Origin of the sequence: Bradyrhizobium sp. Cp5.3, assembly GCF_000426265.1 — a bacterium.
In the GTDB taxonomy this organism is placed as follows: Bacteria; Pseudomonadota; Alphaproteobacteria; order Rhizobiales; family Xanthobacteraceae; genus Bradyrhizobium; species Bradyrhizobium neotropicale.
In genome coordinates, this window is record NZ_KE384516.1 from 1 (window position 1) to 57,061 (window position 57,061).

Here is a 57,061-nt window from a genome sequence, read left to right on the forward strand (position 1 = left end):
TCGACGAAATCCTGACTGTCGTCCGGTTGAAGTTGCCGAAGGAGCTTCGTCGATCGCTCGCCTGTACCAACATCGCCGAGAACATGATGGGCACCATTCGCCGCGTCACGCGCAACGTCAAACGCTGGCGGGATGCCGGTATGGCCTTGCGATGGGTCGCGGCCGGCATGATCGAGGCCAACAAGGGCTTCCGACGATTGAAGGCGCATAAGCAATTGTCGGTTCTGCGTGCGGCTCTTCAAGCTCGCCACAATCGCATGACGATCAACCCCGTTGCCCACGTCACGAGGGCCGCGTAACATTCATTCCGGCAACGTCGGCCCGACCTAGTTCAACAGCGATCGGGACATCCCCCAAGACATTGTGCCGCACCTATGTCGCTCGCGGGGCTCGAGCGGATTGCTGAAATGAAGAAACGCGTACTGGTTGTTGCGCGAGAGACTACCCTTCGCGCCGAAATTGCACGTGCATTGCACCCTGCCGGCTATTCGGTCGAATTGGCCGCCGGCGAAAAACGCGCGTTGGAACTCATTGCCAACGAGCAGATCAGCACAGCGATCGTGGTGTCCGACCCGGGCGCCGCGAGCTTGGCGTTCGTTCGTCAGCTTGCTGACAAAATTCCTAGCCTCATCGTACTGGCGGAGCGGCCGGAGGATATCGCGAGGCTCAAGAACTCGCTTCCTGACGTCCCCCTCTACAAGTCACGGCCGCTCGATGAACCGGCACTTCTCAAGCATCTCACCCGGCTCATGCGGCCGCCGGTACATGACGACGTCAGACCCACCCCCGCCGCGTTGAGCCTGGCGGGCTGCAAGATCGATTTTGCCGGGCGCAGCTTCATTCACGCCGATGGACGCCAAGTCGCGCTGACGCGCGCGGAGGCATCGCTCCTGATCGTGCTGGCCAACAGCCCGGGCGCGGTGCTGTCGCGGGACGAGCTAAGTCGCGCGATCGGCGGGAACGGCGTCGAGCTGTATGGGCGCAGTATCGACGTGCTGATCGGCAGGCTGCGGCGCAAGATCGAGCCTGTTCGGAAAGTACCGCGCTTCATTCTCACTGTTTCAGGCGGTGGATACAAATTCGCCGCCAGCACCCCGGCTATCGATGGCGATTCATCGGCAACGGAAAGATCCGCAGAGAGCTCGCCAGCGCAGCAGCCGGCGGGTTATGCGCCCGACGGATCGGCCCCCGGTCTGCCTCACGCCGGTTCAGAGAGACGGCAGGTTACCGTGCTGTCCTTCGAGTTGATCGGTCCGACCGACGGCGCGAGCAGCGGCGACCCGGAACGTTTCGCCAGCACGCTGCAACGCTTCCAGGATGCCTGCGCGAGTGTCATCTCAAATGCGAACGGGTTCACGTCCGGGGTGGCCGGGCACGAAGTCCTGGCGCTTTTCGGCTATCCCAAGGCCCATGAGGATGATGCGGAACGCGCCGTGCGCGCCGGACTGGACCTGGTGACAAAGGTAGCCGAGCTCGCATCGTCCTCGGGAGAGCCGGTTCACATCCGGGTTGGAATAGCCACCGGGCTGGTCGTGATCACCGATCAGCGCGCGGTCGGACAGCCCTCGGCGATCGCACCTCGGTTGCGCAACATCGCATCGACAGATTCGGTTCTGGTGGCGGCAAGTACACAGAGCCTGTTGGGCAACGCTTTTATCTGCGGCGAACCTCGCACCCACGAATTCGTGGGTGTTCCCGAAAGAGTGACCGCGTTCCTGGTCACCGGACGCAATGCCTTTGACAACCGCTTCAGCGCCAAGCGGGGGCCACGGCTCACCAAATTTGTCGGACGGCAGCACGAATTGCGGCAGTTGATGGCGGCCTGGAAAAACGTGAAGGCCGGCAAAGGTCAGGCAGTCCTTCTGTGCGGCGAAGCCGGTATTGGAAAGTCGCGCGTTTGCGAAGTTGTGCTGCAGCGTATTTGCGCTGAGCCGCATACGACGATGCGGTATCAATGCGCGCCGCACCACGCCAACAGCCCGTTTCATCCGATCATCGAGCAGCTCGAACGAGCAGCGCAATTCGAGCCGGGGGATACGCCAGCGGTCAAGCTGAAGAAGCTCGGTGCGGCCCTGTCCGAATCGGGCACTGCAGCGCCGGCCGATATTCTCTCCTGCGCCAACCTGCTTTCGATCCCCACGGTAGAGACAGCCACGGCGGACCAGACCCCGCATCGCAAGAAGGATCTCGCGATCTCGGCCTTGATCCGGATGATGCTGGGATCTGCACGAGAAGTACCGCTTGTCGTCGAACTTGCCGACGCCCACTGGGCGGATTCAAGCACGCTGGAACTGTTCGGCATGCTCATTGCGTCAATCAAGTCGGCGCATGTTTTCGTCCTGATGAGCTTCAGGCCGGAATTCTTCCCGCCGTGGCTCGATGAACCGTACGTCACGATGCTTCGGCTCGACCGGCTGGGACGCGAGCCGACGGAGACCATCATCCTGGACGTTGCCCGGCGCAAATCTCTGCCGCTCGGCATGCTCGCGCAGATCGTCAGCAAGACCGACGGCGTTCCCTTGTTTGTGGAAGAACTCACCAAGTCGGTCATGGAGTCCGGCCTGCTCCAGGACACCATCAAGCGGCCCGTCGCGAGCAACGAGCTGCCAACGCTGGCGATCCCCGCGACACTGCTGGACTCCCTCACGGCCCGCCTCGACAGGCTCGGCCCGGTCAAGAAGGTCGCCCAGATCGGTGCAGTCATCGGCCGCGAATTCTCTTACCCGCTGCTCGCAGCCGTCGCGCCTTTGTCAGGCCCGTTCCTGGAGGCCGCCCTCGCCCAATTGGCCGCTCCCGAACTCGTATTCGTCCGCGGCGAGCCGCCGAATTCGGTTTACGTCTTCAAGCACGCACTGGTTCAAGACGCGGCATACGGCACCTTGCTGCGCTCCGAACGACAGCAACTCCACGGCCGAATTGCGGATGCAATCGAAGGCGGCTTCCCCGAGTTGGTCGAAAGCCAGCCCGAGCTGCTGGCCCATCACTTCATTCAGGCAGGACTGACCGTAAGGGCGATCGGCTACTTGCGAAAGGCCGGTCAGCGCGCGATCGAGCGATCGGCCACCTCCGAGGCCAAGCGCCATCTCACCCGGGCGCTTGAGTTGCTGCAAGCGCACCCTGAGGGTACAGCACGCAAGCGTCAGGCGCTTGAGCTGGAAGTCATGCTCGGTCAGGCATTGATCGCAAGCCACGGCTATGCCGCCCCCGAGACGGGCGAAGCTTTGTTGCGAGCGAAAGCTCTCATTGACGATTCAACGGACCCTGCGCAGAAGCTTGCGATCCTGTACGGCATATGGGCCGGCTACTATGTCGGCGGACAGGTCGCGAGGCAAACGGAAGCAGCCCTCGAGTTTCTGGCTGAAGCCGAGCGTCATCACGACTCCGGCGCGCGATGCGTTGCCCATCGCATCGTCGGAACGACCTATCTGACCAAGGGAGATTTCAAAGCCGCGCTTCCTTACCTAACGAAAGCCAAGGCGCTCTACGACCCGCGGCAACATGCACTGTCGCGCTCCCGCTACGGTCAGGACATCGGAGCGGCGGCGTTATGTTATCTGAGTTGGGCATTGTGGCATCTCGGATTGTTCGAACAGGCCTCGCAAATCGCAGACGCGGCGGTGAACCGTTCAAACGAGCTATCCGACCCGCACACTAGCGCCTTCACCATCTGCCATGCGCGCGGCCTGTTTGAAATTTTCGGGCGTAGCGCCCGGCAGATGCGGACTTACGCCGAACTGGTCGTCACGTCCTGCCGCGACCATGGCTTGTCGCACTGGATGGCTTGCGGCCGCATCCTCGAAGGATGGGCGAGCATCTGTGAGGGTGATTTTGATCAGGGAATTGAACTGCTTCAATCGGGCATAGCCAATTGGCAAAAGGCAGGAGCCCGTCTTTGGCTCCCTCTGTTCCTGGCGCTGGAAGCAGAGGCCCATGCCAAGCACGGTGACATGGCGTCAGCTCGAACAACGATCGAAAAGGCGATTGCCGTCGCCGAGAAAGGCAGTGAACAATGGTTTCTTGCCGAATTGCTGCGCCTCAAGGCAGGCTTGCTTCCCCGGATCAAGGGCACGGCTAAGCAGATGGAGGCTCTCTACGTGACGAGTTTGCAGATTGCCGAACGCCAGCAAGCACGATGCTGGGAACTCCGCACGGCCTGCGATCTTGCATCGTTCTGGCGGCGCAGCGGGCGCGCGGTGGATGCGATAGGGCTGCTGCAACCGATCTACGACCAATTCACAGAGGGCTTTAATTCCACCGACCTGCGGCGTGCGCAGCAAATTCTTCATGAACTGAAATCGGAGCAAGCTTAAAGGCGGACGACGCCCGCGCAGGTTTCGAGCGCCCAGCCACGGCTTGGCGGTGACCTGCAAACGAATAATCCTCGCCGGCCGAACGTTTCTTCAGCCAATCTCCTGCCGGACCTTGGCCGCCGCATCGCACATTGCCTTCAACTTTCCGAACGCGGTCGCGCGCGGCATATACTTCATGCCACAATCCGGCGCCGGAACCAGACGGTCCGGCGAGACATATTTCAGACCGTTGCGAATGCGGTCGGCGACTGTGTCGACACTCTCGATCGCGGGATCTGCGAGGTCGAGCACGCCGAGCATGATCTTCTTCGACGAGAGGTCCTTGAGCACACCGAGGTCGAGCTTCGGTTGTGCCGCCTCGATCGAGATCTGGTCGGCAATGGTTTCGTCGAGCTCGGCAAGGAACGAGTAGCCGGCTGGCTTGTTCGAGCCTGGCACGACTGCCGCATAGCCGAAGCAGAGATGCACGACGGTGGGCACGGTAATGCCCTTCAGCGCGCGGTTAATCGCCTTGACAGCATAGCGCTTGGCGAGTTCCGGATTGTTGCGCACCCAGGGCTCGTCGAGTTGGATCACGTCGGCACCGGCCTTTTGCAGATCGAGCGCTTCGGCGTTGACAGCTTCTGCCAGCGCCATCGCCAGCTCTTCCTCGTCCTTGTAGAACTCGTTCTTGGCCTGCTGGCTCATCGTGAATGGGCCAGGAAGGGTAATCTTCGCGGCGCGCTTCGTGTTCTTGCGCAGGAACTGCATATCGTGCAGATCGACCGGTCCCTTGCGCTTCACGGGACCAACAATGCGCGGCACCGGCGTCTGGGTATTGCCCGCGCGCGCCACGATCATCGCCGGATTGTCTCCGCCGATGCCGTCGAGCGCCGTGGCGAAGCGATTGGAGTAGCTCTCGCGGCGGATTTCGCCATCGGTCACGATGTCGATGCCGGCGCGCTCCATGTCGCGGATCGCGACGATGGTCGCATCGTCCTGCGCCTCCTCCAGATGCTCCGCCGGCAACCGCCACATATCGTGCAGACGGGTGCGCGGCACCACCTTCGACAGCAATGCACGACATCACGCCCTTCTTGCGTCCGGCGGAAACTAGCGACGGCGGATCGAGGATGATGTCGGCTGCGCCCGCAGCCATGCCTTCAAACGTCTCGGCGCCACTGCGATAGATGGTCAGCTCGGCCTGGATGCCTTCCTTCTCGAACAGCTTCTGCCGCACGGCCGTCACGGCGACCGTCGTCGGCCAGTATGTTTTGGTGGGGAGACCGACGCGAATGGTGTCGGCTGCGCTCGCAGGTCCGGCCAGAATTGCGGCGGCTACGAGCGATATGAGCGCGTGACGGCGATCGAGTCTCATTACTGGCTTCCTTCCCGGTCTCTGATTATTATTTTCGGCGTTCGCTTGATGGTCAGGTTGAGCTGCTGACCGCCGCAATTCGGGAAGCCGCGAGCTCAACGAATTCTTTGGTGACGCCGAAGTGCCTTGACAAGGCGCGAACTGCGGCATCCGCATCGCGCTTCACCACAGCAGCGACGATCGCCTTGTGTTCGGCTTCGACGTCGCGCGGCTTGCCGACCTCTCTGCGGATCGCGAGGCGGCGATAGCGCTCGCTTTGCTCGTGAAGCACGTCGCGGAAGCCAAGCAGCCAAGACGAGCCGCAAGCATTGACTAGTGCACGATGGAAGATGCGATGACGGACGACCCACTCCTCGTAGTGCACCGTCGGATCGTCAGGATAGCGATATGGAACGGCCTTCAGATCCGCCCAGGCCGATTTTACCGAAGCTAGCCAGGCATCATCGCCGCGCTCGATCGAGCGGCGCAGCGCAAGACCCTCGATGTCGATCCGCATCTGCGTCACGTCGGCGAGATCGGCGAGCGAGACCGGACTCACGCGAAAGCCGCGCTGGTCGGATGCCTGCACGAGGCCGTCGGCGACCAGACGCGACAGCCCCTCGCGCACGGCGGCTAGGCTCACGGAAAACTGCTTTGCGAGTCCTGCGATGTGCAGCTCCTGACCCGGCAGCAGCCGCGTCGCCAGGATGTCGGCGCGCAAACCGTTCGTGCAGCGCCGATGTCAGGCTGCGCGGACCATCTCCGGGGCTTCCGTCTCAACGTCCTACGAATGAGCAGGCCCGGACGGCGCGACGTCAAGGCGAACGGCAACACCGTTCAGGTCCGGGCTCGGCGAAGGATAAAGCTTCATGACCAGCGGATCGTGGCCCGGGACGACGTGGTCCACGTCGGGCGCCGCGGCGCGTAGCTTGTCGAAACCGACCAGCATATCGCCGACGTGAAACGCGGTCGTGAAGGGACGCTCGCTGGTCATGTTCTCGTAGAAATGGCTGACGTCGGAGGCGAGCACGACGGGGCCCCGTCGGGTGTGGACGCGAACGAACTGAAGACCGGCGGAATGTCCGCCGGCTGCATGGACCGTGAGCCCGGGCGCGATCTCGGCGTCGCCATCGTAGAACAGCACCCGGCGCGCGTAGTTCAGCCGCACGATCCCGCAGACGTCCTCGACCTCGAAGGAATGCGAGAGACGCGGATATTGCATATAGCGCCCGGTGGCGTAGGCGAGCTCCCGCTCCTGAAGGTGAAACCGCGCGTTCGGAAACCGGTCGAAATTGCCGGCGTGGTCGTAGTGCAGATGCGTGAGGATCACATCCTTGACGTCGGCAACGTCCACATCGAACGCGGCCAACGTCTCCACCGGGCAGCGCAGGAACGTCCGCCTGCGCTGCTTGGCGATTTCGGCGTTGAACCCGGTGTCGATAACGAAGGTGGGTCCGCCTCCCTTCGCCAGCCACATGAAATAGTCCATCGGCATCGGCCCGTCATGTGGGTCGCCGCCGATGAAGTGCTCGCTCCGCTGCGCATCCCGCGTCGCGTAGCGGATGGCGAAAAGCTCGTATTCCGGGTCCGCCATGGGGGTCGCCCTCAGGAACCGGCCGCGTCGACCTCGTTAAAAGCCTCGCGCGCGTTGCGGAAGGCGTCGATGCCGGCAGGCACGCCGCAATAGACGGCAACCTGGAGCAAAATTTCCTTGATCTCCTCCTTGGTCAGCCCGTTCTTCAGGGCGCCCTTGACGTGCAGCTTCAATTCGTGGGGGCGGTTCAGCGCGCCGAGCATCGCCAGGTTGACGATTGAGCGCGTGCGCCGATCGACGCCGGGCCGGGACCACAGCGCGCCCCAGCAGAATTCGGTCGACCATTCCGCCATGGTGCGCGTGAACTCGTCAGCGCCGGCAATCGACTTGTTGACGTAGTCCTCGCCCAGCACCTCTTTGCGAACCTTGAGGCCCTTTTCGAACAGTTCGGTCTTGCTCATGATCGTCCCTTTCAAGTGTTGAGAGAGTCTAGTTGGAAGAAGTGTGGCGCGGCACCAATGGCGGGCGCAGCGATTGCAGGAGATTGCCGACGTCGTCCGCCGCATCGAATTGCCAGACCGCGTCAATGACGCGGTCCGCGTCCCAGTCGCTTTGACCGGTGCGCACCCCTTCGCGCAGCTTCTCTTCAATGTCGCTGTCTGAAAGCGGCGCAGCCTGGCTGCCGCGCGGCGAGACGACGGTCTCGGTGAGCACCTCGCCGGACAACAGGTGCAAGGTGACGCGCGCAGCGCCATCCGGCATCTGAGCATCGAGCTCCGCCCTCACCTTCTGCCGCAGTTGCTCGATATCGGGCCGGACCACAGTCTCCTGCGCGAACTCGGTCACACCGGCCGCGCCGAGCAGCAATCCGCAGGCCACGCAATGATGAATGCTGACGCGCGCATCGCGCTCGTTGTTGACGGGGCGATCGCCGCGCGCGAGCAGCAGCGCCGAGCCCTGCACTGTCACGGACTCGATCTGGTCGACCTTGCGGCCGATCCGTTCGCGCAGCAGCAGGCAGGCATCGATGACGGAATGGAACACGATGCCGGCGGGATAGGGCTTGTAGGTGTTCTTGGCGATCTCCCAGCGCTTGCCGAGACCGTCGAGCAAACGAGGGAGATCCGGCTCGTCGCCCATGGTGCGCGCCCAACCGAGCGGGCCTTCGATGGCGCGTGGCGCGGCCCCATAGCCCTGCTGCGCAAGCAGCGCGGCGAACAGCCCGTTCCGCGCCGCGTTACCGACGCTGACATTCTTGGCAGCGCTCGGCAGGTTTTCGACATTGCCGGCTGACTGGCTCGCCGCAACCCCGATCGCGTTCGCAATCCCCTCCGCAGGCAAGCCCAGGAGCTTCGCACACGCTGCTGCAGCACCAAAGATGCCGCAGGTCGAGGTGATGTGCCAGCCGCGCGCATAATGACGCGGCGAAACCGCATTGCCGATGCGGCACTCCACATCCACGCCGAGGATGAACGCCGTCAGCACCTCGCGCCCCGACAGTTTTCGCGTCTCCGCAAGCGCGAATGTGGCAGCGGCGACCGGCGCTGCCGGATGAATGATCGTCTCGGGATGGGTGTCGTCGAAGTCGAGCAGATTCGCTGAGATGGCATTGAGAAACGACACACACAGCGCAACCATCGGCTGCGAGTGACCGATGACCGTCGATGTCGCGGCGCCGCTGAACGGCGCCAGCGTGCGCATCGCTGCAGTGACGACGGGATCGCGTGCGGAGCCGAGCGCGGTTGCAAAGAAATTGAGGATCGATCGCCGCGCCTCAGCGCTCTGCGCCTCGACGTCTGCCCATGACGAGGATGCGACGAAATCGGCGAGCGTCTTGCTCACACTCGGAGTTGGGACTTGCGGCACGCGGGGCGTCTTCCTCGTTTTCCCGAACCATATGACGATCCGCGGCAAACTGTCGACCCTAAATGTTATGCTTGACAGCTTGTCTGACAATCATAACAATCTCGGTTGCTGGCGCGGGATCCCGCTGCCACGACGACGGCGGCCGACAGGGCCGGCCGGCGAAAACGATTGACCAACGAGATCAAGAAGGCGCGCCCGTCACGGGGCCGTGCGACAGGGAGTAGACGATGGCGGGAGAAATCCTCGGCATAATCGGGACGGGACGTATGGGCGGCCCCATGGCAGGGCGATTGATCGACGCGGGCTATTCGCTCGTTGTCTATGACACCCAGACAGAAGCCACCCAGCCGTTGGCCAAACGCGGCGCGCAGCTCGGCAAATCGCCGGCGGACGTCGCCTCGCGCGCCGACATCGTGCTCGCAAGCCTGCCGACGCCCGACATCGTCAAGGCCGTCACGCTCGGACAGGACGGCATCAGCAGCGGTAACCGCGCCAAGATCGTGATTGATCTGTCGACCTCGGGTCCGGGCGCGGCGAAGCTTGTTGCGGAAGGCCTGAAGGCCAAGGGCATGACGCTGGTCGATGCGCCCGTCAGCGGTGGGATCAAGGGCGCCGTCAACGGCACATTGGCCGTGATGGTGTCATGCCCGCAGGCGACCTACGACACCGTGCAGCCGATCCTGAAGAATTTCGGCAAGCTGTTCTACACCGGCGACAAGCCCGGCGTGGCGCAGACGGCCAAGCTCGCCAACAATCTGATGGCGGCGGCGGCGCTGGTCATCACCTCGGAAGCCGTCGCGATGGGCGTCAAGGGTGGTGTCAACGCAAAGGTGCTGATCGACATCATCAACGCCAGCAGCGGGCGCAACAGCGCCTCCGAAGACAAATTTCCCCGCGCGGTGCTGCCCGGTACGTTCGACTTCGGCTTCGCCACCGGCCTTTCCTATAAGGACGTTCGCCTCTGCGTGGACGAGGCCGAGGCGATGGGCGTGCCGATGGTCTGCGGCGCGGTGGTGCGGCAGATGCTCGCGATCACCAACGCGAAATATGGCGCGTCTTCCGACTTCACCTCGATCGCCAAGGTGCTCGAGGAGTGGGCCGGCGTCGAGATGCGCGGCTGATCGCGCAAACTATCGGGGAGAGCGATTGCGATGACGATCGGCCCGACCGGATCAGGCAAGGTCTCGCTCGCCCGCCAGATGGCGCGGAGCGTGCTTGCGCGGGATCTCGGAGATTTCGGGCCCGAAGTCGTCGCCAAGGCAAAGCTCTGCCTGCTCGACTTTTTGTCCTGCGCCTTCGAGGCAGGCAATCATCCCTGGAGCCGCCAGGCCGTTGCGATCGCGCAAGCCGGCGGCAGCACAACGATCATCGGGACCTCGCAGCTCTCCTCACCCGCCGACGCGGCCTTCGCCAACGCCGTGATGGGGCATGGTCTCGTGCGCGAAGACATGCATGCGGCCAGCATCGCGCACCACGGTGTCGTGATCTGGCCGACGCTGCTGGCGCTGTCGGAACAGGCGCCGCTGCACGGGAGCAGGCTGCTAGCCTCTGCCATCATCGGCTATGAGGCCGGCGCACGGATCGGCCGCGCGCTCCTGACCTCCGACCTCGCGCGTCTCTATCGCCCGACGGGCCTGGTCACGCCTCCGGGCGCGGCACTCGCGGGAAGCTTTGCGATCGGCCTGTCCGAGGACCAGGCAACGAGCGCCATCGCGATCGCGGCCAACACCTCCAGCGGGCTGAACGAGTGGCCGCATGCCGGCGGGTCCGACATGTATTTCCATCCCGGTTTCGCCGCCAGCAACGCGATCAAGGCGATCGGTCTTGCCGCAGCCGGCGCTTTCGGCTCGGAAACGATCCTCGAAGGCGAAGCAGGCCTGTTCGCCGCCTATCGCCGCCAGGCCGCTCCCGACAGCATCGCACTCTTCCCCAATGGGGAGAGCGAAATCATGGCCGTCTACAACAAGCCGGTCCCCGCCTGCAATTTCGCGCAGACCGCCGCTCAAGCGGCGCTTCGCGTCTCGCATGAACTCGCCAGCGCCGACGAAATCGACCGCGTCGTCATTCGCGCGCCAGGTGCCGCGGTCCGCTATCCCGGTTGCGACTCCATGGGGCCCTATCGCAACGCGCTACAGGCCAAGATGAGCATTCCGTTCAGCGTCGCCGCGACGCTGGCGCGGGGCGAGATCGAGGAAGAGAATTACTCTGAGCTCGACGATGCCGACATCATCCGCCTGGTGGCAGTGACGGACCTCAAGGCCGATGCCGGCTTCACCGCCGCTTTCCCCAGCAAGCAGGGCGCGGAGGTGACCGTTCATCTGCGCGGCGGCCGGACGATCCGGCACACCTTGCCCGACGTCATCGCCGCAACACCTGCAGATATTCGCGCACGCTTCCGCGCTGCCGCTGCCAGAGTCCTCGGCAAGGACCGCGCACATCGGCTCGAGCAACTCATCGACGACTGCGAACAGCTCGGTAATGCCGGCGCCATCGCAGCGCAGTGCCGTCTGGAAACGGAACGGGTTTTACGATCGGCATCATAAGAAATGCCGGAGAGCACGGGGGAAACATGGTCGACCTGGAGACCAGCTTAGAACCGTCAGCAGCGCGGAGGCGGGGCTGATGGAAGGATTTCTGCAAGCGCTCGCCGCGGGCCTGCTGATCGGTGCCGTCTACGGCCTGATGTGCGTCGGGCTCGGCCTGATCTTCGGCGTCATGCGGGTCATCAACTTCGCCCATGGCGATTTCATGATGCTCGGCATGTACACCGCCTTCTATCTTTTCACCGCCGCAGGCGTGCAGGCGCTGTTCGGCAATACGGTCGGGCCGTTCGTTGCCATCCTTTTGGCTGGGCCCGTGCTCGCCGTGTTCGGCTATTTCGTCCATCGGGCCTTGATCTCGCATGTGTCGGGGACGCGCACGGCCTCACTGGAAGGCGAAGGCCATTACGCCCAGCTCATCCTCACGCTCGGCATCGCGCTGATCCTGCAGAATGGCGGCCTCATTGTGTTCGGCTCGGTGCTGGCCTCGATCCGCACGCCGCTGTCGAGCTCGGCCTGGGAGCTCGGCCCCTTCCTCGACATGAGCATCTTCCTCAACAAGGCCCGCAGCATCGACGCGATCGTCTCGCTGGCAATGATGATTCTGCTCTCGCTGCTGATCACGCGCACGCGGATTGGCAAATCACTCCGCGCCGCCGCCGATAATCCGACCGCCGCGACCTATATGGGCATCGACGTCGATCGCGCGCACCGCACCGCCTTCGCGCTCGGCTGCGGCATCACCGCGATTGCCGGCGGCCTGCTCGCGACCAACTATCCGTTTCATCCTTTCGTCGGCCTCGAATACGTCATCGTCATGTATGCGGGCGTCGTGCTCGGCGGCATGGGCAGCATCATCGGCGCTTTCTGGGGCGGCATGACGATCGGCCTCGTGCAGCAGATGTCGACGCTGATCCTGCCGACGCAATTGCAGAACGCCGCGATCTTCGCGGTCTTCCTCCTCATCATCTTCTTCCGCCCGCAAGGCTTCTTCGGGCGCATGGTCGAGAGGACGTGACCATGCTTCGAATGCGCTCCTTTCTGCCTCCCCTCCTCTTCACGCTCGCCTATGCCGGCATCTCGCTCGGCGTCACCAACTCCTATTACCAGCTCATCCTGACGCTGGTGCCGGTGTGGGCGGTGTTCGGCCTGTCCTGGAACCTGCTCAGCGGCTACACCGGGCTGATCTCGTTCGGCCATGCCGCCTTCTTCGGGATAGGCGCCTATGCGACCGCGCTCGGGCAGATCTATTTCAACATCTCGCCCTGGCTGCTGATCCCGCTCGCCGCCGTGCTCGGCGGCATTGCCGGGCTTCTGATCGGATTTCCGACCTTTCGCCTGCAAGGCCATTACTTCGCCCTCGCGATGCTCGCCTACCCGCTCGCCATTCTCTACGTGTTCGAGTGGCTCGGGTTCCAAGAGGTGACGCTCCCGATCAAGCGCGACGCGCCGATCGCCTACATGCAATTCGCCGATCCCCACATCTACACGCTGCTGGGGCTCGCCATCATGCTGGCGACCATCGTGCTGACGCAGGTTATCGAACGCTCGCGCTTCGGCATGGCGCTGCTCGCGATCAAGCAGAACGAGGCCGCGGCTGAAGCGGCGGGGATCAACACGCTGGCCTGGAAGCTGCGCGCGATCACGCTAAGCGGGGCAATCGCCGCCGCCATCGGCGGGTTCTACGCGCAGGTGCTGCTGGTCGTGACGCCGCAATCGGTGTTCGGCATGCTGGTGTCGGCGCAGGCACTGACGGTCGCGATGTTCGGCGGTGTCGGCTCGGTCTGGGGCCCGGTCATCGGCTCGGCGATCCTGATCCCGCTCGCCGAGATCCTGCACGCCGAAGCCGGAGCACGCATTCCCGGCATCCAGGGCGTCATCTTCGGGCTCGCCATCGTGTGCGTGATCCTGCTGGCACCGGAAGGCCTGTTCTGGAAGCTGCGCGATCTGCTGCGCAAGCGCAATGCTTCCAAACCGGCCGCTAGCGAAACTACGGACGCAGCCGCCGTCAACGTCACAACACTGAAGCCCGCCGCGCGGCAGCGCGCCGCGACCGGCGAAGTCGTGCTCGAGGTCCGCAACCTGTCGCGTTCCTTCGGCGGGCTCAAGGCGGTGCAGGACGTCAGCTTCAAGCTGCACAAGAACGAGATCCTCGGCATCATCGGACCCAACGGCGCCGGCAAGACGACGCTGTTCAACCTGCTCAATGGATTCCTGAAGCCGAGCCAGGGCGAGGTACTGATCAACGGCCGCAACATGTCCGGCCAGCGGCCGCACACGATCTGCGAGGCCGGCATTGGCCGCACCTTCCAGGTGATGCGGCCGTTCCTGCGCATGTCGATCCTCGACAACGTCGTGGTCGGAGCCTATGTCCGCGCGCGCTCTGACGATGAGGCGCGCAAGCTGGCGGCCGATGCCGTCGCCCGCGTCGGACTCTCGGCCGTGGCCGATCGCGTCGCCGGCGAGCTTTCGACCAAGGAGCTGCGGCTGATGGAGCTGGCCCGTGCGATTGCCGGACAGCCGCGCATTCTGCTGCTCGACGAGACGCTTGCAGGTCTCGGCCACGGTGAGGCGGACGAGGTCGTCGCCGTGATCCAGCAGCTTGCGCGCGACGGCATGACCATCGCGATCATTGAGCACACCATGCAGGCGATGGTGCGGCTGGTCGACAGCTTCCTCGTGCTCGACCACGGCGCCGTCATCACCGAGGGCCTCCCGGAGGTGGTGACGCGCGACAGCCGCGTGATCGAGGCCTATCTCGGCAAGAAATGGGTGGGCCATGCTGCGAATTGAGGGATTGAGTGCGGGCTATTCCGCAAAGCCCGTCCTGAACGACGTCTCGATCAATGTCGGCGCAGGCCAGTTCGTCGCGATCGTCGGGCCGAACGGCGCCGGCAAGACCACGCTGTTCAAGGCGATCTCCGGCATCGTGAAACCGAGCGGCGGAAGAATCACCTTCGACGGCGTCGACCTCCTTGCGGTGCCACCGCCGCAGCGCGCGCATTTCGGCATCGCGCATGTCCCCGAGGGACGCCAAGTGTTTCCGTCACTGACAGTGATGGAGAACCTCGAAATGGGCGCGATGACCGAAAGCGGCCGACGCGACTGGAAAGCCAATATCGAGAGCATCTTCGAATGGCTGCCGGTGTTGAAGGAACGCCGCAATCAGTTTGCCGGCACGATGTCCGGCGGCCAGCAGCAGATGCTCGCGATCGGCCGCGGCCTCGCCTCCTCGCCGAAGCTGCTGATGCTGGACGAACCCTCGATGGGGCTCGCCCCCTCGACCGCGGACTTCATCTTCGAGCGCCTGATCGAGATCCGGCGCCAGTCCGGGCTGACCATGCTGCTGGTCGAACAGCGCGTCGCGGAAGCGCTGGAATCCGCCGACCACGGCTACGTCCTCGAAGCGGGACACGTCGTGCTCGAAGGCAACAACGACACGCTGCGCGCCGACGACCGCGTGCGCAAGGCCTATCTCGGCATGTGACCAACAAAAACAAAGACAAGGGAGAAAACAAATGAACAGGACATCAAAGGGCGAGCAAGCGAACGGATTGACGCGCCGGACCGTGCTGTCCGGCGCCGCCGCCGTCGGCCTCGCCGGCGTGGCACGCGCGCAGACACCGGCCGAGGTCAAGGTCGGGCTGATCGTGCCGCTGTCGGGCATCTACACTCGCCCCGGCCAGGTCATGAAGATGGGCGCCGAGATGGGCATCGACCACATCAACGCGCAGGGCGGCATCAAGGCGCTCGGCGGCGCCAAGCTGAAGCTCGTCGTGATCGATTGCGGCGACACCACCGAGAAGGCCAAGAACGCGGCGCAGCGCATGGTTGCGCAGGAGCCCGATCTCGTCGCCGCTACCGGTGCCTATCTCTCCTCCTTCACCCTCGCCGTCACCGAGGTGACCGAGCGCGCGGAACTGCCGGTGCTGACGCTGTCATATTCGGACCTGCTGACCGACCGCGGCTTCAAATACATCTTCCAGACCGCCGCGACCGCGAGTCGTCAATCCGAGCTCGGCCTGCCGACGCTGATGAAGCTCGCCGAGAATGCATCCGGCAAGAAGCCGAAGACCGTGGCGATGCTGATGGACAATACCGCAACGTCGGTCGCCACAGCCAAGGCGCTCAAGGAAAAGCTGTTCGTGCAGGAAGGTCTCCAGCTTGTCGTCGAGGAAGTCTGGACCCCGCCGCTGTCGGATGCGACGCCGCTGATCCAGAAGGTTCGCTCGGCAAAACCCGACCTCCTACTGTTCATGCCGAATGCGGTGTCCGACGCCAAGCTCGGCCTGGAGAAAATCAGCGAGTTCGGCCTCGGCCAGGGCAAGATCCCGACCGTGTCCTTCAGCATCACCATCGCCGAGCCCGACATGCTGCAGAGCGTGAGCCCCGAGATCGTACAGGGCATCATGACCATCGTCGCCAGTTGGGGTGCGAAGGGTCACGAAGCCCTGATCGCCGAGCTCAAGGCCAGGTACAAGGAGCCCTGGGCGACCCAGAACGTCATCTCGACCTATGGCGACATGTGGGTGATGAAGGAAGCGCTGGAGAAGGCCGGCAAGGCCGACCGCAATGCGGTCGCGCAGGCCTTGCGGACGCTGGATGCCGGAGATTCGAAATATTATCCGGGCGGTCAGCTCAAATTCGACGAGAAGGGCCGCCGCGTCGGTGCCGGCGTCGTCATCGTGCAGTGGCAATCGGGCGTGCCAGTCACCGTTTATCCGCCCGAGCTCGCGCAGGCTCAGCCGTTCTGGCCGAAGAAATCCTAAGCATCGCGCGATTTTTCAGGGGAGGAGAATTGTCATGACCGGAAAGACCAAGATCACGATCTCGCGGCGAGCGCTGCTGGCCGGTGCGTCCGGTACGCTGATCGCATCCCACGCCTGGGCGCAGCAACCTGCCGAAGTCAAAGTCGGCCTGCTGGTACCGATCTCCGGGCTCTACGCTCGCCCGGGCACGGTGATGCGCGAGGGCGCCGAGATGGCGGTCGATCACATCAACGCGCAAGGCGGCATCAAGGCGCTCGGCGGTGCCAAGCTGAAACTCGTCGTGCTCGATTCCGGCGACACCACGGAGAAAGCCAAGAACGCGGCACAGCGCATGGTGGCACAGGAGACCGATCTGGTCGCGGCCAGTGGCGCATACCTGTCCTCGTTTACGCTCGCCGTGACCGAGGTCACCGAGCGCGCCAATTTACCCGTCCTCACCCTCTCCTATTCCGACCTGATCACGGACCGTGGTTTCAAATACGTGTTCCAGACCGCGGCCACCGCAGGCTCGCAGGCGCGGCAAGCATTGCCCCAGATCATCAAGCTGGCGGAGACGGCCTCTGGCAAGCGGCCGAAGACGGTAGCGATCCTCACCGACAACACTGGGGCCTCGATCGCCTCCGCAAAGGCGATGCGCGAAGGCCTGCTGGCGGAGAACCAGTTGCAGTTGATCGTCGACGAGACTTTCACCCCGCCGCTGGCGGATGCGACGTCGCTCGTGCAGAAGGTCCGCGCGGCAAAACCCGATCTATTGTTCTTCCTGCCGACGGTGATCTCGGACGCAAAACTGCTGCTTGAGAAGATGAACGAATTCGGCCTCGGCCAGGGCAAGGTGCCGACGATCTCGTTCGGCATCGCGATCGCCGAGCCGGACATGCTGCAGACCGTGAGCCCGGAACTGCTTCAGGGCGTGCTGACCTGCGTTGCCAGCTGGGGCGCCAAAGGCCACGAGGCACTGATCGCCGAATTGAAGACCCGCTACAAGGAGCCTTGGATGACGCAGAACGCGATCTCCACCTATGGCGACATGTGGGTGATCAAGGACGCGCTGGAGAAGGCCGGCAAGGCCGACCGTGTCGCCGTCGGCGAGGCGCTGCGCACGATGGATGCCGGTCCGTCGAAATACTATCCGCTGGGCGAGATCAAGTTCGACGAGAAGGGCCGCCGCGTCGGCGCCGGCATGACCATCGTGCAGTGGCAGGCCGGCGTGCCGGTGACGGTGTTCCCGCCTGAGCTCGCGCTGGCGCAGCCGTTCTGGCCGAAAAACTGACGACGCCTGGAACAAGAAAACGGAGAACAACATGGACAAGGCGACTTACGACCGCGGTCTCGAAATCCGCAAGAGCGTGCTCGGCAACGAATTCGTGGACAAGGCGATCGCATCCGCGGACGACTTCAATCGTCCGATGCAGGACCTCACGACGGAGTATTGCTGGGGTTACGTCTGGGGCCGCGAAGGCCTGACGCGCAAGACCCGCAGCTTCCTTAACCTCGCAATGCTCTGTGCGCTCAATCGCCCGCACGAGCTGAAGACCCATGTTCGCGGCGCGCTCGCCAACGGCGCAACGCGCGAGGAAATCCGCGAGGTATTCATGCAGGTCGCGATCTATTGCGGCGTACCCGCCGGCGTCGACGCATTCCGGAACGCGAAGGAAGTCTTCGCCGAACTCGACAAGAAATAAGGAGACGCGTCTGCGATGAAGGGCAAATGGGCACTCGTGACCGGCGCGACGGCGGGCCTTGGCCTTGCCGTGGCGGGAGGCCTGGCCGGCGCGGGCGCCAATATTGTCCTTCACGATCTCATCGCGCCGAAGCAGGCCGCGGACGACCTTCGCGCCCGCTTCGGTGTAAACGTCATCGCGGCAGGCGTCGATCTCACCCAGCGCGGGGCGATCGAGGCCATGATGGCGGACTTGCTCGACCGCTGCGGCGCCATCGACATCCTCGTCAACAACGCCGTTGTCAGGCATTTCTCGGCGATCGAACAGTTTCCGCCCGGTCGCTGGGAGCAGGCGCTGGCCGTCAACCTTTCGGCGCCGTTCCACCTCATCCGCCTGGCGCTGCCGGCCATGAGGCAGCGCGGCTGGGGCCGGATCATCAATATGGGCTCGATCTATTCGACGCGCGCCGTCGAGGACCGGATCGACTACGTCACCACCAAGACCGCGATCCTGGGCGTGACACGCGCCGTCGCCATCGAGACGGCTCGCAGCGGCATCACTTGCAACACGCTCTGCCCCGGCACGCTGCCGACGCCCGCCATCCTGAACAAGATCGCTACGATGGCGGCGGACAGCCGACGCTCCGTCGAGCACGTGACCGGCCAATATCTCGGCGAGCGTCAGCCCACACAGCGCTTCATCGCCATGGACGCCGTCGCAGCCATGGTCGTCTTTCTCTGCGGCCCGGCCGCGAACGATATCACCGGAGCCAGCCTGCCGATCGACGGCGGCTGGTCGGTCGCTTGAGAACACTCGAATGGGAGCATTGCGATGACTGAACAATCGGGCCAGACCGTCGTGCTGACGGGCGCCGCCGGCGGAATGGGACGCGCCATCACCAAGGCTCTGCTGGAAAGCGGGCGCCGCGTCGTGCTGGTCGACCGCGACGCCAAGGCACTCCAGGAACTCGCGGCGACGGCCGGCATCGCGGTGTTTCCGATCCAGCTCGACGTCAGCGATGCGCAGGCCGTGGATCGCCTGCCGGACGCTATTCCTGCGCATTTCAAGCCGGTCGACGTGCTCGTCAACAACGCCGGGCACGATATCGGCGGGCGAACGCGCTTTGACGCCGGCTCCGCCGACGACTGGTCCAATATCATCCAGACCAATCTGATCGGCTTGATGCGGGTGACGCGCGCGATCCTCCCCGAGATGATTCGGCGCAACGCCGGCCATGTGGTCAACATCAGCTCGATCAACGCGGTCCGGATCGTGCCGGACATGGCCGCCTACAGCACCAGCAAGGCTGGGGTGCACATGTTCACCGAGACCCTCCGGGGCGAGTTGGCGGAAACGGCAATCCGGGTGACCGAACTTCAACCCGGTCTGACCAGGACCAACATCATCCTGACTCGCTACCGCGGCGATAAGCAGAGGGAAAAGGACTATTTCGACCAATTCAGGATGGCGCTCGAACCGGCCGATATTGCCCGTTCCATCGTCTTCGCCCTCGACCAGCCCGCCCACGTTCAAATTGCCGAAATGATGATTCTGCCTGTAAACCGGTACTGAATCACCCACCCAGAGCCCGGACATGGAAAGACGTAGCGAATTGCAGTCGACACTCCGCATCGAGGACGTCCCGACCGTCCGGGCGATGGTCGCGCAAAAGCTGCGCGAAGCAATCATGTCCGGAACACTCAAGCCGGGCCAACGCCTGGTCGAGCGCGAGCTCTGCGAGATGATGGGCGTCAGCCGCCCCTCGATCCGTGAGGCGCTGCGTGTCCTCGAGGCCGATGGGCTGGTCAATACGGTCCCCCATCGCGGTCCAGTGGTCTCTACGATCAGCCTCGAGGAGGCCCGGCAACTCTACGCAGCGCGCGCGGTTCTCGAAGGATTCGCCGGCCGCGAATGCGCTAGGCTTCACGACCCGGAGGTCGCACGCCGGATCGGGAAAGCCTTGACACGGCTGAAGGCGGCCGCGGCCAAGCAAGATCTCGTCGGATGCCTCGAAGCCAAGACCGACTTCTACGCCGCGCTAATCGGCGGCTGCCGCAATGCGTTCATCGAGCGCATGCTCAAGCCGCTCCACGACCGGATCCAGCTGTTGCGGATCACGTCGATGTCGCAGCCGAAGCGGATCAACAAGAGCCTGCGCGAGGTCACAGCGATCTGGCGTGCGATCCAGAGCGGCGATGCGGACCTCGCCGAACGCTGCTGCGTCGACCACATCAACGCGGCTGCCGTGGCCGCGCTCGACATGATTGAAAAATCGTCGGCGGCCAAGGAGGCGGCGCCTTCCGACGACTAAAAATGCCGCCAGGGAGTGTTCGATGACGTATCTCGTACGATCGCTGATCCTGCTTTTCCTGCTATATTCCTGCGGCACCGCGATCGCGGACGACTACCCCAATCGCCCGGTCACGATGATTGTGCCCTTCTCCGCCGGCGGTCCCGGCGACGTCATCGCTCGTATCCTCGGCAATGCGATGAGTGCGACGCTGAAGCAGTCCATCGTCATCGAGAACGTCGTCGGCGCCGGCGGCACGCTCGGCACTAACCGCGTCGCCAAGGCGCCCCCCGATGGCTACACGCTGCTGCTGATGCATGTCGGCCAGGCCACTGCGCCCGCGCTCTATGCGAAGTTGCCGTTCGATCCCGTCGGCGACTTCGCCATGATCGGGCTCGTCACCGACGTGCCCATGATCCTGGTGGCGCGGCCGAACTTCCCGGCCAAGGATTTGAGCGAGATGATCACGCGCATCCGCAGTGAGGGCGACAAGATGACCTTCGGCAACGTCGGTCTCGGCTCGGCTTCGCAGCTCTGCGGCCTGATGTTCATGAGCACCACTGATACGAAACTCACGCCGATCTACTACAAGGGCGGCGGACCGGCGCTGAACGACGTCATCGCCGGCCACATCGACGTCTATTGCGATCCCGCAACCGGACCGACGCCCTATATCCAGTCGAACACGATCAAAGGCTACGCGATCACCAGCAAGCAACGTGTCGCAACACTGCCTGACGTGCCGACCTCGGCCGAAGCCGGCGTTCCTGACTTCAATGTCACGACTTGGTACGGCCTCTACGCGCCGCGGGGCACGCCGAAGCCTGTGGTCGACCATCTTGTGGGCGCGTTGCAGACCGCATTGAAGGATCCCGCGCTGATCAGCCGCTTTGGCGAGCTCAGCATGACTCCGGTCGAGCCCGAACGCGCAACGCCGGATGCCCTCGAAGCTTTCTTGAAGTCTGAGATTGGGAAATGGGGACGGATTATCAAAGCGGCCGGAATCGCACCGCAATAGACGTCAGCGTCAAGGAGGCGATTGGTCCGCAACCTGCTTTGAATAATTTGGTCTTGATCTCTCGCCCCAATCCATCAGACACCCCAGCGCAACGCGGCGGTATGCACCGGGGCGTCCCACAATTCCTTTGCCTGGTTGTCGAGCACGGAGACGGTGATCGAGGCACCGGCCATGTCGAGGGACGTCACATGAGAACCGGTCAGGAAACGTGTCGCCGTGATCCCTGCCCCCTCCAGAATCCTCTTGGCGCTGTTGACCATCAGATAGAGCTCGATCAGGGGCGTTGCGCCGAAGCCGTTGACCAGAAGGAGGACTTCGCTACCCCTGCCCGGCGTGAGATCACCCAGGATCGCATTGAGCATCTCGGCAGCAATCGCATCGGCAGATGCCAACGGCACCCTGCGGCGCCCCGGCTCGCCATGAATGCCGACCCCCATTTCCATTTCGTTGTCAGCCAGAGTGAAGTTCGGCCGACCCGCCGCCGGAACGGTGCACGGCAGCAGCGCCACGCCCATCGAGCGGGTGCGCCGATTGACATCATCGCCGAGCACCTTGAGCGCGGCGAGCGGCATGCCCTTCTCGGCCGCGGCGCCGACCATCTTTTCCACGATTAGCGTCCCCGCGACACCGCGACGGCCGGTCGTGTAGGTCGATTTCTCGACCGCGACGTCATCATTGGTCACCACGCTTGCGACTTCGCGCCCGGCCATCTCGGCGGCCATGGTGAAATTCATCACATCGCCTTCGTAATTCTTGACGATGAAGAGCACGCCTGCCCCGGTGTCGACCGCCTCCGCCGCCTCGACCATCTGATCCGGCGTCGGTGACGTGAAGACCTGGCCCGGACATGCGGCATCGAGCATGCCTACGCCGACGAAGCCCGCATGGAGCGGTTCATGTCCCGAGCCTCCGCCCGAGATGAGCGCGACCTTGCCCGGCTTCAGGGTGCGGCGGCGTACGAACTTCCGCTCGGCGCCGAGAAGCAGGATATCGGCATGCGCAGCCGCCAACCCGTCGAGACTCTCTTCGAGCACCGTATCGGCGCTGTTGATCAGCTTTTTCATGGCGTTCTCCCGGTTATCCGTTTTTGCAGTCCGAATTCGTCAGCCGATGCTTTCGGTGTAGCGCGCGAGCTGAGCGGCAAAGTCGATGATGAGCTGCTCGAGTGCACGATTCTTCTTGTCGTCACCGAGATCGGGCACCGTCACGATAACTGTGCGCGTGCGCGCCTCTCGGTGAGGTGCGCGCAGCCGTCCGGGGTGTGCGCGTCCATAGGCTTCGAGAAAAGCCGCGCGCTCGGCTCCGGAGAGATGGCAAACTTCGAAGATGATCGCGACATGCTTCGCCGGGATCGGCACCAGATAGGCCGGATTGGTGATCTGGCTGACAAAGGAGCGGTTCTTGCCGAGCGCGGCCGCGAGCTTCAGCCGCGTCCCGGATGGCCGGTTGTCGAGGGCCCGCCGCAGGATGAGCTTGTATTCCGCGACATTGCTGTCGCCCGGCCGGCTTGTGTCTTCGCCTGCATCGTCGCTCATGCAGTCACCCCGGCGATGGCCGCTTTGAGCCGGGCCACCGCAATCGGCGAAACCGAAAGGGTCGTCAGGCCCGTCGCCAGCAGTGCATTCGTCAAGCGCATATCGGCTGCGGCATCGCCGCAGAGCGAGACCTCGACGCCGCGCCTGCGCCCGGCCTCGACGGTCCGTGTGATCAGCGCCAGCACCGCCGGATGTCCGGCATCGTTGAGGTCGGCGACAGCGCCGATGTCGCGCGCCGCAGCCATCGTGTATTGGGTCAGGTCGTTCGACCCGATGGAATAGAACGCCGCGCCAAAATCCTCCGCGCAGAGCGCTGCCGCGGGGACCTCGACCATGATGCCGAGCGGCGGCCGGGCGCAGGCGATGCCCTCTGCCTTGAGCGCCGCAAACTCCGCATCCAGCATGGCGCTGGCACGATCGAGTTCCGCGGGAACCGCGATCATCGGCAGCATCACCTTCAGCGTCCCATGGACGGCCGCACGGCACAGCGCCCGCAACTGCACGCGAAACACCTCCGGCCGCGCCAGCGAGAGACGAATCCCGCGCAAGCCCAAGAATGGATTGCGCTCGCCATCGATCGTCAAGCCGGAGATCGGCTTGTCGCCGCCCGCATCAAGGGTGCGGATCGTCACCGGCCGCCCCGCGGCCCAGTCGAGAATGCGCCGGTAGACGGCATACTGCGCATCCTCGCCCGGCAGCCCTCTTGACCCTTCGAACAGAAACTCCGTCCGCACGAGGCCGATGCCGTCGCAGATTGCGGGATCGAGACCCGCGAGGTCTTCGGGCGCAGCGACATTGAGAAGGACAGCGATGCGTCGGCCATCGGCCGTCACCGCCGGTTTGAGGCGGCCGGCATCGGCAGCGATTCGTGCGGCGTTCGCAGCCGCCACGCGGTGCTCGAACAGGCGGCGTGTTTCAGGGTTGGGATCAAAGATCACGGTGCCGGCGTCACCGTCGACCAGCGCCAATGACGGCGGCTGTCCGTTCGATGGCAGTGGACCCAATCCGACCACCATAGGAGCGCCGCGTGCCCGCGCGAGCATCGCAACATGCGACGAAGGCGATCCCGCGGCCAGCGCGATGGCGCCGCCGCGGGTCCAGTCGACGGCCAGGAACGCCGAGGGCGAAATGTCATCACCCATGACGACGGAATCGCCGGAGATTTTCGCGATCGCATCCGCGCCGTTCAGGCCGGCGAGCACGCGGTCGCGAATGTCGACCAGATCCGCGGCGCGAGCCCGAAAATATTCCTCATCCGCAGCGCGATAGCCGGCAATCTCCGCGTCGAGTGCCGCGCGCCAGGCATCGTCGGCGGCCGTGCCGGCCGCAACAGCTTCGTACGCCCCCTCCGCAAGCGCATCGTCGCCCAGCATCGCGACTTGAAACTCCAGAATTTCCGCGGCTTCGCTATGAACCGTCGCGATCAGTTCGGCGAGTTCCACTGCTGCCCCCTCGATCGCCGCCTTCAGTGCTGCGGCCTCCTGAACCGGATCGCCCTTCGCCGCTCGGCTCGCCACGACACTCGTCAACACGGCGACCGGGCCGATGGCGAGGCCTGGCGAGGCAGGATGGCCGGTGAGTTGGATCTCGCCCACGATCTCACGCCTCGCCGAAACCGTCATGCACCAGCGCCAGCATGGCCGTGAGCGCCGCCTCGCCATCAGGACCGCTGATGCGGAAATGCAGCGTTGCGCCCTGCGGCGCCTTCACACGCATCACCTTCACGGGGCTCTTGGCGTCCGTCCAGGGTCCGTCCGCCGCAAGCGCGATTTCGATCTTTGCGGTAAAGCCTTTCGCGCATTGCGTGAGCTTCACCGATGGCCGAGCGTGCAGGCCGACCGGATTGACGAGGACAGCGGAGGCGGTCAGTGGCGCAAAGGTCTGAGTCGCCCGGTGGGCGTTGGTATCATGCATAGAATTCCTCCGCGCTGCGCTTGACGGCGGCAAGCGACGAGCCGCCCGAAGACTCGGTCGCAGCAATCACAGCCCCCTCGACCACCGGGGCATTGCAGACCAGGACGCGCGCGCGCCGGTCTTCGGGAAGCATCTCCACCGCCATCTCCGAATTGGTCTCGGCACCCCCGAGATCGACAAGGATCGCGACGCCTGCCGGTGACCAGGCCGTCTCGATCGCCGCGAGGATTCCCGCAACGTTCGTACCGAGCCCGCCATCGACATCGCCACCGGTCCAGGCCAACGGCACTGCATCTCCGACCATCTGGCGCACCATATCGGCCGCACCTTCCGCTATCTTTGGTGAATGCGACACGATGACAATTCCGACATTGCCGGGACGTAAGCTGCTCATGTATTGACCTCGAACTCCAGTGTCTCAACTGCTGCACCGATCAGAAGGGACACCGAGCGCGAGCCGGGGTCCATATGACCGATCGAACGTTCGCCAAGAAAGGACGCGCGGCCGCGGATCGCCTGCATGGGCGTGGTGCGATCGGCCGCTTGCGCCGCTTCAGTCGCGATCGCCTTGGCATCGCCGCCTCCCGCCAGAACGGCGTGGACCGGCACCAGGACATCCAGCAGCGTCTTCTGCCCCGCTTCGGAACGACCGCGCGCCTTGACGGCGTCGATCGCCTTCTCCGTCGCCGCGACGAGATCGGCCCGGCTCGGCTGCTCCGGGAGCGCCTTGCCCAGTTCCATGAAGAAAGTCCCAACCAGCGGCCCAGACGCGCCGCCGACCTTCATGACCAGGGTCATTCCAATCGCTTTGAGCATCTCCGGAAGCAACTTGTCGGCAAGGCCCGGCAATGCCGCGAGCACAGCCTCGAAACCGCGCTTCATGTTCAGTCCATGATCCCCATCGCCAATCGCCTGGTCGAGGCTCGTCAACTCGTCCGCGTGTTCGATCACTGACCTTGCCAGTGCTCGCACCAGTCTTTCCCTGGCTACCCGATCGAGGCTCATGCCGCTACCCTCCAGCCCTTCGCATCGAAAAACAGCGGTTTGTTCAGACGGAGCGACACCACATCCCCGGCGCCAAAGCCCGCATCGGGATCCGCCAGGGTCACAACCGGCCTGCCGGCGAGGTCGAGATGAAGATGGCTCTGGTCGCCGAGGTGTTCGACCCGTTTGACGGTTGCCGAGACGTTGCCACCGCCGCGCGCAATCGTGAGGTGCTCGGTCCGCGCGCCGACCGTCTCGGCACCGGCTGGCGCGCCGGCGAACAAGGCCGCCGGCAGCAAATTGATCGTCGGCTGGCCTAGCCGCGCCGCGACATGCGCGTTGATCGGGTTCTCGTAAATCTCGCGCGGCGATCCGATCTGCATCAGTCGTCCGCCTTCGATCACGCCGATGCGCGACGCCATGGTCATCGCTTCGGTCTGGTCGTGGGTGACATAGAGTATCGTCGCGCCGAGATCGACCTGGATCCGCTTGAGCTCGAGGCGGAGTTCGCTGCGCAGCTTGGCATCCAGCGAGGACAGCGGTTCGTCCATCAGATAGATCGAGGGCGAACGGACCAGAGCCCGGCCGATCGCGACGCGCTGCATCTGCCCACCCGACAGCTGCGTCGCCTTGTTGTCCAGCTTGGTCTCGATATGAAGCAGACGCGCCACCTCCTGCACCTTCGCGCGGATGTCGGCTTCGGGCACGCGGCGGGTCGGCGCGCGCAACGCGAAGGCCATGTTCTCAAACACGGTCAGGTGCGGATACAGCGAATATTGCTGGAAGACAAAGGCGACATCGCGGTCCGCCGGCGCTTCGCTGGTCACGTCGCGCCCGTCGATGCGGATCGAACCGCTATCCGGCCGATCCAATCCGGCGATCAAACGCAGTGCCGTGGTCTTGCCGGCACCCGTCGGCCCGAGCAATGCGACGAACTCGCCATCCCCGACGGTCAACGACAGATCGCTCACGGCCTGCGTCTTGCCGAATGCCTTGGAAACAGCGTTGATCTCCACCTCAGCCACGCGCGCCTCCCTCATGCAGTGCGGTGCGTATAGCCCGGCCCGACGCCTTGTCGAAGATCGACAGCGTATCAGGCCGGAAGTCGAGCCCGACAGTCTCGCCAGTCCGAAAGGATCTGCTGCTGGGTGAGCGGGCCTTGAGTGCGCCGTAGTGCGTCGTCACGGTCACGATCTGCGTCGTGCCCAGATACTCCGTCCCATAGACCTCACCGCGGACCATGCCGCGATCGGTAAAGCGCACATGCTCAGGCCGCACTCCGAGCACGAGCTCGCTTTCCGCCATCGCCTCGCGCGCGGCAGGAATTGCGACGTCACGCTCGCCGAGCCGGATTGCCTGTGCACCAGTCTGCAGCCCGCCACGGAACGGCAGAAGATTCATGGGCGGAGAACCGATAAAGTCCGCAACAAACAGCGAAGCTGGCCGGTCATAGATGTCGCGCGGGCTCGCGACCTGCTCGACAACACCATTGTTCATCACCGCGATCCTGTCGGCCATCGCCATGGCCTCGAGCTGGTCATGCGTGACATAGACCGTCGTCGCGCCCAGCCGGTCATGCAAAGCCCGCAGTTCGTGAATCATGGCCTCTCGCATCTCGGTATCGAGCGCACCGAGCGGTTCGTCCATCAGGAAGCACTTCGGCTTGCGCACGATCGCCCGTCCCAGCGCGACGCGCTGCCGATCACCGCCGGCGAGGCCCGACACCGATCGATCGAGGAGGTGGGAGATCCGCAGGATGCACGCGGCCTCGACGACCCGCCGGTCGCGTTCGGCCGCACCGATGCCCTCGCATTTCAGCGGAAAGCCGATGTTGCGCCGGACATTCATGTGCGGATAGAGCGCGAAGAGCTGGAACACGAAGGCGATGTCGCGCGCCGATGCGCGGTTCATCGTCACATCTTCCCCGTCGAGCCGAATGGTGCCGGCCGTCGGCAGTTCCAGGCCGGCGATCATGCGGAGCGTCGTGGTCTTGCCACAGCCGGAAGGTCCCAGCAGGCAAAGGAACTGGCCGTGCTCCACCGTGAAGCTGGCTGACTTGACCGCATGAAACGAACCGAAGGATTTGTCGAGCGCCTCAATCTTGATCTGTGCCATCGCGCCCTACTCCCGGACTTTCGACACAATGGTGAACATCACGGTGCCGAACAGGGTCGTCGCAAACGACCAGGAATACAGCGTCAGGGAGAACGGCTGCATCAGCATGACGACACCGGCGGCGATGATCATCGTTGCCCCGGCTTCGAGCGGACCGCGGCGCAGGACGCGGTCTGCGAGACCGCGACTTGGGATCGATGGAGTGGCATCGAGACTCATTTGCGAACGGCTCCAAAGGTGATGCCGCGCAGCAGATGCTTGCGCAACAGGACCGTGAACACCACGATCGGCACCAGAAACAGCGTCGTGCCGGCGGCCACCGCGGGCCAATCCTGCCCGCCCTCGCCGATGATAATCGGAATGAACGGGGGCGCCGTCTGCGCGTTGCCCGAGGTGAGAAGCACGGCGAAAGCGTATTCGTTCCAGGCAAAGATCAGGCAGAAGATCGCCGTCGCCGCGATCCCGGTGGTGGCCTGAGGCAGCACCACCTTCACGAACGCCTGGAAGCGGGTATATCCATCGATCATCGCCGCCTCCTCGTACTCGCGCGGAATTTCGTCGATGAAGCCCTTGAGAAGCCAGACCGCGAGCGAGACGTTGACCGACGTATAGAGCAGGATCATCCCGAGCCGGGTATCCGACAATCCGACGGTGCGGTACATCAGGTAGATCGGAATCGCGACCGCAATCGGCGGCATCATTCTGGTCGATAGAATGAAGAACAGGAGGTCGTCCTTCAAAGGCACGCGGAACCGCGAGAAGCCGTAGGCCGACAAGGTGCCAAGCGCAACGGCGAGCACGGTGGAGCCGAACGCGATGATCAGCGAATTGACGAAGCGCGGCACATAGTTCGAGGGACCGGCGACCACCATGTTGCGGCTGCGTGCGGTGCTATCGCAAAGCCCCTGCGGCGGTCCCAGTGAGCGGATGAACTCCGGGGTCTGACGCGAGCGTGTCGTGAACAGATTGCAGAAGCCTTCGAGCGATGGCTTGAACATCACCTTCGGCGGATAGGAAATCGCATCGTCGGGCGACTTGAACGCGGTGAGCATGATCCACACCAGCGGGATCATGGTGATGATGGCATAGAGCACGACCAGCGAGCCGGCAAAACGCCTCGTAGTGGCCGACGGCTCGACGACCGAATGGGCTGTTGTGGCTGAGGTCATCGGCTTTTCACCTTGTTCAGCGCCTTCACATAGATGTTGGCAAGGCCGAAGACCGTCACGAACAGGATGATCGCGAAGGCCGAGGAATAGCCCGTACGCCAGCTCTCGAACGCCGCACGCTTGAGCGTGATCGAGGCGACCTCCGTGGTCGATCCCGGCCCACCCCCGGTGAGCAGATTGACCATGTCGAACATCTTGAAGTTCTCAATGCCACGGAAGAGCACCGCCAGCATGATGAACGGCAGCGCCATCGGCAGCGTGATCGACCAGAACTGCCGCCATTTGGATGCACGGTCGACCTCCGCCGCTTCATAGATATAGTCCGGAATCGAACGCAGGCCTGCGAGACAAATCAGCATCACATAGGGCGTCCACATCCAGGCGTCGACGATGACGATGGCCCAGGGGCTCAGCGTGACGTCACCCAGCATCTGGAATGACGAGGCATCGCGGCCGGTGAAGAAGGCGACCACGTAGTTGAACAATCCGATCTGGGGTTGATAGAGGAACGTCCAGAAATTGCCGACGACGGCGGGCGACAGCATCATCGGCAGCAGGATGATCGTGGTCCATAGGCCGTGGCCGCGGAACTTCTTGTCGATGAGGTATGCAAGGCCGAATCCAACGACGGTCTCGATCACCACCGTCCAGATCACGAAATGCGCCGTCACCTGCATCGCCGCCCAGATGTCCGGATCGGTCAGGATCGACTGATACCAGTCAGCCCCCAGCCAGATCGTCGGCACATTGGCCCGGTTGGCGCGGTAGTTCGTGAACGACAGATAGATCGTCCAGAGCAAGGGAAAGATATTGATCGCCAGCAGCAGCACGATCGTCGGCGTGATGAAGAGCCAGGCGAGCGTCCTGTCTGACAGGCCCCGGATACGACGCGCCACGCCTGGTCGGACCATGACGGCCCGATAGGTAATCCGCGAAGAGGCACTCAATTCATTCATTGCATCGACCGATCCTGGCACCGGGGCGTCGACGATCCGACAGTTCCGGTCATCTCGAAGGAAACCCGGAGCGCGAGCACACGCGCTCCGGGCGACTCGCCTCAGAACTTCTTGCCTTCTTCCTTGAAGATCGCCTTCCAGTCCCTCACCAGACCGTCGAGCGCTTCCTGTGCGGTGCCTTTGTCCGCGACCACATAGTCATGCACGCGCTTCTGCTCGGCCTGGAGCAGCTGGGCGTAGGAGGGCTCGGCCCAGAAATCGACTACCATTCCCATCGACTGTAGGAACTCCTTCGCAAAGGGCGCGCTGTTCGGGAAGCCCGGATCGTTCAGCACGGACTTGGCGCAGGAATAGCCGCCGAGCGCCCACCACTTCTTCTGGACGTCGCTGCCGGAGAACCACTTGATGTATTGCAGCGCCTCCGCCTGGTTCTTGGAGTAGGAGACGACCGAGATGCCCTGTCCGCCGAGTTGCGTCGCCTGGGCGGCAGGACCGGCCGGATTGACGAAGAAGCCGATCTTATCGCCGCCGACATTCGGGTCCTTGTGGAGGCCCGGGAAGAACGCGAAGAAGTTCATCTGCAGCGCGACCTGGCCGGACTTGAAGGCATCAAGCCCCTCCGACATGTAGGAGTTGGAGGCGCCGGGAGGCGTGCAGCACTTGTAGAGCTCCTTGTAGGCTTCGAGCCCCTTCACGGCGCCAGGCGAGTTCACGAACCCGTCCATCGCATAGGACTTCTTCGGATCGTCGTATTTGAAGCCGTAGTCGTAGAGATAGTTCGAGACGCCCATGGTGATGCCTTCCGAGCCACGCTCGGTATAGATCGAGGCGCCGTAGACTTTCTTGCCGTCGATCTCGCGGCCCTGGAAGAATTGCGCGATGTCGCGGAGCTCATCCAGCGTCTTCGGCGCGGCGAGATCACGGTTGTACTTGGCCTTGAAGTCCTTCTGCACGTCCGGCCGCGCAAACCAGTCCTTGCGATAGGTCCAGCCTACCGCATCGCCCATCGCCGGCAGCGCCCAATAATTCGGCGTGTTCTTCGGCCACTCGGAATAGCCGACCACCGTTGCCGGCATGTAGTCGTCCATGCTGATTCCTTCCTTCTTGAAGAAATCGTTGAGCTTGACGTACTGGCCGTTCTCCGCGGCGCCGCCGATCCATTGTGAATCGCCGATGATGAGGTCGCACAACGAGCCGTGCGAATTGAGTTCGTTCAGGAATCGATCAGCGTAATTGGTCCAAGGCACGAATTCGAACTTCATACCAATGCCCGACTTGGCGGTGAAGTCCTTCGAAAGTTCGACCAGCGCGTTCGCCGGGTCCCATGCGGCCCAGCACAGTGTGATGGTTTTGCCCTGCGCCTGTGCGGGCGTGGTCCCCGCTCCGACGCCGAATGCGGCGGCAACAGCCCCGCATGCCACAACAAGCGTCTTCGTTATTGTCCGTTTCATTACATGTTCCCTCCGAGTGGGCCGGCCATCGACATGGCGCGGCTTTCCTACCCGCTCGAGTGCTTCGAGCAGAGCGACACAGTCCGTGACGAGCTGAATAACTAAACTTGCGTTTCCTCGCGCCACCCGGATTCTATAGGTCCGGCAGGCTCGATTTGTTTAGTAAGACACGATTTACTAAACATTGCAAGCAGGGAAGTTGGCTGCTGCTTCGACACAGCGCCCGATGCCAGCACGCGATCTTTGTCCTAGCTCTGGGGATGATACGAAGAGCCGCGCAATAGCAGGCCGTGTCATGCCGACCCAGCGGCCACCGAAGCCGCGCGTCATACACACCGGGTTCTAGAAAACTCTCGCGGCGCTGGCTCGCTTCGAATGCAGTTCTTCAGCAATGGGCCGCCATGGCCCTCTGTAATGAGGGCCAACAATGGCTTGATCGCGCACGATGTGTTCAAATTCCGCCGACGCGCCCCTCTATCGGTGCCCGAGTGGCGCCGAATAGATCGGCGGCGGCGGTCTGTACCTTTCCGAGGTTACGCCGGGACGCTGGCATCCGGGACGATCAATGCCGGCGATCCCATCGTCGTCGCCAATTCCGGCAAACTCTCAAAGGTGAAGGAGCTCCTGACCGCCGAAGGCGCGCAGACCTCCGCCCAGGCCGGTGACGCGATCACGATCACGCTCGCAGACGAGTTGGACATCGCCCGCGGCGATCTGCTGATCAGTCCGGGTTCTCCTCCCAAAGTATCGGACCAGTTTGCCGCGCATGTCATCTGGATGAGCGATCAGCAACTCGTGCCGGGCCGCTCCTATTTGGCCCGCATCGGTACCCGGACGACCCCCGTTACGATCACCGGGATCAAGTACAAGATTGACGTCAACACGCGCGAGCATCTTGCCGCCCGCACGCTCGGCCTCAACGATATCGTGTTCTGCAACCTGTCGACGGACGTGCCCGTCGCGTTCGACCCGTACGGGCAGAACCGCAAGACTGGATCATTTATCGTCATCGACCGCCTGACCAATCATACTCTCGGCGCGGGGATGATCGCGTTTGGCCTGCGGCGTGCCGCCAATGTCCCTTGGCAGGCCACACTGATAGGAAAGTCCGAGCGCGCTGCGCAGAAGCACCAGAAGCCAGCCATCATATGGTTCACCGGCCTGTCGGGTGCCGGCAAGTCGACGATTGCCAACATCGTTGAGCGCCGGCTTCACGCCGGCGGCCACCACACCATGATGCTGGACGGCGACAATCTGCGCCATGGCCTCAGCCGGGACCTTGGTTTCACGGAGGCGGACCGCGTCGAGAATATCCGTCGCGCCGGAGAGACGGCAAAACTCCTGGTGGATGCAGGCCTGATCGTTCTCTGCTCGTTCATTTCTCCGTACGGCGCTGAGCGGGACATGGTGCGTCGTCTGGTGTCCGATGGAGAGTTCATCGAGGTATTCGTCGACACACCTATCGACGAATGTGCGCGGCGTGATCCAAAGGGCCTCTACGCCAAGGCGAAAGCCGGCAAGATCAAGAATTTTACCGGCTTCGATGCCCCGTACGAACCACCGACCACCCCCGAAGTGCACCTGCAAACGATTGGCCAGCAGCCCGAGCAACTGGCGGACCAGATCGTGAAGAAGTTGGCCGCACTCGGAATCGTGTGAGCGAAGCGTCGGCATGCCCGTATCCGGGCATGCCCCAACCAGTCGAGTCAGAGTCGTCCAAGACCCCGAACGGCTAGCGCCGCATCAGAAGTGGATCTCGGTTCGCATGCCAAGGACCCAGGCATTGTCGGTCTTCACGCCGGCGGCATTAAACCCGCGCCCGCCAGGATTGATGACGTACTGCGCATCGAACTTGAGGTTCATCCAGCCGGTCGCCTGCCAGCCGTACCAGACTTCGATTGGGACTTCGTTGCCGCCTGCATTCGGGCCAAAGGCAGCCGAATTGACGTGGGTCGTGCCCACAGCGAAGCCGACTTCATCCTGGGGACGCCAGGAGAACGTTCCGGTGTGCTTGACGCCCCAGGCGATCTGGTAGTCCTGGAACGACGTCCGGTGATCGGCGACCGTCGTATTGAGGAAGGTATACCAACCCAGTGCCCCGGGCCCCTCAACGGTCAAGCGCTGCAGGATCGACTCATAAACACCCCAGCGGCCTCGTTGATCTCCCAGAAACTGGGTCGGGACACCACCGACGCCGGGGATGACCTGAATGATACCCGGAAGGCCACCATCGATCGTCGACGCGCTGTCATACCAGCCGCCCAATCTCCAGGTCCCGTTCAGCGGACCGCTCGGCGCCCAGACCAACTCCACCGGCACCAAGACGCCCGACGCGGGGGTCGAACCAGGGATGCCCGGCAAGAAGTAGACGCTGGGGGTCTCCGTCGTCAGATAATTCGGATTGGCGTCGTAGACGCCGACCGACAATTGGAAATCCCTGGCGAAGTTGTAGTGGACGACACCGGCCCATTGGCTCACCGGCCAGTTGTAGATGTAGCCGCCCTGGATGTTGCCGGGCTGGCCGCCGCAGAAGGTCAGGTTGATGAACTCGCACAGACCGAAGAAGAAGTCGGAGCCGACTGGAAGACGGCCGCCCTTGAGTTCAAGCTGATCATTGAACAGCTTCTGCGAGTAATAGAGTTGGGTCAGGCGAAAAATATTGCCGCGGCCGAAAACTTCGTTGGTCAACTGCAAGGCCGGAATGCCTGCTTCGGCATTCAGATTGCTGCCGTAGCGTTGGACCAGCGTGAGGCCGACCGTGCCGCCCGGAATGCCGGCAAGCTTCCCCATATCGAGCTTGGCCCCGAACCACAGCTGTCCGGCGTTTGCCGCGGTGTTCCTGTCTCCGCCCGACAGGTTGCCGACGGATTCATTACCCAGCGTCAGGCCCAGATCGATGCCCTGCTCCTTCAGCCTGGTCCTGCCGAGATCACCAAACAGGTATGGTCTTGTCCAGAAATCATCGGTCTCAGCATAAGGAACAGGCGGCGCTTTCGTTAAAACATCGGCCGCATGCGCTCCACCGCCCCACAGAGCTGAGAAAGCAATCCCCACACAGCATGCGCGTGCGGTGTTCACAAACCTGAGCAACATTTCTCTCGTCCTCCCACCGTCTAAGGCTTTGTCTATCTTTGCCTCACGTCCTTGCCCAAAGCCCTCGAGCCTGGAACGTGCTCCTCCCCCAGCCGACGAAGCGCCCTTGCGTCGACTGGAGCCTGGATCTGTCATGCCTGATCGCCCGTTCTCGCTGGCAACGCATCCGCCCCGCGCGGTGACGCGCCCTGCTGTCCCTGCAAAAGTGTCGAGCTCGGCGCCGTGCGGGCGAGGCCGGCCAGCGCCAGCTGGCGCCGCCGACGGGCCTGCAATTGATGATCCGCCAGCACGCCGAGCAGAATCACCGTCCCCATCACCGCGAAATTCAGGGAATTGGGGATGCCCAGGATATTCACGAGGTTCTGTAGCACCTGCAGCAGCGCTGTCCCCAGCACGATGCCGAGAATAGAGCCCTCGCCGCCGCGCAGACTGCACCCGCCCAGGACGGCCGCCGCAATCGCGTAGAGCTCATAGAAGTTGCCAAAGGAGCTCGGTGAGACTGAGTTCGTGTAGAACACGAACAAGACTGTTGAGACGCCGGCGAGCCCGCCGCTGATGATATAGGCGGTTGCGATCACGACATTTGTGCTGATGCCGGAGAAGCGAGCCGCCTCCTCGTTTTTGCCGACGGCAAAAAGCCAGCGCCCGTAGACCGAGCGGTGCAGCAACACGCCGAGAATCAGCGCGAGGATGATGAGGAGGATGAACGTGTTCGGGATGCCCGCCACATTGCCGGAGGCGATGTTGCTCAGTACCCCCGCCTCGTCGCCGTAGCCGAAGCCGCGTGTCGAATCGCTCGTATAGTAGCGGGCGGCACCGCGATAGATCAGCAACCCACACAACGTCACGATGAAGGGCTGCATCTTCAGCCGAGTGATCAGGAAACCCTGGATGCCCCCCAGCGCCAACCCGCCCAGCAGAACGGCCAGCAGCGCGAGGGGCCAAGGAACCTCATAAGTCGTCAGAAGGTCGACGAATACGACGCCGAGCAGCGCGAACATCGAACCGAGCGAAAGGTCGATGCCGCCGGTGATGATCACGAGCCCCTCGCCAAGCGCAAACACGCCGAAGAGGCCGATCAAATTGGCCATATTCAACAAGTTCACCAGCGACAGGAAGGCCGGATTGATCGCGCCCGTGATGGCGGAGATCACCACCAGCAGCACCCCCAGGCCGAGTTCTTTCTTGATCATGGCGCAGCGGCTTCCACGGTTTCCAGCGCTTGGCCCATTGCCAGCCGCAACACGTTGTATTCGCTGAACTGCGGGCGCTCCAGCACGCCGCTGACGCTCCCTTCATGCATCACTGCCACCCGGTCGGAGACGCCGATGACCTCCTCCATGTCCGAGGAGATCATCACGATTGCGACGCCCTGGTCGGCGAATTCGCGCATCAGCGCGTAGATCTCGCTCTTGGCGCCGACATCGATGCCACGGGTCGGCTCGTCGAAGAACATCACGCGCGGCTGCATGGAAAGCCATTTGCCCAGCACGACTTTCTGCTGGTTGCCGCCGGAGAGCGTCACGACCTCCATATCGATGCTCGGCGCCCTTATGGAGAGGCGCCTCACCTGCTCTTTCGCGACCTTGCGCTCGTCCGCGCCGCTTACCAGCCACATCCGCGCATAATTCAGCAGGCTGGCCAGCGTCACGTTCTCCCGGATCGGCAACTCCAGCACGAGCCCGGATTTCTTGCGGTCTTCCGGCACCAGATAGATGCCTTGCCGGATCGCGTCGCGCGGCGATGCAACACTGATCGGTGCGTTGTCGATCCTGATCTCACCACCCAGCAGCGGGTCAATGCCGAAGGCGGCGCGGGCAAGAGAGGTGCGGCCAGCGCCCACGAGCCCTGCCAGGCCGAGGATCTCGCCATGCCGCACGGAAAGATCGATCTGCCGGTCGGGAAAGGCTGATGTCACGAGGCCGACGATGTTGCAGCCACCCGGCTGCGGCGGCCGTTTCGGCGGCGTGTACAGCGATTTCAGGTCGCGGCCGATCATCAGCCGGATCATTGCGGCATGGCTCAGCTCGCCCCGCGCCAGTTCCCCAACCGTCCGCCCATCGCGCAGCACCACGACGCGGTCAGCGCAGGTCATGATCTCGCCGAGCCGGTGAGAGATGTAGATCACTGCGATGCCGTGCGCCTTCAGATCGGCAATCACCTCCAGCAGCCGTTCAGTTTCCGAAATCGTCAGACTGGAGGTCGGCTCGTCCATGATGATCACGCGGGCATCGATCGAGAGCGCCTTGGCGATCTCCACCATCTGACGCTCGGCGATGGACAGGTTGTCGACCAGCGTCTCCGGGCTGAAATCGGCGCCCAGCCGCTCCAGCAGCGGCGTCACACGGGCGCGCATCTCCGCGTTGTCCACCAGCTTCAGCGGGCCGCCGCCAAGCATCTCGCGTCCAATGAAGACGTTCGCGGCGACGTCGAGATTCTCGAACAGGTTCAGTTCCTGATGCACAAAGGCGATGCCGGCCTGCGTCGCCTCGCTCACCGTCATCCGGGCATGGTCGTTGCCGCCGATGCGGATCACGCCTTGGCTCGGCGCGATCACGCCACCCAGCACGCGCATCAGCGTCGATTTGCCGGCGCCGTTCTCGCCGATCAGGCCCAACACCTCGCCGCGGTACACGTGCAAACTGACGTCGTCGAGAGCCATGACCCCGGGATAAGACTTGCTGATCCCGGTGAGTTCGAACAGGATTTCCGCCATTCGTTTCCTCCCTCGCGACGCCCGGCGGCTGTGGCAGCCGAGCGTCGAAAGGCGCCAAGAGTCACTTCTTCAGCAGTTCCTTGAGATTTGCGGTGAAGTCTGCAACGTTTGACTTGCTGATCACCTTGGTCGGCACGATCAGCTTGCCGCCCGCCGGGATCCAGGACTTGTCGCCGTTCAGCGTCTTGATGATGTTGGTGGCGGAGAGATAGCCGAACTCGTACGGCTGCTGCACGACCGTCGACTCGATCGTGCCGTCTGAAACGCCCCGCAATGTGCGCTGGTCCTCGTCGAAGCCGACGATCTTCACCTTGCCGACCTTGCCCGCCGCCTTGACCGCGTCATAGATCAGCGGTGTCTCGTAGCTCCAAAGGCCGGACAACAGCGCAATGTCGGGATATTTGACGAGCACGTTCTCCATGTTCGCCTTGGCCTTGGCGAAGTCCACCTGGTCGGTGAACACGTCAACCAGCTCGACTTTGGTGCCCGCGATCGCTTCCTTGATACCCTGCACCCGCTCGCGGGCATTGTCCGCATCCATCGTACCGACAAACAGCGCGATCTTGCCGCCGTTCGGCAGCGCCTTCTTGATCTCCTCGCCTGCTTGCCGCCCGGCCGCGACGTTGTCGGTGCCGATATAGGCGAGACGATTGCTCTGCGGCGCGTCGCTATCCGTCGTGATCAACACGGTCTTGGCCGCAACCTTGTTGAGCTCTTCGGTTGCGTGCGGTGCATCGTCTACAGAGATGGAGATGCCGGCGACGCCGCGCACCAGCAGGTCGTCCAACTCGCGCCGCTGGCCCGCCGCGGTCCCTTCGTTGGTGACGATCAACTCGATATTGTAATCCGGATGCTCCTTCTGTGCCTTCTCGAGCCCGCGGCCCGCGATGGTCCAGAAGTCGGCCGCGACATTGGTCACCAGCGCAATAGTCTTTTTCTGCTGCGCCTGCGTCACACCGGTGGTCATCGCGAGCACGGCCGCGCTCGCGAACAACGGCAGGATCCATCTCTTCATTGAGCTGTTCATGTGCACCTCCCTTTCGTCACTCCGGTAGCCGGGGTTGACGCGCGGCGCTTGTTGCGCCTTATTTTATTTTCGATGCGAATAAATTATGAAGGCGAAAATCTCTAGTCAAGCGCGACTTTTATTACACCTTCACGTGGTAATAGTAATTTCGGCAGTGTGTGACAGATTTGTCGCTCCTGACGACATCGTGCCGCATGTACGCAAAGTCGAACAAACTGAATAATTTCATCAAACGAACTAAATGAGGTCGCATGGATGAGGAGCTAAAGTCGACGCGCGCTTCGGGCTCGGCTCGTGAATCGAACCGCGGCCGCCTCATCGAAGTCTTGCGACGTCAGGGGCCGATGCCACGTGTGGAGCTCGCACGCAGTACGGGGCTGAGCTTCCCGGCCATTTCGGCGATCACGTCGAGAATGATGGCAGAAGAGCTGCTGTCCGAGACGGACGCGGCGATGTCATGGCCGGACGATACGAGCGAGGCGGACGCGGACGGGCTGAATGGCCGTCGTCGGGGACGGCCGGCGATACAGCTGACCCTGAACCCGGAGCTTGGCCGAGTCGTCGCGGTCTCGCTGCGCATGAACCTGATTGAGACACTGATCGCGGATTTCAGTGGCTCCGGCTTGGCGCAATCGCGGCTCGCACTCGAGACGCGCGCGCTCGATCCAGGCGCATTGTGCGATATCGTGATCGCGCAAATTGATGCCATGCTCGGCGCGACGGGCACCCCGCGCCACCGGCTGCTGGGAATTGGAATTGCGCTGCAGGGCATCGTCAACGCCGATACCGGCCGCCAGCTGTGGAGTCCGGTGCTGTCGGTCACCGACGTCGATCTGGCGACGCCGATCCGCCAAGCATTCAAGGTCGACGTCGTGATGGCGAACGACGCCGTCCCAGTTGCCCTGGCCCTCGCAGCGGCTGAACCGGCGCTCGCGGAGGGCCTGGCGGCCACGATCATGGTCGGCCACGGCGTCGGGATGGGCGTCGTCGTCGACGGTGAGGCACGCTGGGGTGTCGGCGCCAGCAGCGAGATCGGCCATCTCAAGGTAGCGCCGAACGGGCCGCAATGCCGCTGCGGTCAGCGCGGCTGCGTCGAGGCCTATCTCGCTGATTATGCGCTCTACCGCGACGCTCGCACCTTCGTCGACCTGCCGCCTGCGGTGTCGCAACAGCCGTCCGAGGCGCAGATGGCTCTGCTGCGAGACAGAGCACGGAACGGCGATCCCCGCCTCGAGCAATTATTCCGGCAGGCGGGTCACGCGCTTGCCGAGGCGGTCGCCGCGACGATATCGGTGCTGCGCCCGCATCATGTCGTCCTGGCGGGGCCCGGCTTGCAGGCCTTTGACATGATGCGCAACGCCTATGAGGACCGGCTCGATCAGGCGGTATTGCCGTGGCTGCTCCAGTCCACGGCGATATATGTGCGCCCAAGCAAGTCGGCGGCAATTGTCGACGGCATGGTGCGGCGGACGCTGCGGGTGGTCGACCGAAACTACATGGAGACGACCGAGCGAACACCGGGAGCTACGACTCTCGCTTAAGTCGCAAAGGGCAACCGAGCTTTTCAGGCGCCAAACCGAGAGAACTGGCCCTCACGCGCGCTGGCCGCTGATGGTCACCTCGTCAGCGGCGACCTACCACGCCGGCACCTCTTCTGTCACATGCACGGGGGACCAGCGGCGACCGCAATCACCGCGGCTGGACTTGCAGCGGCTCCGCAAGGCCCGTGACACGCCAGAACACGGCAAAGGTTCGCTGAATATGCGCACGCATCGCGCGTTCGGCGGCCGCCCCATCGCGCTTCAGGATGGCGGCAACGATCAGCGCATGATCGGCATTGCCGAGCGCCAGCTCCTCGCCCGTGGTCGCGCGGGCGATCGGCGTATTGAAGTAGAATTGGCCCGAATGGTAGATCGCATCGGTGAGCCGTCCGTTGCCTGAGGCACGCATGATGGCATCGTGGAAATCGCGGTTGGTCTTGACCCGCATCTCCTCGTCCGACCTGCGCAATTTCAACCGCCGCTCGTGGATGGCCACAATCGCCGCGATGTCCGATGGCGAGCCGCGCGTCGCAGCGAGGCTTGCAGCATAGCCCTCGAGCGCCATGCGCAGCTCGGCGTTCTGCCTGATTTCGTCCGGCGTGAATTCACGCACCGCCCAGCCGCGCTTGCGCGGCACGACGAGGCCAGCATGGGCAAGACGCTGCAGGCTCTCCCTCACTGGCGTGCGACTGACCTGCAGCCGCTCGGCCAGATCCAGCTCGATCAGAGGCTGGTTCGGGCGCAACTCGCCGGTCACGATCTGACGGCGCAGCACATTGTAGACGTCGCTCGACAGGCGGGATGGCAGCGGATCGTCGTGGAGCATGAAAAGCACCAGTTTTGCACACAAGTTTGCATACAAACTCGGCTTCGTCTATGGAAATGGTCAAGAGAGACGCCAGGGGAAAGCGAGGAGCGTGCATGCGGACCCATTGCCTCAATGGACAGCCAACGACGCCTGCGGACATGCCGGGGCTTGCCGACCTGATCGAGCATCTCGGCACGCCGGCTTTTCCTGCCACGCTGTTCCGTACGATGTTCGATTGGGCGCGAACCAACCACCTCACCGCATTCGCTTTCGAACCTCGTCGCTGATGCGCCTCGTGCTGAATTGACGAGGCTGGCGGCGCTTCCATAGCGACCCGAGATGCCGGCGCTGTCCCTCGATCAGGTGACAGACCTCCCTCCCCGGCCGGCTCATGGTTGCGATCAACATGGGGATTCTTCAATGAGCAATATCGACAATCTGACCGGTCGCCTCGCCGTCGTGACCGGCGGCAGCAACGGCATCGGCGCTGCCGCGGTCAAACGTCTTGCGGCGGCCGGAGCGGATGTGATCATCGGCTACCACAGCAGCGAGGCGCGCGCGCAGGAGCTGTTGCGCGGCTTGCCTGCCGGTCGGCACGACATCGCGCGCCTTGCGCTGGAAGATCCCGCCAGCTTCAAGGCGCTCGCCGCGCATATCGATGGGCGCGGCGGCAAGCTCGACATCCTCGTAAACTCCGCCGGATTCACCCGCGCGATTCCACATCACGATCTCGACACCCTGACCGATGACCTGTTCGAACAAATCCTGATCGCGAATGTACGAGGCCCCTATTCCGCCGTCCGTGCCTTGCGTCCGCAATTGCGGGCATCGGGCGACGCCGTGGTGATCAACGTATCTTCGATCTCCGGCTTTACCGCCTCCGGCAGCAACGTGGCCTACTGCGCCTCCAAGGCTGCACTCGACAATATCAGCATGTCGCTGGGCCGCGCCCTTGGGCCCGAAATTCGCGTGATCAGCGTATCGCCCGGGGCTGTCGCCACCGACTTCGTCCCGGGGCGCGACCGGGCGGCCCTGGAAGCCGGTGCGAAGTCGACGCCGCTCAAGCGTGTTGTCGAAGCGGACGACGTCGCCGCCGCAATCCTCGCCTGCGCCACGCATCTGAAAGTCAGCACCGGCACCACCATCGTCGTCGATGGCGGTCGTCATCTCTAGATCGAGCGCCGATCGCGAATATTGGAGGAGCAAGTTCCATGCTTGGCAAGTTTGCGGCAGCCATCATCGTATCGCTGTTGACCGTCCTTATCGCTTCGCCGGTCAGTGCCGCCGACCAGTGGCCGCAGAAGCCGATCACGCTGATGCACGGGTTCGGCGCGGGCGGCAATGCAGACACGATCTCACGTCTCGTTGCGGCCGGGCTCGCCGAAAAGCTCGGAGCTACGGTGACCGTCGATGCCAAGCCCGGCGCTGGCGGGAATCTTGCGTCCGAACTGGTGTCGAGGGCGGCACCGGACGGACACACCCTCATCCTTCTGACAGGAGGCCATGCCGTCTCGGGCGCGCTTTACAAGAGTCTGCGGTTCGACCCGGTTCAGGCTTTCAGCTTCGTGTCGCTCATCGGTACCTTCCCCTTCGTCGTTGCGACACGCGCGGACAGCCCCATCACCGATCTGTCCAGCCTGATCGCGGCGGCCAAGGCTGCGCCCGGAAAGCTGACCTTCAGCTCGGTCGGCTTTGGATCGACCCAGCATCTCGTCGGCGAGCTTCTGTCCCTGTCCGCCGACATCAAACTGACCCATGTGCCCTATCGCGGCGGCATGCAACCGCTGACCGATCTGCTCGGCGGCAATATCGACCTGATCGTGGACACCATCACCGTGACACGTCAGGGGATCAACGGCGGCACGCTTCGCGGGCTCGGCGTCACGAGCACAGAGCCCTGGCCCACCCTACCCAACGTTCCCCCGATCGGCAGCCGCATTCCCGGCTTCGAGGTGATCTCCTGGATCGGCATAGCGGCGCCGGCCGGCACGCCGGCCCCCGTGATCGAGCGGCTGAACGGGACGTTGAGTGCGCTGGTAGATGATGCCGCATTCCAGCAGAAGCTCGACGACCTCGGCGTTCGCGCCAAGGCGAGTTCTCCAGCCGAAATGCGCGACTTCGTCGCCGGCGAGATCGTGCGCTGGAATGGCGTCATCGACCGCGCCAGCCTGCAGAGAATCGAGTGATGCTCGTGCCGGGGCTCCAAGCGAGATCCAGCGAATGGGGTTGCGAGACCGGCCAAGCTTGATGGTGCCCTTTGCGCAAGAGCGGATGATCGGCACAGGTCCATAAGCGGCGCTCCATGCCCCGCTCCGATCATCTTCGTTCCACAAACGAACGACGCTTTCTGTATTTGAACGACAAGAATGCGCAGGTCGCGAGTATGCGATCTCGGGCAACTTGTTCGGCGCGCTATGTCGATCCACATCCTGCCGTACCGGTAGCTCGACGCACCGGTGAACGATGGAGATCGACCATGACTGGACTTAAGCTTCTTGCTGCCGTGGCCTTGTTGTCGAGCCTGACCGCAAGCACCGCCTACGCGCAATCTGGCTTTGCAAACAGCCATCCGGATACTTACGAGGCCGAGAATCCCAACCGCAACTTGAATGGCACGCTAACGCCGGCGGGTCGGGAGGGTCTCGAGTTGCCGGATGGCGCGGCTCCGGCGCAAGGAGCGGACAACACTATGGCACGCGCGGTTTCGCGTTCCTGCGCGGAGCGTTATCGATCCTACGATCCTGCAACGAGCACCTACATCGGCCAGGACGGTCAGCGCCATCCGTGCGAGTAGTGGCGCAAAACCGCAAATCAGCGGATCAAACGGACATTGTCGAGCTGAGCGCTCGTTAGCTCGATCGGATTCGAGGCGCCGTCTAAATGGTGTCTCCGTTTTTCCCGAACATGATGCTCGTCACGCTTACCTGATCACTCTCCCCGGTCTTGATGTGCTTCGTCTTTGCTGGGGAGATACGCCATTCGGAGATGCCGCAGCGGTCGCAGAGTAGTACCGCCGCGCGGGGGTGTCATAGCTGCGTATGGCGGTCGGGCCGTGTCCGTTCAGTCATACTCAGGCGTGTGCGAGCTTCCTCGCCTCACCGCACTTTCCGCAACCGCCGCCCCGATGACGGGCGCGCCCTCGCCTGGTTTCGGGAAATTCAACGTCTCGATTAGCTCACCGCGCGCCATTGTCGCCTCGCGGCCGCGCACCGAACGAAGCCTCCAGCCTTGATAATCTTCACCTACTTTCAGGCGCAGTGTGGCCTTGCTCGTTTGGTCTACAAAGATCGCAAGACTCTGGTCGGCACCGCTCACGGTTCCGACCAATGAGAGACGCAGTTCGACTTTTGGCGGGCTTGGCGGCACGGGAGGCGGCTTCGGCTCGGACAGCGAAGGGACGGCTGCTGGCGGCTGCCGGCGCAAGGGCGAAAAGATTGGTCGCTCGCGCGTGACCGACAGGCTCGCGAGCGGGACTGCCCAGAGTGGATTACCCTGCTCCCGCCCGACAGACGACTGTAGCGTCGCGCCCGGGTTGACTGGCGACGTCGAAGTTGCACGAGACTCCCAGAGCGAGGGATTGGATGACGGTCCGGCGCTGCTTGGAGCGCCGTTATCAAACTCATCCGCCAGCAGCGCCGAAGTTGAGGCGGAAACACCGAGCGAAGGCGCCAGGATCATCAGCGAAAGCCGCATCGATATTCGCAGAATGACCTTACACCGTCTCATGTCCTCGTCACTGGTCGAGATCCGGGCAAGACGCGCGGCTTGTTTTCAATGCGGCTGGCGGCTTGCATACGCGACAGAAGCGGTGGCAGGCACCGGTCGCCGGGGAAGTTAGGCTTATCGGTCGGCAGTGTGACAGCCGTACGAAATGACGATGACCTCGCTGATGCGTGGCAGAATGTTCCGGTTGCGACAATTCGCGTGACATCCGCCGCTTGCGTTGAGCGGCGCGCCGCACCGTCCGGTATGACATTGTTGTTGAATCGTCATACCGGACTGCTAGCGTAAGACCCGGGTTTGGGCTTGTTGCCACCCTTGTGGGCTGTAACAGTTATCGTGCGGGGCATGGCGGTGCGTGAGGTCTTGTTGCGGATGTTTTCCGCCGCCTGGCCGTCGGTCCTCTGCGCACTCCCAGCCGCCGCCCATGAGCTTGGTGCGGTCGCGCCCATGGAGCTTCCCCCGGTGACCGTTGCGTCGTCGGATGGCCCGCGCCCCAATAGGCTCGCGCGCAGCAAACCATCCAACAGCCGTGGTACACGGCATCGGACTCCCGCTCACTCGGATAACCCGACCGAAGGCGGCGCCGCAGCCGGTGCAGCGCCCGTTGGCTCCTCCGCCTTGCAGCCCACCGCCGCGAGTTCGATGCGCATCAACGGCGCGGAGGTCAATGCGGTCCCGTTCTCGCGGCCCGGCGAGGCACTGGAAGTCGTGCCCGGCCTGATTGTCACCCAGCACTCCGGCGAGGGCAAAGCCAACCAGTATTTCCTGCGCGGCTTCAATCTTGACCACGGCACCGATCTGGCGATCACCGTCGACGGGATGCCTGTCAACATGCCGACTCATGGGCATGGGCAGGGCTACGCCGATATCAATTTCCTGATTCCCGAATTGATCCAGTCTGTCAATGTGCGCAAGGGACCATATTTCGCCGACCAGGGCGACTTCGCGTCCGCCGGCGCCGTGGCGATCGACTACGTGAACAAGCTGCCGAAGAACATCGCGGAGATGACCTTCGGCAGCTTCGGCTACCACCGGGCGTTGGCGGCGGGATCGACCGCCGTGGGCGCCGGCACGCTGCTGGCGGCGATCGAGGCGGGCAAATATGACGGCCCGTGGGAAGTGCCGGACAATGTCCGCAAGCTGAACAGCGTCATGCGCTACAGCCAGGGCACGGCGACCGACGGCCTGACGCTGACGGCGATGGCCTATTCCAACGGCTGGACTTCGACCGACCAGATCCCACAGCGCGCGATCGACCAAGGCCTGATCAATCGCTTTGGCACGCTCGATCCGACCGATGGCGGCACCTCGAGCCGCTTCAGCTTCTCCAGCAACTGGGCGCAATCAGGCGACTACGGACAGACCAATGTCAGCGCCTATGTCGTGCGCTCCGACCTCCAGCTCTTCAACGATTTCACCTACTTCCTCGACAACCCCGTCAATGGCGACCAGTTCAGCCAGCTCGACCGCCGTACTCTCGGCGGCGTTGATGCGCGGCATGCGTTCGATTGGCGCTTTGCCGGCGTCGAAGCCCAAACCCGCGTCGGCGTGCAGAGCCGCTACGATGATATCCATGTCGGCTTGTTCAAGACGGAGCAGCGCGCATGGCTCTCGACCGTGCGCGATGACCGCGTGCAGGAGGGCAATGTCGGCCTCTGGACCGATACGACCGCGCGCTGGACCGACTGGCTGCGCACCACGATCGGCATCCGCGAAGATTTTTTCGCCGGACACGTCTTCAGCGATACACCGCAGAATTCGGGCAACGCGCAGGCGTCGATGGCGAGCCCGAAGGCCGGCATCGTGCTCGGCCCCTGGTACAAGACCGAGTTCTACGGCAATGCCGGATACGGCTTGCACAGCAACGATATCCGCGGCGCGACGATCACGGTCGATCCCAACGACAAGGTGACCCCGCTTGACCGCGTGCCGCTGCTCGTGCGCTCTCGCGGCGCTGAACTCGGCATCCGCACCAAGGCGATCGACAGTCTCACCAGCTCGCTCGCCGTATTCGTGCTCGACTTCGACTCGGAGCTATTGTTCGTCGGGGACGCCGGCACCACGGAGCCGAGCCGGCCCAGCCGCCGCGTCGGCGTGGAGTGGACGAACCAGTACAAGCCAGTGCCGTGGGTGACGGTAGATCTCGACGTGGCCTATACCCGCGCGCGCTTTACTGATTTCGATCCCGCCGGGGACCGCATCCCCGGCGCACCGGCGTGGGTAGCAAGCGGCGCAGTCACCCTTGGTGGCGACACCGGCTGGTTCGGCGCGTTGAAGGCGCGCTATTTCGGCCCGCGCCCCCTGATCGAAGACGACAGCGTCCGCTCGCAGCCGTCGCTGATTTTCAATGCACGCGCCGGCTACAAATTCGACAATGGCCTGCGGCTGCAGCTCGACGTGCTCAACCTCTTCAACGCCCGGACCAACCAGATCGAATATTACTATCTGTCGCGGTTGCCGGGAGAGCCCATCGACGGCGTCGGTGATCGGCACGTCCATCCGGCCGAGCCGCTCGCGGTGCGACTAACGGTGGCGGCAAGATTTTGATCGCACCGGACCCACGGCATCAATGAGCGACACCGACCGGCATGAAAGCAACCGGCCCTGTTTGATCGTCACAAATGCTGAACAAATCTGACATAGAGCGGATGCTTTGATCGGCCAAGAGCACGAGTTCGGCCGATGGAATCTTGGATCATGCGATCGTCAAGACCCCGGCTTGTATCGCGCAGCCGGTCGAGTTCGGGAAAGGAGTGAAAGGAATGCAATCCGATCCGGACAGTGCCGCGATCGCTTCGGCAGAACAGTTCGCAGGCGCGGTCCAGGTCGAGGCCGCATCGGCGCGCTCTCGTCAAGCTGCAAGCTGCGATTGGGCGCTGATCCCGATCGTGACGGCGTCCGGCTTCGCCGGCCTCGGCTACGAGATCGTGTGGACACGTCAGCTGAGTCTTGCGCTGGGGACCGAGATGATGGCGGTGCTTGGCGCCATTGCCGGCTTTTTCGGCGGTCTGGCACTCGGTGCGTTTGCGCTCGATGCGCTGATCCGGCGTTCGCGGTCGCCATGGCGCGTCTATGCGATCCTTGAGGCCATTATCGCAGCCTGGGGCCTGGTCAACGTCTGGCTTTTGCCCGCGGCTGGCCGAGCCCTGTCGCCGCTGCTTGGTACCGAGCCGTCCCCGGCCCTGCTTTGGGCCGGCAGCTTTGCGCTTCCAACGCTCGTTCTGCTTCCCGCAACGACGGCGATGGGCGGAACCTTGGCCGCACTGGAGCGGATGACGCGCGAGGCTCGGGGCGAGGCTCGCGTCGCGGCAGGAGTATATGGCGCGAATACAGCCGGGGCCTTGGCTGGAACGCTGGCTTCCACATTCCTTCTGATTCCCGCGCTCGGATTCTCCGGCACCCTGGTCTGCCTCGCGGGCGTCAACATGTTCTGCGCCCTGAGCGCGCTCGCGGTCGGAGCGGCGTCGGGCAAAGCGCGAGCCGCCGAAGTGGCGCGGCCAAAGCCGGTTCGAGAGCTGCGGCTCACATTCATCCTGTTCGTCACCGGTCTACTCGGAATCGCATTCGAGGTTCTGGTGGTTCGGCTTGCGGCGCAGGTGATGCAGGACACCGTTTATACCTTCGCAGGACTGCTGGCTGCATATTTGCTCGGCACCGCGGCAGGCGGACTGCTCTGGCAGCGCGCCGGGCTCCATGCGCAAGAGGGTAGCCTCCGCGGCCTGCTTGCCGGAACGGCGTTCGCTTGCGTGATGACTGCATCGTTCGCGCCTTATGTCGGCCGCCTCGTCGAGACCGCGTCCGCTGCAGGCGTGCTCGGTGAGCTGGCAGTGGCGATAGCGCTGTTCCTGGCGCCGTCGACCGCGATGGGAGCGTTGTTCGGCCTGCTGGCGCAACAGGTGCGAGACCAGCGTGGATCCGTTGGATGGGCTGTCGGGGTCAACAGCCTCGGCGCCTCCATCGCGCCGCTGGTGGCAGCGCAATTTCTCATCCCGACCTTTGGTACGTGGAAGCCACTCCTTCTCGTTGCGCTGGGCTACCTGCTCCTCCTCCCACCCGGCTGGCCGGCCTTGGCATGGACCGCGGCACCGGCGATTTTCGCGCTTCTCCTGTGGGCCCATCCCGCTCTCCCGCTGACGAAGGTGCCGTCTGGTGGCGCACTGCTTGCGGTTCATGAAGGGCCGATGGTGACTGCCAGCGTTGTCGACGACGCAGCAGGTGTGCGCTATCTCGAGGTCAACGGCCATTTCCGCATGGGCGGCACAAGTTCGGTTCGATCCGACTACCGTCAGGCGATGTTGCCTCTGCTGCTTCATCAAGCTCCGCACCAGGCCTTATTCCTCGGCATTGGGACCGGCGCCACCGTGGCCGGCGGATCGCAGATGCCCGGTGTAAGCGTGCTCGGCGTCGAACTGTCCCAAGAAGTGGTGGACCTGCTTCCCTGGTTCGCTGGTCCGGCGGGTGCTCCAGCATCCCGGGTGACCGTCGCGGATGCCCGCCGGTTCATCGCTGCGGATACGGGTCGGTATGACGTGATCGTCGCCGACCTGTTTCATCCGGCGCTGGATGGCAGCGGCGCGCTCTACACCGTGGAGCATTTCGAGGCAGTGAAGCGCAGGCTCGCACCCGGCGGCGTCTTCTGCCAATGGCTTCCCCTATATCAGCTCGATCTGCCCTCCTTGCGCGCCATCATCCGCGGCTTTCTCGACATCTATCCCGACGGCTCGGCCTGGCTCAACCACTACAGCGTACGCACACCCATGCTTGCGCTCGTTAGCGCAGGGGACGGCGGCTATTTCGATGCCGACGCGCTCGCTGCCCGGCTGCGCGATCCCGCGGTCGCGCAAGTCGCACGGCCGTTGGGGTTCGAGGCACCGATCGATTTGCTCGGCCAATACCTCGGAGGCCCGCGCGCTCTCTCCGCATTCGCCGGCGAAGGCCCGCGCAATACGGATGACTATCCCTTCGTGACCTTCGATGCGCGTCGGAACGTCCATGCACTAACAGCGCCGCCCTGGTCACTCCTGCTTGCCGTCACGCGCACCATGCAAGCCGATGCGGCGGAACTCCTGGCTGTTGGACCAGAGCGCGAAAGTCTGAGCAGACGGCTGAGCTCCTACTGGCGCGCGCGCAACCGATTTCTCGAGGCCGGCGCGTCGCTGCCAGGCGATCCGCGCGGGACAGCCTTGATTGAAGCGGCTGCGCCGGGCCTCATCGAGGCGCTTCGCCTGAGCTCCGAATTCGATCCAGCCTACGGACCGCTGATGGGCATGGCGAGATCCCTGATGAGTTCAGACCGGGCGGCGGCTGCGCGCTTGCTGCGCCAGATTGACCGGGCAGCACCATCGCGCAGCGAGGCCAGGGAGCTGCTGCTACTCGAATTTGGACTACGAATGGAGTGACCAGCGCGCTCGCTCAAGGCGCAAAGTTGATGCGATAGCCCCAGCAGTCAAGTTGGTCGGGAATCGCGTTGAAAGCGATCGTAATCCTCTGCTCACCCTGATTTCTCGGCACCTCGTGGTAGAGGTAGCTTGGAAAAAGAACGAGATCTCCCGGCTCGGCCTCCGGCAGCACGTACTTGCCCGCATTGAACGGGCCGATCGCGGCGGTTCGCGTATGGTGGCGGAAGGAGAAATCGAAACCGCCGGGCGGCCGCACGAAAACCGTCTTGCAGGCCGGGTGCGAGGGCGTGAGATAAAAGATGCCCGAGACGAAACTGTTGGCGTGGGAATGCAGCGTCTGGTTTCCGCCCGTCTCGAGCATGTTGGTCCACATCTCCTTGACCGTCCAACGCAGCTTTTCGCCGAACAGCAAGACGCCGAAATCGACAAGCTTTGGGACGGCAAGTTCAGCGATCTGTCGAAACAGCTCGTTGTCGCGCGGATCGGCAACCTCGGTGTGGAAGAGCTGACCCGAGCGCAGATTGCCTTCGGTCCGAGTGTTCCGGATCGCCGCGACCGCGGCTTCGTTCAGCGATGGAGGGAGCAGCTGAGGCGAGCGCAGGAGGGGAATCGGGAAAAGCGGCTCGATCTGATCCATGTCGCAAAATCTACCTGTTCTTCGTGGCGGGCAACCATGCGCGAGCAAAGGTGACACTGCGATGACAGCGAGCAGGATCCACAAAATCTTCCGAGCTACTCGTCGGGCTTGAGCACTTTCAGCTTTTCGCCGGGTAGCAGCTCATGGCGCCGTTCGCGCACCTCTGCGGAGGCGCGAGCGGCCATCTCGAGACACTCGTCGAATTCCCCATTGCCGGCCTCGACCTTGGCCTGGTGCAGGTGCCGCTCGGCAAAATAGCGCGAGAGGTGATCGGGTGGCAGTTCTTCTGCCAATGCGCGCGCCTCCCCGATTGCAGCTTTGCAATCTTCCCACGTAGGCTCGTCCGGAGCCGGCAGAACGGCGCCTGGCGCGGCCGCGACGCAGCCTGGGTCAAGGAGAAGGCACAGCGCGCAGAGACCAATTCGAAACAAGAACACCACCGAACGCAAGCAGCTAGCACACTTCAAAGCTATTCCGGCGGGAAGCATCGATCTTTGCCTCCCGCCGGACAGTCTCAGGTACGTCAGTGCTGGTCGTTCTCGGCCCTATGCCCCAGGCGCCGCGCCAGATCCGCGTTCGTCTCCACCAGCAACTTTGGCGAACCCTCCGGCCTGATGAAGATGGGATTGGCGTAGAACCAGACGTTCGACCAGGCCTGAATGTCGTGGGTCACCTTCTTGACGCCGTTGACCGTCTCCAGATGCGCCGGGCACGCCGGGTCCGCGCAGCTCACCTTCGCATTGTTGGCGTCAAGCAGCGGATTGCCTGCGGTGTCCGTGACATTCGGAGTACCGACCGGGATGTTCGTTCCGCGAGCGCGGACGTAGAACGGAGTGTTACCGGCCGTGATCGTCGTCGTGAAGCGCAGCCGGACGGAGTCGCGGTCCCGGTGCTCGCGGTGCATCTTCGTCGCCGGGATCTGCCGGACGACGCTGGCAGTGGAATTGTAGACGATGTCCGCGCCGGCAGTGCCCCCGGCGTTCGCCACCGCATAGCCGGGCGCGCCCGGTGCGACGACGCCGGTGATCTTGCCGCTGATCAAGTCGACGTGGTCGAGCGACGGCTTGTTCAGCGGTTGCTTGATCCCCACCTGCTCCAGCAGCGGATTGTTGAAGCTGTAGGGGCTGTTGTTCTTCGCCGGGACGGTCATCTCCATCTCGACCGTCACCTGATCGCCGGGCCTCACGACCAGCGTTTCACCCATCGTCTTCCAGTCGTCGCCCCGCGCTCTGGCACGGAACACCATGTCCGAACCGATGAGGTCCGCGTTGACCGAGTAGGAGTTGCCCGATCGCATCCCGTCGATGACCGACTGGGAGGAGAACCTTCCTTCATTCGGAACGTACAGCCGGGTGTACTCGCCGGGAATGAAATCCGCGGTCGTGAACGCGTCGCGCGCGCCGCCCGCGCCGCGGCTGTGCCAGTCGGAGCTGACATAGATGAAGAAGTTCCGACCTTCGCCGAGCAAACCATCCCACAGGCCGCCCACTTTCGCGGTGTAGATTCCGCTCATGCCGTAGGTGCCGCCGCCAACCGCAGTAGCCGTGTAGGAACCGGAGCCGCCAGTGAGACCGCCTTCTGCGAAATGGCCGGGCGACTCGATGCCGAACGCGACCGTCGGTCCGGCATTGTTGAAATCGCGGAAGTGCTCGATGTTGTAGCCCTTGCTACCCGAGGGGTCGAATGGCCCCTGGCGCTCGGTGTGTGTGGGAATGACATAGGATTGCAGCGGATGGTGCGCCTGCAACCATTTGATGCCTTCGAGCGCCTTTTGGTGACCCGCCGTGCCCGTGTTGTTGACGTTGTCCTTGCCCTGCCAGAGCTGGTCCTCGCCGCCTTCTCTGATGGGGCCGATCGCGTCGGTGTCGGACCGGTCGAAGCGGTACTCGAACTCCGCCATCTTGTCGGCATTGCCGCCCCGACGCGGGTTCTGCCCGGTGATCACCGCAACGTCGACGTGCTCGTGACCGGGAGCGATCCATTCGAGCCCTTCGATCAGCACCTTGTTGTACATCGGCGCCCGGTTGACGATGATCGGATACTCGATCTCCTTGATCGACTGCCAGCGCCACATTTTGGCGTTGCTGCCCGTGCCGTTCGGGGTGCCCTTCAGGCTCGTAATCGTAATGCCGTCAATGGTTTGGCCGAGCGTCTGATTCCAGGTCGTGGTCGTGTCGCCGGGGAGATTGGCGCTCGTGTCGCTGAAGCGGCAGTCCCGGTTGCCCGAACCGCCGTGATTGCCGAGCGTGAACCAGTCGAGATCGAAATTGTTGCCTCCGCCGGCAGCGACGCCCTTCGCGACAGAGCGGTCGATTGAGTAGCCCGCGGAAACCGAACCGTCGGTGCAGGTGTTGTGATTGTGCATGTCGCCGGCAACATAAGGATTGCCCCTGTGGCGATCCCTGCCGAACTCCTCGGCCACGGCGCTCTGAGTCAGCGCCAGAGATGCTGACGCTGCGGTCAACAGGATGGTCTTGCTAGTCGGAAACATCGATCGCCCCTTGCTCGGATTTGAGTCATCGCGAAATTCAACAAGAGTGACAGGAATCGAAAACCGCCTGATCCCCGGACTCCGTACGGCGACGAAATGACCAGAGCTCGAATACAGCTTCGTGAAGGATTTGTGTTGCCGCGCGCAGCTTCCGAACAATTCGTGCGACATCTTGTCTCTTGCAACTTTTCTGCGCCGCATCGGCGATTGCAGATGACAGATGAAACGCGCTGTCGCATAAGGCGCGCGGCCAAGCCATACCGCGAAGAGTTTGTGACACCAACATGTCAATGCCAGCGACGTCAAATGAAGTGCAATCCCTTCCGCGCACAGAACGCTCGAACCAGAGCACCGATGCCGCGCCCGGTGCAACGCAGCCTTCGCGGTCGATCATCGCTGCGGCCACGCGCTTGTTGCGTGAACCGTTGCTGCACTTCGCGCTGCTTGGCGCGGTGATCTTCGGCGTCGACGCTCTTCTGCATCCCCCCGCCAAGGACGAAAAGCTGATCACCGTAACCAAGGCGATGCGCCAATCCTTCATCGAAAACTTCGACGAGGACAAAGTCCGTACCCCTTCCAACGACCAGCTCCAGAAGATGATCGACAGCTGGGTCGCGAGCGAAATCCTTTACCGCGAGGGCAAGGCGCTCGGTGTGGACCGCGGCGACGAAATGATCCGCGACCGGATTGCCTTCAAGATGCAATTGCTGATCTTCGATCAGATCCGGGTCCAGCAACCCACGGACGAACAGCTTCAGGCGTGGTTTGCGGAAAATCATGCCCGCTTTGACGAGCCGGAGCGCGTCTCATTCTACATCACCGCGCCGACGGACCAGACAACGGCGCAGCGCCAGCTCGAGGACATTGTCCAGCAACACGAAACAGAGGACTTGCAGCAGCAGACCCGCGCCATCCTCGCCCGGCCGGTTGCGAGCCTTGCTGCGTCCTTCGGTGAGGAATTCCGTGATGCACTGCTGACGATACCGCAGGGGGAATGGAAGGTCCTGCGCTCCAAGGATGGTTGGCACGTTGCTCGTCTCGATTCCCGGCGTCAAGGAACGCTTGCCAGTCTCGAGACGGTTCGGGATGAGGCCGCCCGGATTTGGCATACGGAAGAAACGCGCAAGCTGGCATGGGAAGCGGTCAAGCGGCTCAAGACTTCCTATCAAGTGCGGTACGAGCAATGACGGCGATGCGCTACTTGCGTCTGGCGCTGGTCGTCCTCGCCACGCTGATGCAGCCGTCCACGCTCGGCGCGCATGAGGCGAGCCTGGGCGTGCTCGAATTCCGCGAGGTCCGCCCCGGCGCGTTTATCGGCCGCTGGACCATGGAGCCCTCCATCGGCGCTGGGCGGATCGATCTGCGGGTCCCACCCCACTGCTTCCTCCGGCTGCCCGAAATGAACTGCGGCCAGAAGGGCCTTGTCGGCTCGATCACCATCACCAACCTCGGCGCCAACATGTCGGCTGTCCTGATCAAGGTCATTCCGATCGCAGGTGAGCCGCGCAGCTACACGATCTCGACCGCCAATCCCGTCGTCTCCGTCCTTGGCACCGACGCCCCGACGCTTGAGGCCTGGATCGAGCTGGCCAAGACCTATGTGAACTACGGGATCGATCACATCCTTTTGGGCGCCGATCATCTGCTGTTCGTGTTGGGTCTGATCTGGATCGTCGGCGGTGGCTGGCGATTGGTGAAAACGATCACCGCCTTCACCATCGGACACAGCGCTTCGCTTGCCGCGGCGGCGTTCGGCCTCATCGGAGTGCCGGAGCGCCCGCTCAATGCCTGCATTGCATTGAGCATCGCGTTCGTCGGAGTCGAAATCGTCAAGCAACAGCGCGGCACGATGGGCATCACTGCCCGTTATCCTTGGGCTGTCGCATTCACCTTCGGTCTTGTTCACGGTATCGGTTTCGCAAGCGCCCTGGCTGGACTTGGACTCGAACGCAGCCTCCTGCCCGCGGCGCTGCTCTTCTTCAACATCGGCGTGGAGATCGGTCAGCTTGCCTTTGTGCTCCTCGTGCTCGCGCTGATCTGGGCGCATCGGCGACTTGATGCCGTCGTGCCGCGCTGGGGCGAGGCTCTCCCGGCCTACGCCATCGGCTCAGTATCGATGTTCTGGTTCTTCGGCCGCCTCGTGCGAGTGTTTGCCGCGATCTGACAGAGAGACGTACACACCATGTCGTTGCGCATGTTCAGAGTTATATCGACCGCGATCGTTGCCCTTGCGCTGACGCAACCGGCGTTCGCGCACGACCAGGTCGGTGTCGCCGGCGGGCTCTTCAGTGGCCTGCTGCATCCGGTCACGGGAATCGACCATCTGATTGCCATGGTTGCGGTCGGGATCTGGGGGGCGCAGCTCGGTGCGCCTGCGATCTGGGTGCTCCCCATCACGTTTCCGCTCGTCATGGCGATCGGCGGGGTCTTGGGGGTGCTGCGAATTCCGCTGCCGATGCCGGAGGTGGTGATCGCAGTTTCAGCGCTGGTCCTCGGGGTGGCCGTCGCCACCCGCCTGCGCTTGTCGTTTCCGGTTGCCGCCGTCATTGTGGCCGTCTTTGCGGTCTTTCACGGTCATGCGCACGGCGCCGAGCTTCCAGGCTCGGCGAACCCGATGGCTTACGGGGTCGGCTTTGTCACCGCCACCGGCCTGCTGCATCTCGGCGGAATCGCGATCGGCACTCTGACGCGCTGGCCCGCCGGAGAGCGCGTCATTCAGGGACTCGGGGCCGGCATCGCAGGACTTGGCTGCTACTTCCTCGTCCAAGGCCTCGGAGCTATTGCATGAAACTGAAATTCAGACGCGGATGGATTGCCGCCGCGCTGTTGCTCGCCCAAGGGGGAGCAGCCGAGGCTCATATCGTCGCAGCTCGCCTCGGCGATTTCTATATGGGTGCATTGCATCCTTTCACCGATCTTCAGGATGTCATTCTCTGGACCGCGACAGGCGTGCTGGCCGGCTCGCTTGGAGCTTCAAGGGGACGCTGGCTTATCCTGGCGTTTCCGCTTGGACTATTGGTCGGTTTGCCTCTGGGGCGCATTTTCGGCGCGGCTTCGGCAGGACTTGCGGACGCCGCGATGATGCTGGCGATAGGTTTGATGCTCGCGGCAGCAGCGCGAATTCCCACATCCGCGTTGTGTGCGATTGCATTCGGATTGGCCGTGATGCGCGGCGCTGCCAACGGCGCAGACCTCGGGCCCGACACCGACCGAGTGCTGTTCGCTGCAGGATTGGCCTGCGTCGGCTACACCATCATTACCCTCACGATGGCTCTGACCGTCGTCTTCAGAGGGACCGAGTCCGACGGCTCGGCGCCTTGGCGAACGATCGCCGTTCGCGCGCTCGGAGGCTGGATCGCGGCCATCGGTCTCATGATGGCGAGCATTGTTCTGGCTTCTTGAAAGAACGTTGCCAATCCGCGCATGACGATCGGCTCTTCTGCGGCGCCCTTCCTAGGCCGGTTCGACAGAGGATTGCTCCACGAGGCGAGCAATGGCGGAAATTGAGTCCAATCTGGTCAAGTCGAAGCCAAGATCGGAAAAATTGATCCCATAGTCGGTCTCGACGCTCATGATGAGCTCCACCGCATCGAGGGAATCAAGGCGGCCGCTGGAAAACAACAGATCGTCGTCGTGAAGCGGCGCACCGTCTCCCTTCATGAGAAGTCGCTGCATAATGTAGCTCCGCATACGTGATTTCACTTCGGAGGCAGGCACTATTGTCATGTTGTTACTCCCAGAAGATAGAAAAGGAATTCGGCGCGTTGCCAGAGCGTGTGCTCGCGATCGAGCGGCGCGTCAAAGACGTGCAGAATGCAGAAGAAACCACAAACCCAGAGACAAGGAAGCAGCCGGCCGCGCAGCCAGCCTCGTGTCGCCCGTTGCGGCACACGGCGCAGCTGCGATACGGCCACGCTCATGGCGAGGACAAATGTGTAGAACGCGTGCGATTGCTCGCCGACCACAGCGTTCCAAAGACCCATGTCGACGACGAAGCGAATGTCGCGGATGAAGTGAAACAGCAGATTTCCGAGGCAAGCAGCAACTAACGTCGCGAAAAACAACCGAAGCCTGCGATGGCTTCGGAAGCAGCGAACGAAGGTCGGATAGAAGAAATGATCGACCAGCAGCTCCTTGAAGTAGAAGTAGTACCGGTTCCAGAAGTCGGCGAGGCTCGC

Annotated in this window: 52 protein-coding genes and 2 pseudogenes (1 of these 54 cut by a window edge); 26 read left to right on the plus strand and 28 right to left on the minus strand. The window is 63.3% G+C overall.

The annotated features are described in order from the left end of the window. Positions 1-299: pseudogene (locus K289_RS47485) on the plus strand (IS256 family transposase); the annotation flags it as partial. Positions 300-407: 108 nt separating this feature from the next. Continuing rightward, entirely contained in the window at positions 408-4,310 is a 3,903-nt protein-coding gene (locus tag K289_RS47490) for an AAA family ATPase (RefSeq protein WP_198024906.1), read from the plus strand. A 90-nt stretch (positions 4,311-4,400) separates the two neighbouring features. Here the strand turns inward: K289_RS47490 and K289_RS47495 are convergent. The 5 genes and pseudogenes from K289_RS47495 to K289_RS0142930 all read right to left on the minus strand — a co-directional run. Continuing rightward, positions 4,401-5,372, minus strand: a pseudogene (locus K289_RS47495) (uroporphyrinogen decarboxylase family protein); the annotation flags it as partial. Positions 5,373-5,719: 347 nt separating this feature from the next. Then, entirely contained in the window at positions 5,720-6,367 is a 648-nt protein-coding gene (locus tag K289_RS47500) for a GntR family transcriptional regulator (RefSeq protein ID WP_245284171.1), read from the minus strand. 63 nt (positions 6,368-6,430) lie between these two features. Further along, a complete protein-coding gene (locus K289_RS0142920) occupies positions 6,431-7,240 on the minus strand; it encodes an N-acyl homoserine lactonase family protein (protein WP_027556922.1) in 810 nt (269 codons plus the stop codon). 11 nt (positions 7,241-7,251) lie between these two features. Continuing rightward, entirely contained in the window at positions 7,252-7,641 is a 390-nt protein-coding gene (locus tag K289_RS0142925) for a carboxymuconolactone decarboxylase family protein (RefSeq protein WP_027556923.1), read from the minus strand. Between the two features lie 28 nt (positions 7,642-7,669). Continuing rightward, positions 7,670-9,046 (minus strand): MmgE/PrpD family protein, encoded by a 1,377-nt coding sequence (locus K289_RS0142930; RefSeq protein WP_027556924.1) that lies wholly within the window; start codon positions 9,044-9,046, stop codon positions 7,670-7,672. A 227-nt stretch (positions 9,047-9,273) separates the two neighbouring features. Here K289_RS0142930 and K289_RS0142935 point away from each other — a divergent pair, with 227 nt between their 5' ends. The 12 genes from K289_RS0142935 (at position 9,274) to K289_RS0142990 (ending at position 21,324) form a co-directional block, all read left to right on the plus strand. After that, complete coding sequence (locus K289_RS0142935; protein WP_027556925.1) at positions 9,274-10,167, plus strand: NAD(P)-dependent oxidoreductase; 894 nt, start codon at positions 9,274-9,276, stop codon at positions 10,165-10,167. A gap of 30 nt (positions 10,168-10,197) precedes the next feature. After that, positions 10,198-11,589, plus strand: coding sequence for an MmgE/PrpD family protein (locus K289_RS0142940; protein WP_027556926.1), 1,392 nt, complete (start codon positions 10,198-10,200; stop codon positions 11,587-11,589). A 79-nt stretch (positions 11,590-11,668) separates the two neighbouring features. After that, on the plus strand, positions 11,669-12,604 hold the full coding sequence (locus K289_RS0142945; protein WP_027556927.1) for a branched-chain amino acid ABC transporter permease: 936 nt from the start codon (positions 11,669-11,671) through the stop codon (positions 12,602-12,604). A 2-nt stretch (positions 12,605-12,606) separates the two neighbouring features. After that, positions 12,607-14,379 (plus strand): ATP-binding cassette domain-containing protein, encoded by a 1,773-nt coding sequence (locus K289_RS0142950; RefSeq protein WP_027556928.1) that lies wholly within the window; start codon positions 12,607-12,609, stop codon positions 14,377-14,379. Beyond that, positions 14,366-15,073, plus strand: coding sequence for an ABC transporter ATP-binding protein (locus K289_RS0142955; protein ID WP_027556929.1), 708 nt, complete (start codon positions 14,366-14,368; stop codon positions 15,071-15,073). Before K289_RS0142950 ends, K289_RS0142955 begins: the two co-directional genes overlap by 14 nt. A gap of 31 nt (positions 15,074-15,104) precedes the next feature. Next, the gene (locus K289_RS0142960; protein ID WP_027556930.1) at positions 15,105-16,355 is read left to right on the plus strand and encodes an ABC transporter substrate-binding protein; all 1,251 of its coding nucleotides are present in this window, start codon (positions 15,105-15,107) and stop codon (positions 16,353-16,355) included. 34 nt (positions 16,356-16,389) lie between these two features. After that, a complete protein-coding gene (locus K289_RS0142965; protein WP_027556931.1) occupies positions 16,390-17,625 on the plus strand; it encodes an ABC transporter substrate-binding protein in 1,236 nt (411 codons plus the stop codon). A 31-nt stretch (positions 17,626-17,656) separates the two neighbouring features. Beyond that, entirely contained in the window at positions 17,657-18,037 is a 381-nt protein-coding gene (locus K289_RS0142970) for a carboxymuconolactone decarboxylase family protein (protein WP_008557226.1), read from the plus strand. 15 nt (positions 18,038-18,052) lie between these two features. Then, positions 18,053-18,823, plus strand: a complete 771-nt coding sequence (locus tag K289_RS0142975) for an SDR family oxidoreductase (protein WP_027556932.1) — start codon at positions 18,053-18,055, stop codon at positions 18,821-18,823. A 51-nt stretch (positions 18,824-18,874) separates the two neighbouring features. Continuing rightward, positions 18,875-19,588: an SDR family oxidoreductase gene (locus K289_RS0142980; protein ID WP_245284172.1), complete on the plus strand. Its 714-nt coding sequence runs from the start codon at positions 18,875-18,877 to the stop codon at positions 19,586-19,588. 22 nt (positions 19,589-19,610) lie between these two features. After that, positions 19,611-20,327 (plus strand): GntR family transcriptional regulator, encoded by a 717-nt coding sequence (locus K289_RS0142985; RefSeq protein WP_051311390.1) that lies wholly within the window; start codon positions 19,611-19,613, stop codon positions 20,325-20,327. Positions 20,328-20,349: 22 nt separating this feature from the next. Beyond that, positions 20,350-21,324 (plus strand): tripartite tricarboxylate transporter substrate-binding protein, encoded by a 975-nt coding sequence (locus tag K289_RS0142990; protein WP_027556935.1) that lies wholly within the window; start codon positions 20,350-20,352, stop codon positions 21,322-21,324. Positions 21,325-21,398: 74 nt separating this feature from the next. Here K289_RS0142990 and dhaK read toward each other — a convergent pair whose 3' ends face one another. The 12 genes from dhaK to K289_RS0143050 form a co-directional block, all read right to left on the minus strand. Continuing rightward, the gene (gene dhaK / locus K289_RS0142995) at positions 21,399-22,388 is read right to left on the minus strand and encodes a dihydroxyacetone kinase subunit DhaK (protein ID WP_027556936.1); all 990 of its coding nucleotides are present in this window, start codon (positions 22,386-22,388) and stop codon (positions 21,399-21,401) included. Positions 22,389-22,427: 39 nt separating this feature from the next. After that, positions 22,428-22,859, minus strand: a complete 432-nt coding sequence (locus K289_RS0143000; RefSeq protein ID WP_027556937.1) for a hypothetical protein — start codon at positions 22,857-22,859, stop codon at positions 22,428-22,430. Beyond that, the gene (gene ptsP / locus K289_RS0143005; RefSeq protein WP_027556938.1) at positions 22,856-24,454 is read right to left on the minus strand and encodes a phosphoenolpyruvate--protein phosphotransferase; all 1,599 of its coding nucleotides are present in this window, start codon (positions 24,452-24,454) and stop codon (positions 22,856-22,858) included. The genes K289_RS0143000 and ptsP overlap by 4 nt, the downstream gene beginning before the upstream one ends. Positions 24,455-24,458: 4 nt before the next feature. Next, positions 24,459-24,773 carry an HPr family phosphocarrier protein gene (locus K289_RS0143010; RefSeq protein WP_051311394.1) on the minus strand — a complete coding sequence of 105 codons (315 nt, stop codon included), beginning with the start codon at positions 24,771-24,773 and terminating at the stop codon, positions 24,459-24,461. Further along, on the minus strand, positions 24,766-25,167 hold the full coding sequence (gene dhaM / locus K289_RS0143015) for a dihydroxyacetone kinase phosphoryl donor subunit DhaM (protein ID WP_027556940.1): 402 nt from the start codon (positions 25,165-25,167) through the stop codon (positions 24,766-24,768). Before dhaM ends, K289_RS0143010 begins: the two co-directional genes overlap by 8 nt. Next, a complete protein-coding gene (gene dhaL / locus K289_RS0143020; RefSeq protein WP_027556941.1) occupies positions 25,164-25,778 on the minus strand; it encodes a dihydroxyacetone kinase subunit DhaL in 615 nt (204 codons plus the stop codon). The genes dhaM and dhaL overlap by 4 nt, the downstream gene beginning before the upstream one ends. Further along, a complete protein-coding gene (locus tag K289_RS0143025) occupies positions 25,775-26,782 on the minus strand; it encodes an ABC transporter ATP-binding protein (RefSeq protein WP_027556942.1) in 1,008 nt (335 codons plus the stop codon). The genes dhaL and K289_RS0143025 overlap by 4 nt, the downstream gene beginning before the upstream one ends. Then, on the minus strand, positions 26,775-27,872 hold the full coding sequence (locus tag K289_RS0143030) for an ABC transporter ATP-binding protein (RefSeq protein WP_027556943.1): 1,098 nt from the start codon (positions 27,870-27,872) through the stop codon (positions 26,775-26,777). Before K289_RS0143030 ends, K289_RS0143025 begins: the two co-directional genes overlap by 8 nt. A gap of 6 nt (positions 27,873-27,878) precedes the next feature. Then, complete coding sequence (locus K289_RS0143035) at positions 27,879-28,091, minus strand: hypothetical protein (RefSeq protein ID WP_035688347.1); 213 nt, start codon at positions 28,089-28,091, stop codon at positions 27,879-27,881. After that, positions 28,088-29,041, minus strand: coding sequence for a carbohydrate ABC transporter permease (locus K289_RS0143040; protein ID WP_027556945.1), 954 nt, complete (start codon positions 29,039-29,041; stop codon positions 28,088-28,090). The genes K289_RS0143035 and K289_RS0143040 overlap by 4 nt, the downstream gene beginning before the upstream one ends. After that, positions 29,038-29,997 (minus strand): carbohydrate ABC transporter permease, encoded by a 960-nt coding sequence (locus tag K289_RS0143045; RefSeq protein ID WP_027556946.1) that lies wholly within the window; start codon positions 29,995-29,997, stop codon positions 29,038-29,040. Before K289_RS0143045 ends, K289_RS0143040 begins: the two co-directional genes overlap by 4 nt. Positions 29,998-30,098: 101 nt before the next feature. Further along, positions 30,099-31,448 (minus strand): ABC transporter substrate-binding protein, encoded by a 1,350-nt coding sequence (locus tag K289_RS0143050; protein WP_027556947.1) that lies wholly within the window; start codon positions 31,446-31,448, stop codon positions 30,099-30,101. Between the two features lie 375 nt (positions 31,449-31,823). Here K289_RS0143050 and cysC point away from each other — a divergent pair, with 375 nt between their 5' ends. Then, positions 31,824-33,107 carry an adenylyl-sulfate kinase gene (cysC, locus tag K289_RS47505; RefSeq protein ID WP_371260924.1) on the plus strand — a complete coding sequence of 428 codons (1,284 nt, stop codon included), beginning with the start codon at positions 31,824-31,826 and terminating at the stop codon, positions 33,105-33,107. An 84-nt stretch (positions 33,108-33,191) separates the two neighbouring features. Here the strand turns inward: cysC and K289_RS0143065 are convergent, their stop codons facing one another. The 4 genes from K289_RS0143065 to K289_RS0143080 all read right to left on the minus strand — a co-directional run bounded on the left by K289_RS0143065 (position 33,192) and on the right by K289_RS0143080 (position 38,284). Next, on the minus strand, positions 33,192-34,541 hold the full coding sequence (locus K289_RS0143065; protein ID WP_027556948.1) for a carbohydrate porin: 1,350 nt from the start codon (positions 34,539-34,541) through the stop codon (positions 33,192-33,194). Between the two features lie 131 nt (positions 34,542-34,672). After that, positions 34,673-35,734, minus strand: coding sequence for an ABC transporter permease (locus K289_RS0143070; protein ID WP_027556949.1), 1,062 nt, complete (start codon positions 35,732-35,734; stop codon positions 34,673-34,675). Continuing rightward, positions 35,731-37,257 carry a sugar ABC transporter ATP-binding protein gene (locus K289_RS0143075; protein ID WP_027556950.1) on the minus strand — a complete coding sequence of 509 codons (1,527 nt, stop codon included), beginning with the start codon at positions 37,255-37,257 and terminating at the stop codon, positions 35,731-35,733. The genes K289_RS0143070 and K289_RS0143075 overlap by 4 nt, the downstream gene beginning before the upstream one ends. Before the next feature lie 61 nt (positions 37,258-37,318). Then, positions 37,319-38,284: a sugar-binding protein gene (locus tag K289_RS0143080; protein ID WP_084788979.1), complete on the minus strand. Its 966-nt coding sequence runs from the start codon at positions 38,282-38,284 to the stop codon at positions 37,319-37,321. 251 nt (positions 38,285-38,535) lie between these two features. On the opposite strand from K289_RS0143080, the gene K289_RS0143085 reads away from it, so the two are divergent. Next, a complete protein-coding gene (locus K289_RS0143085; protein ID WP_027556952.1) occupies positions 38,536-39,825 on the plus strand; it encodes an ROK family protein in 1,290 nt (429 codons plus the stop codon). 148 nt (positions 39,826-39,973) lie between these two features. On the opposite strand, the gene K289_RS48155 is transcribed toward K289_RS0143085, so the two are convergent. Then, the gene (locus tag K289_RS48155) at positions 39,974-40,651 is read right to left on the minus strand and encodes a GntR family transcriptional regulator (RefSeq protein ID WP_051311396.1); all 678 of its coding nucleotides are present in this window, start codon (positions 40,649-40,651) and stop codon (positions 39,974-39,976) included. Between the two features lie 95 nt (positions 40,652-40,746). Here K289_RS48155 and K289_RS51375 point away from each other — a divergent pair, with 95 nt between their 5' ends. The 4 genes from K289_RS51375 to K289_RS0143110 all read left to right on the plus strand — a co-directional run bounded on the left by K289_RS51375 (position 40,747) and on the right by K289_RS0143110 (position 43,427). Continuing rightward, on the plus strand, positions 40,747-40,920 hold the full coding sequence (locus K289_RS51375; protein ID WP_156918512.1) for a hypothetical protein: 174 nt from the start codon (positions 40,747-40,749) through the stop codon (positions 40,918-40,920). A 52-nt stretch (positions 40,921-40,972) separates the two neighbouring features. Beyond that, positions 40,973-41,806, plus strand: coding sequence for an SDR family NAD(P)-dependent oxidoreductase (locus K289_RS0143100; protein WP_245284173.1), 834 nt, complete (start codon positions 40,973-40,975; stop codon positions 41,804-41,806). 38 nt (positions 41,807-41,844) lie between these two features. Then, complete coding sequence (locus tag K289_RS0143105) at positions 41,845-42,819, plus strand: tripartite tricarboxylate transporter substrate binding protein (protein WP_027556954.1); 975 nt, start codon at positions 41,845-41,847, stop codon at positions 42,817-42,819. Between the two features lie 290 nt (positions 42,820-43,109). Next, positions 43,110-43,427 (plus strand): BA14K family protein, encoded by a 318-nt coding sequence (locus K289_RS0143110; protein ID WP_027556955.1) that lies wholly within the window; start codon positions 43,110-43,112, stop codon positions 43,425-43,427. A 266-nt stretch (positions 43,428-43,693) separates the two neighbouring features. On the opposite strand, the gene K289_RS51380 is transcribed toward K289_RS0143110, so the two are convergent. Then, the gene (locus K289_RS51380; protein WP_156918513.1) at positions 43,694-44,326 is read right to left on the minus strand and encodes a hypothetical protein; all 633 of its coding nucleotides are present in this window, start codon (positions 44,324-44,326) and stop codon (positions 43,694-43,696) included. A gap of 477 nt (positions 44,327-44,803) precedes the next feature. Between K289_RS51380 and K289_RS47515 the strand changes: the two genes are divergently transcribed. Next, positions 44,804-46,903: a TonB-dependent receptor domain-containing protein gene (locus K289_RS47515; protein ID WP_084788998.1), complete on the plus strand. Its 2,100-nt coding sequence runs from the start codon at positions 44,804-44,806 to the stop codon at positions 46,901-46,903. A 215-nt stretch (positions 46,904-47,118) separates the two neighbouring features. Continuing rightward, a complete protein-coding gene (locus tag K289_RS0143125) occupies positions 47,119-49,755 on the plus strand; it encodes a spermidine synthase (protein WP_027556957.1) in 2,637 nt (878 codons plus the stop codon). Positions 49,756-49,768: 13 nt separating this feature from the next. Here the strand turns inward: K289_RS0143125 and K289_RS0143130 are convergent, their stop codons facing one another. From K289_RS0143130 to K289_RS47520, 3 genes are all read right to left on the minus strand, one after another. Next, positions 49,769-50,392, minus strand: coding sequence for a 2OG-Fe(II) oxygenase family protein (locus K289_RS0143130; RefSeq protein ID WP_027556958.1), 624 nt, complete (start codon positions 50,390-50,392; stop codon positions 49,769-49,771). Between the two features lie 95 nt (positions 50,393-50,487). Continuing rightward, a complete protein-coding gene (locus K289_RS53340) occupies positions 50,488-50,685 on the minus strand; it encodes a hypothetical protein (protein ID WP_371260925.1) in 198 nt (65 codons plus the stop codon). A 230-nt stretch (positions 50,686-50,915) separates the two neighbouring features. After that, positions 50,916-52,883: a hypothetical protein gene (locus K289_RS47520; RefSeq protein WP_035688350.1), complete on the minus strand. Its 1,968-nt coding sequence runs from the start codon at positions 52,881-52,883 to the stop codon at positions 50,916-50,918. Between the two features lie 284 nt (positions 52,884-53,167). On the opposite strand from K289_RS47520, the gene K289_RS0143145 reads away from it, so the two are divergent. Genes K289_RS0143145 through K289_RS0143160 form a run of 4 tightly spaced genes read left to right on the plus strand, consistent with a single transcriptional unit; the run spans position 53,168 to position 56,285 of the window. Then, a complete protein-coding gene (locus K289_RS0143145) occupies positions 53,168-54,070 on the plus strand; it encodes a peptidyl-prolyl cis-trans isomerase (protein ID WP_027556960.1) in 903 nt (300 codons plus the stop codon). Then, on the plus strand, positions 54,067-55,047 hold the full coding sequence (locus K289_RS0143150) for a HupE/UreJ family protein (protein ID WP_027556961.1): 981 nt from the start codon (positions 54,067-54,069) through the stop codon (positions 55,045-55,047). The genes K289_RS0143145 and K289_RS0143150 overlap by 4 nt, the downstream gene beginning before the upstream one ends. A gap of 18 nt (positions 55,048-55,065) precedes the next feature. Next, positions 55,066-55,671: a HupE/UreJ family protein gene (locus K289_RS0143155; RefSeq protein WP_027556962.1), complete on the plus strand. Its 606-nt coding sequence runs from the start codon at positions 55,066-55,068 to the stop codon at positions 55,669-55,671. Beyond that, complete coding sequence (locus K289_RS0143160) at positions 55,668-56,285, plus strand: HupE/UreJ family protein (protein ID WP_027556963.1); 618 nt, start codon at positions 55,668-55,670, stop codon at positions 56,283-56,285. Before K289_RS0143155 ends, K289_RS0143160 begins: the two co-directional genes overlap by 4 nt. A gap of 51 nt (positions 56,286-56,336) precedes the next feature. Here K289_RS0143160 and K289_RS0143165 read toward each other — a convergent pair whose 3' ends face one another. Together K289_RS0143165 and K289_RS0143170 are read right to left on the minus strand one after the other, a co-directional pair. Next, a complete protein-coding gene (locus K289_RS0143165; RefSeq protein ID WP_245284175.1) occupies positions 56,337-56,558 on the minus strand; it encodes an acyl carrier protein in 222 nt (73 codons plus the stop codon). A 47-nt stretch (positions 56,559-56,605) separates the two neighbouring features. Then, positions 56,606-57,061 carry the 3' end of a hypothetical protein gene (locus tag K289_RS0143170; protein WP_027556965.1) on the minus strand. 1,023 nt of this gene lie beyond the right edge of the window, so 456 of the gene's 1,479 nt are visible here — the last part of the coding sequence; its start codon lies off the right edge, out of view; its stop codon occupies positions 56,606-56,608.

What these genes read in the sequence shown, in the direction of transcription:
- K289_RS0143065 (WP_027556948.1), bottom strand. Translation starts at nt 34,541, where the DNA reads ATGTTGCTCAGGTTTGTGAACACCGCACGCGCATGCTGTGTGGGGATT.
- K289_RS47490 (WP_198024906.1), top strand. Translation starts at nt 408, where the DNA reads ATGAAGAAACGCGTACTGGTTGTTGCGCGAGAGACTACCCTTCGCGCC.
- dhaL (WP_027556941.1), bottom strand. Translation starts at nt 25,778, where the DNA reads ATGAGCCTCGATCGGGTAGCCAGGGAAAGACTGGTGCGAGCACTGGCA.
- K289_RS0143000 (WP_027556937.1), bottom strand. Translation starts at nt 22,859, where the DNA reads ATGAGCGACGATGCAGGCGAAGACACAAGCCGGCCGGGCGACAGCAAT.
- K289_RS0143150 (WP_027556961.1), top strand. Translation starts at nt 54,067, where the DNA reads ATGACGGCGATGCGCTACTTGCGTCTGGCGCTGGTCGTCCTCGCCACG.
- cysC (WP_371260924.1), top strand. Translation starts at nt 31,824, where the DNA reads ATGCAGTTCTTCAGCAATGGGCCGCCATGGCCCTCTGTAATGAGGGCC.
- K289_RS0142960 (WP_027556930.1), top strand. Translation starts at nt 15,105, where the DNA reads ATGAACAGGACATCAAAGGGCGAGCAAGCGAACGGATTGACGCGCCGG.
- K289_RS0143035 (WP_035688347.1), bottom strand. Translation starts at nt 28,091, where the DNA reads ATGAGTCTCGATGCCACTCCATCGATCCCAAGTCGCGGTCTCGCAGAC.
- K289_RS0142925 (WP_027556923.1), bottom strand. Translation starts at nt 7,641, where the DNA reads ATGAGCAAGACCGAACTGTTCGAAAAGGGCCTCAAGGTTCGCAAAGAG.
- K289_RS0143010 (WP_051311394.1), bottom strand. Translation starts at nt 24,773, where the DNA reads ATGCATGATACCAACGCCCACCGGGCGACTCAGACCTTTGCGCCACTG.
- K289_RS48155 (WP_051311396.1), bottom strand. Translation starts at nt 40,651, where the DNA reads ATGCTCCACGACGATCCGCTGCCATCCCGCCTGTCGAGCGACGTCTAC.
- dhaK (WP_027556936.1), bottom strand. Translation starts at nt 22,388, where the DNA reads ATGAAAAAGCTGATCAACAGCGCCGATACGGTGCTCGAAGAGAGTCTC.
- K289_RS0143145 (WP_027556960.1), top strand. Translation starts at nt 53,168, where the DNA reads ATGTCAATGCCAGCGACGTCAAATGAAGTGCAATCCCTTCCGCGCACA.
- K289_RS0142970 (WP_008557226.1), top strand. Translation starts at nt 17,657, where the DNA reads ATGGACAAGGCGACTTACGACCGCGGTCTCGAAATCCGCAAGAGCGTG.
- K289_RS0143105 (WP_027556954.1), top strand. Translation starts at nt 41,845, where the DNA reads ATGCTTGGCAAGTTTGCGGCAGCCATCATCGTATCGCTGTTGACCGTC.
- K289_RS47515 (WP_084788998.1), top strand. Translation starts at nt 44,804, where the DNA reads ATGGAGCTTCCCCCGGTGACCGTTGCGTCGTCGGATGGCCCGCGCCCC.
- K289_RS0142920 (WP_027556922.1), bottom strand. Translation starts at nt 7,240, where the DNA reads ATGGCGGACCCGGAATACGAGCTTTTCGCCATCCGCTACGCGACGCGG.
- K289_RS0142975 (WP_027556932.1), top strand. Translation starts at nt 18,053, where the DNA reads ATGAAGGGCAAATGGGCACTCGTGACCGGCGCGACGGCGGGCCTTGGC.
- K289_RS0142945 (WP_027556927.1), top strand. Translation starts at nt 11,669, where the DNA reads ATGGAAGGATTTCTGCAAGCGCTCGCCGCGGGCCTGCTGATCGGTGCC.
- K289_RS0143050 (WP_027556947.1), bottom strand. Translation starts at nt 31,448, where the DNA reads ATGAAACGGACAATAACGAAGACGCTTGTTGTGGCATGCGGGGCTGTT.
- K289_RS0142940 (WP_027556926.1), top strand. Translation starts at nt 10,198, where the DNA reads ATGACGATCGGCCCGACCGGATCAGGCAAGGTCTCGCTCGCCCGCCAG.
- K289_RS51375 (WP_156918512.1), top strand. Translation starts at nt 40,747, where the DNA reads ATGCGGACCCATTGCCTCAATGGACAGCCAACGACGCCTGCGGACATG.
- K289_RS0143125 (WP_027556957.1), top strand. Translation starts at nt 47,119, where the DNA reads ATGCAATCCGATCCGGACAGTGCCGCGATCGCTTCGGCAGAACAGTTC.
- K289_RS0143130 (WP_027556958.1), bottom strand. Translation starts at nt 50,392, where the DNA reads ATGGATCAGATCGAGCCGCTTTTCCCGATTCCCCTCCTGCGCTCGCCT.
- K289_RS0142990 (WP_027556935.1), top strand. Translation starts at nt 20,350, where the DNA reads ATGACGTATCTCGTACGATCGCTGATCCTGCTTTTCCTGCTATATTCC.
- K289_RS0143070 (WP_027556949.1), bottom strand. Translation starts at nt 35,734, where the DNA reads ATGATCAAGAAAGAACTCGGCCTGGGGGTGCTGCTGGTGGTGATCTCC.
- K289_RS47520 (WP_035688350.1), bottom strand. Translation starts at nt 52,883, where the DNA reads ATGTTTCCGACTAGCAAGACCATCCTGTTGACCGCAGCGTCAGCATCT.
- K289_RS0142950 (WP_027556928.1), top strand. Translation starts at nt 12,607, where the DNA reads ATGCTTCGAATGCGCTCCTTTCTGCCTCCCCTCCTCTTCACGCTCGCC.
- K289_RS0143080 (WP_084788979.1), bottom strand. Translation starts at nt 38,284, where the DNA reads ATGAACAGCTCAATGAAGAGATGGATCCTGCCGTTGTTCGCGAGCGCG.
- K289_RS0143075 (WP_027556950.1), bottom strand. Translation starts at nt 37,257, where the DNA reads ATGGCGGAAATCCTGTTCGAACTCACCGGGATCAGCAAGTCTTATCCC.
- K289_RS0143110 (WP_027556955.1), top strand. Translation starts at nt 43,110, where the DNA reads ATGACTGGACTTAAGCTTCTTGCTGCCGTGGCCTTGTTGTCGAGCCTG.
- K289_RS0143155 (WP_027556962.1), top strand. Translation starts at nt 55,066, where the DNA reads ATGTCGTTGCGCATGTTCAGAGTTATATCGACCGCGATCGTTGCCCTT.
- K289_RS0143165 (WP_245284175.1), bottom strand. Translation starts at nt 56,558, where the DNA reads ATGCAGCGACTTCTCATGAAGGGAGACGGTGCGCCGCTTCACGACGAC.
- K289_RS0143160 (WP_027556963.1), top strand. Translation starts at nt 55,668, where the DNA reads ATGAAACTGAAATTCAGACGCGGATGGATTGCCGCCGCGCTGTTGCTC.
- K289_RS51380 (WP_156918513.1), bottom strand. Translation starts at nt 44,326, where the DNA reads ATGCGGCTTTCGCTGATGATCCTGGCGCCTTCGCTCGGTGTTTCCGCC.
- K289_RS0142955 (WP_027556929.1), top strand. Translation starts at nt 14,366, where the DNA reads ATGCTGCGAATTGAGGGATTGAGTGCGGGCTATTCCGCAAAGCCCGTC.
- K289_RS0143085 (WP_027556952.1), top strand. Translation starts at nt 38,536, where the DNA reads ATGGATGAGGAGCTAAAGTCGACGCGCGCTTCGGGCTCGGCTCGTGAA.
- K289_RS0143045 (WP_027556946.1), bottom strand. Translation starts at nt 29,997, where the DNA reads ATGAATGAATTGAGTGCCTCTTCGCGGATTACCTATCGGGCCGTCATG.
- K289_RS0143030 (WP_027556943.1), bottom strand. Translation starts at nt 27,872, where the DNA reads ATGGCACAGATCAAGATTGAGGCGCTCGACAAATCCTTCGGTTCGTTT.
- K289_RS0142985 (WP_051311390.1), top strand. Translation starts at nt 19,611, where the DNA reads ATGGAAAGACGTAGCGAATTGCAGTCGACACTCCGCATCGAGGACGTC.
- K289_RS0143040 (WP_027556945.1), bottom strand. Translation starts at nt 29,041, where the DNA reads ATGACCTCAGCCACAACAGCCCATTCGGTCGTCGAGCCGTCGGCCACT.
- K289_RS0142935 (WP_027556925.1), top strand. Translation starts at nt 9,274, where the DNA reads ATGGCGGGAGAAATCCTCGGCATAATCGGGACGGGACGTATGGGCGGC.
- K289_RS0143100 (WP_245284173.1), top strand. Translation starts at nt 40,973, where the DNA reads ATGCCGGCGCTGTCCCTCGATCAGGTGACAGACCTCCCTCCCCGGCCG.
- dhaM (WP_027556940.1), bottom strand. Translation starts at nt 25,167, where the DNA reads ATGAGCAGCTTACGTCCCGGCAATGTCGGAATTGTCATCGTGTCGCAT.
- K289_RS0142965 (WP_027556931.1), top strand. Translation starts at nt 16,390, where the DNA reads ATGACCGGAAAGACCAAGATCACGATCTCGCGGCGAGCGCTGCTGGCC.